The sequence below is a fragment of the Planococcus koreensis genome (assembly GCF_004761975.1).
Lineage (GTDB): Bacteria > Bacillota > Bacilli > Bacillales_A > Planococcaceae > Planococcus > Planococcus koreensis.
The window spans coordinates 1-45,000 of sequence record NZ_RQII01000061.1 but is presented as its reverse complement, the minus strand read 5'-3'; the positions used below and the strand labels follow the sequence as shown (position 1 = coordinate 45,000).

The window sequence follows — 45,000 nt, the reverse complement described above, 5'->3', positions numbered from 1 at the left end:
GTGCTCCGGTCTGCTTAAGCAATTCCCGGAAGTCCGCATCCCGATGCTTATAGCCGCGCCCTTCCAAATGGAGGTGGTAATGGCACAACTCATGTTTTATGATGCCTTCCAGTTCGGCATAGCCGAATTTTTCATATGACTTAGGATTGATTTCGATATTATGGGAACGCAATAAATACCTGCCGCCTGTGGTGCGCAAACGCGAATTGAAAACCCCCTCATGGCGGAAAGGCTTGTGGAAAAAGTCATTGGAGATTTCTTTGATCAGCTCGGTCAGTTCCTGATTGGTCATGGCTAACTCCTTATTGAAAATCGTTATGTGTTCGTCCTGTATTTCTCTTGCATCTGAATGTTACCGAGCATAGCACAGCTTTTATAAAAAATCAGCAAAAAAGAGCCGTCAATTGACCGGCTCTTTTTTGCTGTAATGTATTATTCTGTCTGATCTTTTGGCTGCAGCATCGTCAAGGCGATGCGCCCTTTGTCTTTCTCGACTTTCTCGACCCAAGCGGTGACGATATCGCCGACAGCGACTACATCAAGCGGATGCTTGACGAAGCCTTTTTTCAATTTCGAAATATGGACGAGCCCATCCTGCTTCACGCCGATGTCGACAAATGCGCCGAAATCGACAACATTCCGCACAGTTCCTTGGACTTCCATGCCCGGCAACAAGTCTTCCATCTTCAAGATATCGTTTTTCAATAAAGGCTGCGGGAACTCATCACGCGGATCACGGTTCGGCTTTTTCAGCGCATCCAGAATATCCTGCAGCGTGATTTCCCCAACGCCCCATTTCTCGCTCAGCTCTGCCAGCTGAAGCGCAGACAATTTCTCCGCTGTCGCCGGTGTGCCGACTTCATTCTTGCCCGCTCCCACCAATTCCAGCAGTTTTTCCGCTACAGCATAGCTCTCCGGATGGATGCCAGTGGCGTCCAGCGGGTTCTTGCCTTCGGGAATCCGCAGAAATCCGATGGCTTGTTCATACGTTTTCGCGCCCAAGCGCGGAATCTTCTTCAATTGGGCACGTGATGTAAAGCGTCCGTTCTCGTCCCGCACCTTGATTACATTTTCAGCGACCGTCTTGCTGAGGCCAGCAACATATTGCAATAAAGAAGCAGAAGCCGAGTTGACGTTGACACCAACCTGGTTGACCGCTGTTTCCACGACGAACGTCAATTGATCCGCCAGCTTTTTCTGGGAGACATCGTGCTGGTATTGCCCGACGCCTACCGCTTTCGGATCGATTTTCACCAATTCGGATAGCGGATCCTGCAAGCGGCGCGCAATGGATGCGGCGCTGCGCTCTTCGACCTGGAGATTCGGGAACTCCGTACGTGCTACTTCAGATGCGGAATAAACGCTCGCCCCCGCTTCATTGACGATGACATAAGAAATGTCCGCGTCCGTTTCCGCCAAAAAGTCCGCAACAAATTGTTCGGTCTCACGCGAAGCCGTACCGTTGCCGATCGCCATGATCTGTATCGGATATTTCGATACGAGCGCCTTCATCGTCCGCCTTGCTCCTGCTTGGTCATTTTTTGGCGCATGCGGGTAAATGACTGCGACTTCCAATAACTTGCCCGTTTCATCAATAACCGCCAGTTTGCAGCCGGTGCGGTAAGCCGGATCTACACCAAGCACCATTCTGTTTTTCATCGGCGGCTGCAACAAGAGATTCCGCAAGTTCTCTGAAAAGATATGAATTGCTTGCGTTTCGCCTTTTTCGCTGAGTTCGGTTCGAATTTCGCGTTCGACTGAAGGCTGTATCAAACGCTTATAGCCGTCTTCGATCGCCTGAGCCACGAATTCTGAAGACGGGACACTCGATTTAATCACTTTATTTTTCATCAATGCTACAATCCGGTCGGTCGGCGGCTGGATGGAAACGCGGAGCACATCTTCCTTTTCCCCGCGGTTGATTGCCAAAATGCGGTGCGGCACGATTTTGCTGATCGCTTCTTCGTAATCGTAATACATTTCGAAGACCTGCTTCTCGTCTTCATGGTTCTTTTTGGCAGCCGTTAAAATCTTGCCATCTTTGCGCGTCATGTAACGTGCCTTTTCCCGGATATCCGGATCATCCGCGAATAATTCCGCCAGTATGTCCTGTGCACCTTGAATCGCTTCATCCGCGGTGGCTACTCCGGTTTCTGCATCGACAAATTCAGCGGCCTTTTTCAAGACATCGCCATTTGATGCTGACAAGAGCCAATCCGCAAATGGCTGAAGCCCCTTCTCTTTCGCGATTGTCGCTTTCGTGCGGCGTTTTTGCTTATATGGCCGATAAAGGTCTTCCAAACGCTGCAATATCGTTGCCGCTTGAATTGCCTTCTCCAGCTCATCTGTCATTTTTTCCTGTTCAGCGATTGAACGGATCACTTCCACTTTCCGCTGCTCCAGGTTCTGTATGTATGTATAACGGTCTTCAATCGATTTAATCTGCACTTCATCAAGCGAACCAGTAGCTTCTTTGCGGTAACGCGCTATAAACGGAACTGTATTGCCATCGTCTAATAACCCGATAACTTGTTTGACCTGATCTGCGCGAACGCTAGTTTCTTTTGCAATCAACGCATGGATTTTCTGCATGTCCACAAAACCACTCTCCTTCATTTCCTTGAAACGGTTAAAATCAATCAGCTTATAGCATCTAAACAGGCGCATGCGCTTTTCTATTGTCCAGCTCCGGCACCCAGGTTCTCGGGTCGTAAGCCATCCCTGCTAAGCGGCAAAAAGCACCGCTTGGCTGGTCTGTCTTACGCCTGTCGAACCTAAACAGGCGCCTCCGCTTTTCTTATTTTATCACACAAAAAAGAAGCCTTCTCATTTGAGGAGGCTTCCTGCTATAAACGTGGCGTCGTCGCCTGTTTTGATTTCACGGAGAATATCGTAATAAAGACGCTCAGGCACTCCTGCCCGTCTCATCATCACTTTTGGATTCCGCAATTCCACTCCATCAGAATGGATGAGGAATAAGTCATCTTCCACGTACGTGTAGAGTTGCGTGCGCAATTTCTGTGGGCGTCCTGATAGATACCCCATTACCGGCAACGGATAAATCATTTCATCCGTCCCTTTGCGGTATAAGTAAAATCGGATATTTCCCACGCAAGTATATTCCAAGGTCTTCTTTTTGAAGTCCACTTTAAAAATCGCAACAGCAGCGCCTCTTTTTTGCACCATCAAATCATTGAAACGCCCCATAAGGGAATCGATCGATTCGTGATGATACTGCTCCAGAATTTGCGGAATGACCTGCGACGATTCACGCGCCACTGGGCCATTCCCTAGTCCGTCGGCTACTGAGCAAATGAAATAATCGTCCGTCAGCACAGTATGGTAGCTGTCGCCGGATTCATAATTACCATGTTTTGCTTCATTGAAAATACAGGCCTCAACGTAATGGTGTTTTATCGTCTCCACTAGGACACTCCACCGGCAGCCAAAATGGCTTCTTGCAGTTTTTTGATTGCTTTACGCTGCAGACGAGACACGTGCATTTGAGAAATCCCCAGCTTATCACCGGTTTCTTTTTGGCTCAGCTGCTCTATGTAGGTATACTGGATGATCTGCTTTTCCCGTTCAGAAAGCACATTCATCGCATTTGCTACAAGCATGCGCTGATCCGCTTTTTCATATCCATCGTCTTCTTGCCCGACAACGTCAAATAAAGTCACCGTACTGCCATCGGAATCCGCTTCAAGTGAATGGTCCATAGACAAAGCCTGATAGCTCTTGCCCATCTCCATTGCTTCAAGCACATCATCTTCATCGACATCCAGGTATTCTGCGATTTCCCACACTTGCGGAGAACGCTGAAGTTCCCGGGTCAGAACTTCGACAGTTGACTTGATGCGGGGTCCAAGCTCTTTGATACGGCGCGGAACATGGATAGCCCACGTTTTATCACGCAGAAAGCGCTTGATTTCACCGATAATTGTCGGCACTGCGAAAGCTTCGAAGCTTCTTCCGAATGACGGATCGTAACGGCGAATTGCTCCGAGGAGACCCAGCATCCCAACTTGTGCAATATCTTCATGGTAAGACTTGCCATTTGAATATTTGCGCGCTATCGATTCCACCAGCCGCTTGTAGTTCATCACAAGCATTGTCTGGGCTTCTTCATCTTCCGTTTGTTGATAAGCCTCAATCCATTCAAGCACCTGCTCTTTGGTCGGCTGATTAGGATGAGATCGTTTCGACATCCTCTTCCACCTGCTCTCCTCCAACATACTTAGTCATGAAGACCGTGACGCCTTCCTGATGATGGACTTTTACTTCATCCATCAAAGTTTCGATCAAGTAAAGGCCAAGACCTCCTTCGCGAAGAAAAGCCCCTTCCTCTTGATCGTGATATGGACCTACTTTCGCCTTTGTTTCTTCAAAATTGAAACTTTGTCCATGGTCAGCTACCATAATCTCAATCTTATCGCCGTATAGTGCACAGCCAATAACAACTTCGCCTTCTTCACCTTCAGAATAAGCGTGTTGCACTGCATTTGTCACCGCTTCACTTGACGCGATTTTCAAATCTTCAATATCGTCGAACGTAAAACCGATACGGCTAGCTAATCCCGAAATCGTCAAACGGGCCACTCCGACATATTGCGATTTTGCCGGCACTCTCATTTCAACATAATCGAAAGGACGCATATCAATTACCACCTTTTCCAACTGATTCGATGTCCATGATCTCGCCCAAACCAGTAATGTCGAATAAACGTTTCAAACGCGTTGAGAGGCCTTTCAGCTTCACATGTCCGCCTTTAGCATTTACTGACTTATAGAATGCAACGAAAACCCCTAATCCAGTACTATCCATATAATCAACGTCGGAAAGATCCAACACTGCATTCAAACCTTCTTTATGGTGGTGCATTTCCAATTTTTCACGGAGAACCGGCGCTGTGTGCGCATCGATTTCGCCGCGGATAAAACCTGTTAATGTATTGTTTGTTTCTTCTAGTTCAACTTGAATATTCATCTATTAAGACACCCCTGTTTTATCAAAATTTCATTAAAATTAAAAAAGCCATCGTAAGTCTAAATACCACCTAACGGCAGCTTTTAAACCTACTTCAGACTTTTTTATAAATCACCAGCGTAAAGTCGTCCGACAGCACAGCATTCTGCATGCGCTCCAGAGCGTCATAAACATACTGGACAATGACTTGAGCCGGTTCATCCTTTTTCTCTTCAATCATTTTAAAAATGACTTCGCGCTCAATGAACCCTTGATCGGTGCGGCCTTCTGTCACGCCGTCCGTCATCATGATAACCATGTCATTTTCTTCAAGCTGGACTGTATGCTCTTCATATGTCGCAGCAGGTGACACACCCAGCAAAAGGCCTTTGGCATACAACTCACTGAAATCATTGGTTTTCGCACGATACAAAATCGCCGGCTCATGCCCTGCAGAACCATAGGTCATTTGCGCGCTTACCGCGTCGTACCTGCCATAGAACATGGAAACAAACATCGAATCGTCGATGCTTTTCTCAACGACCCGATTAATGACACCCAAAACCTCGGAAGGGTTTGCAGGTGAATGATTAAGGCTATCCATGCCGAATTTGACCATGGACATGCAAAGGGCGGCCGGCAGCCCTTTGCCAATAACATCTGCAACGGCGATTCCGGCATGGCCTTCTGCGTCGCTGATGAAATATATGTAGTCGCCGTTCATCTTCCGTGCGGGAATTGACAACAGACCAATATCCAAACCATCCAAAGTAGGCAATTTCGTTTTCAGCAACGTCTCCTGGACATTCGCCGCCAGGTCCATTTCTACTCTGATTTCTTCCTGCCGCTGCAAGAGGCTTTGCCGCTCCTGCAAAGCAAGGCCATAGTTAATCATCATTTCAACCAGGAAATCAAAAGAATGCCATACCACTTCAGGCAAGTCTTTATAAATTTCCTGCATTGCCGCCTTATGGACGCTGATGACTTCTTCCGGAGAAATGTTTTCAGAAATAAGCTGCCGGCTGAAATTCTGGCCGACATACAAATTCTGTTCCGACTGGCGCTGCATGTATTGATTTAAAATTTCTTTGTATTGATTTTCGATTTTGTGGACCATATGTGCCCCCCCTATCGAAGCCATTTCGTAGCTCTTATGTCTGTCCCTTCTCCCGGGATCGTTTCAATCTTAAATTCATCCATTAATCGTTTAACGCCTGGCAATCCTGCACCTAACCCTCCAGAAGTAGAAAATCCATCTTCCATCACTTTACGGATGTCGGGAATTCCGGGCCCCTGGTCGGCAGCGATGATCAAAATTCCCTTGATGCCATTTTCCATCAATTGCTGAATTTCAATTCTCCCTTGGCCAGCGTATAAATAAATATTGCGGGCAAGCTCGCTGATCGCCGTCGTGATACGCGCTTGATCGACCGTGCCAAAACCCAGCTCTTTTGCAACATTGCGCCCGAGCTGTCGTGCTGCAACAATATCCCATTCCGTTAAAATCTCCACCGAAGACTGGTTGCTCATTATTAAGCCTCCAATTCCAGTTGAAGTTTATCCAGCCCATTTTCTAGATCCAGGGCTGTCATAACATCTTCAAGTCGAATTCCTAACTCGATCAAAGTGATAGCCACTGCTGGTTGAATACCGGTAATAACCACTCGCGCTCCCATTAGGCTTGACATGCTAATGACGTCCCCTAAGACTTTTGCGATAAACGAATCGATGAAATCAACAGAAGTTAAATCAATCACGACTCCACGCGCGCTTGTTTCGTGCAATTTATTCAATAGATCTTCCTGGAATTGGATAGCAGTTTGATCATCCAGCTCCCATTGGATCGAGACAATTAATGTATCTCTTAATTTTAAAATCGGAATCCGAAAATTCATTGTTCATCAACCTCCACGATTTTGCGATTAGTCCAAGCAAGTGCTTGTTCTACACCACGCTGCAACGTGCTTGTAGTCGTAAACTCATTCAAATTAATGCCCAGCGTCACAATCGTTTGGGCAATTTCAGGCCGTATTCCCACTAACATGCATTTCGCACCGACTAAACGCACAGCGTCCGCAGCCTGAATGATATGGTGCGCTACCATCGTATCCACTACCGGTACACCAGTGATGTCCAGCAGGACCACTTCCGCGCGGTGTTTCACTACGCCTTCAAGCAAATTCTCCATAATCAGGCGTGCGCGTTCGGTATCGATCGTTCCGACAAGCGGCATGACCGACACTTTTTCAAATACAGGAATCAACGATGCCGACAATTCCTGCAAAGCGATTTTTTGCAAGCTTACAGTGCGCTCCCACGTTTTCGAATAAGCAGCGACCGTGCTGTCACGGATCGGGATGATCCAGTTATTGAACTCTTTGAAAAATCCGCGGAAGTTTTCCTGCGTAATTAAACCAGCATCTTCCATGCCTTCAAACACGACTTCCGAGAAATGGTCGATCGCTTTTGTGACAAACGTCATCGACCAGCCAAGGCGTACTACTTTTTCCGCGAAATCGTTCAAGCGCGTTTCATAAGCCTGGTGGCTCTCTAAAAGATTCGACAACATCAGATCCGCGAATTCCTTACTTGTCTGGTTCATCAAATCCGTCGGCATCACTTGGAAAGAACGATCATTTTTTTCGTTTTTCATAAGTTCCTGCCATTTAGTAATTATTTCAGTGTTATTTTCTTGAATATATCCAGCCATTTGCTTATTCATTTTCTGCCGTAAACCTCCCTGAATTTCCATGCAGCGAACACATCCAGTTGCATTTTAGATAATCTATCTTTTATTGTATCGGAAAAAAGTTTTTTTCACATCTTTTTTGTCGCCAAGCTTCCAGATTCTTAAGGGATAATAGAAAAAACACCTGGAAGAATGAACTTTCAGGTGTTTTCGGAGTATGTATGATTAGAACTTAACAAGACCAACACTGATCTCCAGTGCCTCGTCAACTTTTTCCATCAACGCTTCATCGAGCTGGGTAATTTTATCAGTCAAACGGGATTTATCGATCGTACGCAATTGTTCAAGCAAGATGACCGAATCACGCTCAAAGCCATATTTCTTGGCATTGATCTCAACGTGAGTCGGCAATTTCGCTTTCTGGATCTGCGCCGTTATCGCTGCAATAATCACCGTGGGGCTGAAACGATTCCCTATATCATTTTGTATAACCAGCACCGGCCGGGTCCCACCTTGCTCAGACCCGACCACTGGAGATAATTCTGCAAAAAAAACGTCTCCACGTTTTACAATCAAATTGTCAACCTCCGCTTACGAGTCGCACGGTCGTGTGCTCCGCTTCGTACTCCGCGTGAGAACATTCACAAGCGATGGATAAATTGATTTGTGACATCTCCACGTAGCCTTTGATCATTGCTTCTCGAATATGATGTGAATCGTATATATTTTTGGTTACCCTTTGGGTGGAAACGTAAACATAGTCGCCGCGCTCCTGAAACCGTTCATCTGAATGTGTTGTCAGCTCTGACATCAATTGTTTAGGCAGTTTCACTACCACTTCTCTTGGCTTCGATTTCTCGTACACAGCCCTACACCTCCGAAAAATACCGTTCTTTCTTGCCTCACCTTTTCATCTTAACATCTTAAACGGACGGTGAAAAGACATTGTTGGGATTTCAGGCTTTCAAACATACAGTCTCGGGACTCTTTTTGTTAAAATACAGGGGATTTCATAAGGAATCGTGCCCAATTTATCTGCCCATTCATTGATGCGTATTTCCTCTTTGCCTTGCTTACCGAACAACTGGACTTTCTCGCCAACCGGCAATTTTTCCGGAACGCGGATCATGCACTGATCCATGCAGATACGCCCAACGATTTGCGCCCGCTCCCCTCTAACCAGCACATCCTGTCCTTGCAGGCCGCGCAGCATACCGTCAGCATAACCGATTGGCAGTGTCGCGATCCACTCATCTTCTTCGCAGCAGTAAGTGCCGCCATAGCTGATGGCTTCTCCGGCCTTCACCTTTTTGATGTGGACAATTTCCGTTTCCAGGCTCATGGCTGGGACTAAAGAGAAGGGCATTTTTTCTTCTACATAGGCAGAAGGAGCGATTCCATACATCGAAATTCCGATCCGCACTGCACCATAAGCAAGGTCTGGATGCATAAGAGAAGCCGCGCTATTCGATACATGAACCAGTACTTCAGGGTCATCAATCAGGCCGATGATTTCTTTCATGCGCTTGACTTGCCGCTCGAACAACTCTCCGGATTCCTCATCGGCGGTAGCAAAATGGGTGAAGATGCCTTCAAATGCCAACGAATGGCGGCGAATTTCCGCTATCGCCGCTTCCGCATCCGCTGCATCTACGCCAACACGGCGCATGCCTGTATCAATCTTCAAATGGACTTTTAATGGAAGAAACTCCGGATTCTGGGCCGCCGAAGCGGTGGCCAGCCAATCCAATGAAATAGCTGCCAGGGCGATTTCTTGTTGCTGTGCTACCGGCACGAACGATGCCGGTGAAGCCCCCATTACAAGGAGTTTTTCTTGAAATCCGTTGGTCCGCAAAAACAATGCTTCGTCCGGTGTCGCTACCGCTAATAGTTTGATGCCCATATCCACCGCGCGCTTCGCCACTTCCAATACTCCGTGGCCATAGGCATCCGCTTTTACCACCGCCATTATCTCCGTATTACCGAGCCCTTTTTTGAATGAAGCCAAGTTTTTTTCGATTGCACCTAAATCGATGACCGCTTTTGTCGGCCGATAATTTTCCGTCATGCTCTCACCCCGATTGATTAAGATTGCAAAAGAACTTGTGCCGCAGCGTATTCTTTTGTGTGGGTGATCGAAACCAACCCGGTTTCCTGCTGCTGATAAAATAAGCAGGGCTTTCCTTTTTCGTCTTTGCGGATTTCAATATCCTGAAAAGAACAGGATGCACCGATGCCCGTCCCATTGGCTTTCCCGAACGCTTCTTTCGCCGCGAAACGGCCAGCCAGAAATTCAGTTTTCCGCGCGCTTGATAAGTCTTCATATTCAGCAAGTTCCCGTGCCGTCAAAACCCGTTCGCGCAGCTTGGGCGACTTGGCATCTATTCTCCGGATGCGCCCAAGTTCGACGATATCCAGACCGATTCCAATAATCATAAATGTTTCTCCTTTCAATCGCAAACCTTAAAAAGGTATAATAACATGTATGAAAAAGAGGTGACTACATGTTTATCCGCACAGAAAGTTTTTCGCAGTATTTGCGTATGTATCCTGTTGTATCCACCTTGCTTGCCATCAACATTTTAATTTACTTACTGGGATGGCTTCCAGTCATCGGCGACCTGATTTTCGATTATGGGGTCGGCTACAATTTGGCAATTTCCCAAGGTGAATGGTGGCGGTTCATCACACCAATGTTCCTCCACGGCGGCATGATGCATTTATTGTTCAACATGTTTTCGTTATTCCTGTTCGGCCCGGAGCTTGAAAAGCTGACCGGCAAAGTCCGGTTCTTGACCGTTTATGGATTGGCGGGGCTTTTCGGTACCGTCGCAACTTACTTCCTTGAGCCGCTGAACTATTTGCACGTCGGTGCAAGCGGTGCGATTTTCGGAATTCTTGGAGCGTTCGCTGCATTGCTGTATTACGGACGACGCGCATTGCCTCAATTGAGACAAATTATACTGCCAATCATTGTGATAAGTATAGTAATGACATTCCTGACGCCGGGCATCAATGCTACTGCGCACATCGCAGGAATGATTACCGGTTTCCTGGTCGGATTAAGCTATTTCCATCCGAAAAGGATCGTCAGCTGGAAAACGAAAAAATAAAAGTCAGCCGGAGAAATATTCCGGCTGACTTTTTTCATCTTCAGGCAGCGGCCGGCTTGATGGCTCGTACCAGGCCATGATGCGTTCTGCATCGCCTGTATCCATATGATTGATGCGCGCAGAAGCGCCCATCATTCCGGATTTGATCGTCGCCTCAATTGAAGCCAGTTGCTTGCGCCGCTGGAAATAGCTTTGCGTAATATCGATTGCCTGTACACGCCGCTTCATTAAATAGAAGGAATGTTTGCTGAAACCGCGGAATTGCATCGTCAACTGCCGTCCGGTCAATGCATAGCCAACCGTCCGGTGCTGCCATATGCCAAGCAGCATAACGACCGGCACCAGCAATAGGCTCACAAGCCCGTACGGATAAAAGAAATAACTCATAGCCGCAATGAACGGCGCCATCCAAAAGAAATCGAGCCGATAGAAAAAGCGGACGCTGCGTTTTGGTGCACCGGTAAGCTTCGGCTCCCATTCCGTTTCCGGGAACAATTCCGACAGCACCGGCAGCATCACCGACTTTTTCGCGAGCGGAAACAGGCGGATTTTCTCTTCCTTATCCCCCAGTGACCCACCTGCACTTTCAACGGTCACCGTTGCATAGCCGAACCATTCACGCAAAGGATTCTGGGAAATTTTGATTCCCTGCACCCGCTTGAACGGCACGGAAATTTTCTTTTTCTCCAGCAAACCGCGCGTGATGTAGATATTGTCCTCGTCCGCTTGAATGGTGAACTGGTAATTCGCGAAAATCGTCAGGAATACGGAAATGACCCAGGCAATCGCCAACACCACAAAAATCACCAACGCGGCGATCAAATAGCCGAAACGCAAGAACTGCATAACTTCTTCGTAAAGCGCTTCGTACGGAATCAAATCCGAAAACTGTGACAGGAATACCGCAACAGCGGACAACACTACCCCAATGCCGCTTGACGTCGTCGCCAAAATCATCAATTCTTTGAGCGTCATGCGATAAAAAACGCGCGCCTCCTGTTTCTCAGGTATTTCCACGGGAGCCGTTTCCGCTTCCGCATCATTTAGCGCATGGTGGTGAAATCCCCTCTTTGCTTCTTCCATTTTGCTTGCTATGCGATCAGCGTCTTCGCGGTTAATCGCAGTCAAAACCGCTTCCGATTCCCCCACTTTGCCGGAACCTGCTGTTTCAACCTTCACTTTGACCAACCCGAACAACCGGTGGAAAATGCCTTCTGTATAATTCAAGCTTTGAATCCGGTCGAACGGGATGTAGCGCTTCTTTTTAACGAATAAGCCGTATTCGATGCGCAATTCTCCATCTTCAAACCAATAGACGAAACGCTTCCACTTGATGATGCCGGCTACCAGCATGAACAGCACGACGACAATCCCCATCAAAAACGGGATCATCCCCTGCCATCCCTGATTGAACATCCCCGAAACGCCGCCATCTCTGAATAAATTCACACCGAATATGACAATAAAAGGCACAATCAATTCTTTCAAGGCTTTGATGAAGTTTAAAAACGCAGACAGCGGGTGAAGTTTATAACGCATTTCAGACATCATCTTCCGCCACCCTTGCCAAAACCGAAATTCTCGCTCTCAACTCATCCGCCTCTTCTGTGATCAATGCAGGAATCGTGTGGACAGTTGCCGCAGTTGAAATGGAAATTTCAGCCAAATTATACTTCCTTAAAATAGGGCCTTGTGCCGTGTCGACATGCTGCACACGAACCATCGGCACCAACGTGCGGCGGACGATAAACAAACCGTGCTGCAATTCGATTTCTTGCTCCCGCACCTCATAGCGCCAGCGCTCCCAGCGAATTTTCGGAAACAGATAAATCAGCAAAAATCCGAAAAGCACAATAATACCCGCGTAAAGAGCATATAGCCAGTTTGGCCAGTCAAAGAAATAAGTCATCGCTCCTGCACCTGCCGCCACTAAAGCGATGACGAGTGTTTCGATAGATCCGTAGAGCCGCCAAACCGTCAGCCCTTTTCTTGAAATTTGATTTTTTGGTTGATTGTTCACCTGCTGCACCCCATTCTTGCTTCTCTCTTACTATACGATTCATGTGTTGATGCGTTTCAGTCCATTGTACATCAGTTTGAAAGCGCAAAAAAGGCGGATGCGAAAACAGTTTCCTGTTTCCGCATCCGCCTTCTATTTTAGCTTACGCTTTTCTTCTTAAGATTCGTGACGGCGAGTGCGTCCTGGACGTCCTCCGCCGCTTGTGCTGCCTTCACGGCGTCTTGTTGCGCCAGAACCACCAGCTCCAGTTCCTGAACGGCTTGAAGATGGACGGCCTGATCCAGTTGAACGGCTGCCTTTATAGCCTCCGCCACCACTGCTGCGTCCGCCTTTGCCTTTATAGCCTCCGCCTCCGCGGGATGGCAATGGGCGTTCTTCCGAAATTGATACTGGCGTATCTTCCGGTTCTTTCGTCATTGTTTTAAGGGCAGCTGCAATCAAATCAACAGCGTCAAACTTCTCAAGCATTTCTGCCGCTAGTTCGCGGTAGTCGCCCAAGTTGTTTTTCTCAGTCATTTCTTGCAATTGTTCCATCGCAACGCGTTTTTGGCCTAATACGGCTTCATCAGCAGTCGGCGGAATCAAAGCTTCCATTTTTTTCTTCGTTGTACGTTCAACGATGCCCAAGTAGCCCATTTCACGTGGTGTTACAAACGTGACTGCGACTCCTTTTTTACCTGCACGGCCAGTACGGCCGATGCGGTGGACATAGCTTTCAGGATCTTGTGGAATATCAAAGTTGTATACGTGTGATACGCCTGAGATATCAAGTCCGCGAGCTGCTACGTCAGTTGCAACTAGAATGTCGACTTTACCTGCTTTGAATTGCTTCAAGACAGACATACGTTTCGCTTGGCTCAAATCGCCGTGAATTCCTTCAGCTACATAGCCGCGGATATTCAAAGCATGAGACAATTCATCAACCCGGCGTTTTGTGCGGCCGAAGACGATTGCCAATTCTGGCTGTTGAACGTTCAAAAGACGTGAAAGGATATCGAATTTTTCGCGTTCTACCGATTTAACGAAGAACTGCTCAATGTTCTCAACAGTCATTTCTTTTGATTTGATTTTAACGATTTCTGGAGTCTTCATGAATTTCTCTGCAATGCGGCGGATTGCATCCGGCATAGTTGCTGAGAACAACAATGTTTGGCGAGTATCTGGCACGCTTGACATGATTGTTTGGATGTCTTCAATGAAGCCCATGTTCAACATTTCGTCAGCTTCGTCCAGGATCAATGTGTTTACATTGTCCAATTTAAGCGTACGGCGGTTGATATGGTCCAAAAGGCGTCCTGGTGTACCAACGATGATTTGTGGGCGGTTTTTAAGTGCACGGATTTGGCGGCTGATTTCTTGGCCACCGTATACTGAAAGGATGCGCACGTTTTTATCTTGGCCCAGTCTGTACAACTCTTCTGAAACCTGGATTGCTAATTCGCGAGTTGGCGCAATGATCAATCCTTGGACATTGCCGTCTTTAGTGTCGATTTTTTCAATCAACGGAATACCGAATGCAGTTGTTTTACCAGTACCAGTCTGTGCTTGGCCGATAATGTCCTTGCCTTCCATACCTAAACGGATTGTACCTTCTTGGATTGGTGTTGCTTCTTCAAACCCCATGCGTCGTACGGACTTTAAAGTTGTTTCGCTAAGATTTAATTCTGAAAATTTTACCAATTTTTTAATCTCCTTTTGTCTTCATCTTATTTACAAATGGTGTACATTTTTAGATGAAATCGTGACAAAGTCGAGCCTTTATGAGGAAGTTTCACGTCGAAAATCATACTCTGTAGTTTTAAGTCAGAGGGGATGTGTGAACAGAAAAAGCTCGGGCGTTGCCGAGCGGTCTGATCGGCGGGTTTTGATGCCCTATAAGTAGAACAAACCGTTTTGCTCAAAAAAATACTCTTCACAGGGAAGAGTGTCTCAAAAATGTATCCATTGCTTTCAATAGAATAACACGGTTGATAAGTACTTGCAATCAATACGCAAAGGTTCCAATAATCAGTTTACTCTGCACCTTTCTTCATAAATGCCAAAACCCGGATGAACCAATCCTCGCAATCCTCGCTATAGCAGATCATATGCTTCCCGGTTTCCGACCGGATGATCTGTTTATCTTCAGAAGCGATATTGTCATAGATGAAGTCTGCAGCCGATACCGGCACCACCCCATCCTTCATCCCCTGCACAATGCATGCAGGAATGTGGATGTTCTTGTAATACGGTTCGACCAACTTGACGACTTTTAAAAATTCCCGAGTCGACAGCATCGGTGTATTGACGAGTTTGTATTGATAGCGCTGGTAAAACTCATTTTCCGCCAAGCGCCTTTTTCTGGCATCTGACAACGCACCTTTGACTTCCTCTATTAATTGCAGCGGGCTGATGTATTTGGCCGCTGCGCTTAACAACACAAGGCGATCGATTTTATAGCGCATCGCCAAATACATCGCAATCAACCCACCCATGGAAAACCCGACAATGATGATCCGGTCGGAAGATTTCTTCAATTCGCGCAGAGCCAATTCCGCTTCCATCAGCCAGCTGTCCGCTGTCATATTTTTCAACGCAAGCGTATCGCCATGCCCGGGAAGCGTCGGGATCGAGATGTTCCAATCCGTCTGTTTCTTTAGAAAATCAGCGAACGGCTGAACTTCATACGGGCCGCCCGTAAATCCGTGGATGCACAAGACGCCAGTTTTCAAACCGTTCACCTCCATTTTAATTTGCCGTGAACGGTTCAATGACCTTTTCAAGCGCCATGCCGCGTGAGCCTTTTACTAGGATGATGGAATCCGATGAGATGCGTTCTTTCAGAAATTCGATGATCGGCGCATAATCATTTTCGCTCCAAATCACTTCACCCGAAAACGAAACCGCGAGTTTGTCGCGCAGCCACTTCATGCGCGGGCCAAACAGGCAGACACCCGAAATCTCGCCGGAGATCAATTTCGCCATGTCTTCGTGATACCTCTGCTCATTGTCGCCAAGTTCCAGCATATCGCCAAGCACTAGCCATTTATCTTCTTTCATCGTCGTCTCCCGCAGGAAGTTCAATGCGGCCCCCATCGACGAAGGCGCTGCATTATAAGCGTCATTGATGAACGTCGCACCGTTGTCCGCTTGGATGATTTGCATGCGCATATCCGTCAATGCCGCGTTTTTTAAGGACCGGCGAATTTCTTCTTCAGTCAGCCCCGCTTCAAGCGCCACCAAAATCGCCGCTAACGTGTTCTTGACCTGGTGTTCACCAAGGACTGGAATCGTGAATGCTGCGTCAATGATGCCGCTGACTAAAAAGCTGCTGCCATTTTCAGTCGCTTTGATGTTCGTGACAGCCAATTCGTTGTTTTCGCCGAAGCCGAACGAAACCGCCTGCGGAAACTCCTCAACAAACGGCAAGAGCAAGGGCTCATCGCCATCATAAAAAAGTTTGCCATGGCTCGCCATGCCAGCGGTGATTTCAAACTTGGCCTGGGCGATGCCTTCGCGCGAACCGAGGTCTTGCATATGGGCTTCGCCGATATTGGTGATGATGGCGTAGTCCGGACGTGCCAATCGGGATAAAAATTCAATTTCCCCAAAGCCGCTCATGCCCATTTCAAGGACAGCGAACTTCGTATCTTCATCGAGCGACAAAATGGTCAACGGCAAGCCTAGTTCATTATTCAGGTTGCCTTGCGTTTTCTGCACCTTGAAATAGGGCTTCAATACGCTTGCCACCAAGTCTTTGGTGGATGTTTTGCCGTTGGAGCCGGTGATACCGATGACCATCGTCGACAATTCATTGCGGTAAGACCGCGCCATTTCCTGCAGCGCAAGTTTGCAGTCGTCAACGATCAAGAGCGGGACGTCTTTCGGCGGATTCGGCTCATCGCGCTGCCAAAGGCTCGCAGCCGCTCCCGCCTCAAACGCCTGGCGGACATATTGATGCCCATTAACATTTTCTCCGCGGAACGGCACAAACAGATCGCCCGGTTTCAATGTTCTCGTGTTGATTGAAACCCCTGTCACAACGACGCCTTTAAAGTTCGTTTTTATGTCCAGCCATTCGGCTAATTGCTCAATCTTCTTTTTCATATAAGGTCTCCACTCAATCTATTTTTACTTGCAGCATCTGTTTATCGTCATAGCGCTCAATCGCCAAATCAATCAGACGCTCAATCAAATCCGGATAAGCAAGCCCCGTATTTTCCCATAATAGCGGGAACATGCTGTATGGCGTAAATCCTGGCAATGTATTGACTTCATTAATCAGAATTTCATTGTCTGCGGTAACGAAGAAATCCGCACGGACGAGTCCAGAGCAGTCCAATATTTTAAACGCTTTTTTCGCAGATTCCACCAATTCCGCATAAACGCTTTCCGGCAGTTCAGCGGGAATGATCATTGCGGTATTGCCATCTTTGTACTTGGCTTGGTAATCGTAGAACGCTTTTAGCGGCTTGATCTCGCCTGCAACTGAGCATTCCGGGTGGTCGTTTCCAAGGACGCCGATTTCAATTTCACGCGCCGCCACACCTTGTTCGACGACGATTTTGCGGTCGAATTTCAATGCCTCTTCGACTGCTGCAGCCAATTCTTCTTTGTTGTCCGCTTTGCTGATGCCGACGCTCGACCCTAAGTTTGCGGGTTTGACGAAAACCGGCCATTGCAATTCAGTGGCAATGCGCTCCACTAATGCATCTTGGTTCTGCTGCCATTCGCTGCGGATGAAATAGACATATGGCGTCTGGTTCAATCCAGCAATTTCAAATAATTGCTTCATGACCACTTTGTCCATGCCTGCAGACGAAGCCAGTACGCCATTGCCGACGTATGGCAAGTTCATCACTTCAAGCAAACCCTGCACCGTGCCGTCTTCTCCGTTCGGTCCATGCAGAAGCGGGATGATCACATCGAGGCTTTGTCCACTTTCCGCCGGCAAGAAGCCGGATATATCATTCGGGATGGATGCCTCTTGGCCGATTTGGAGTTGTTCAATCGAATCAACCGGCCCTTCAAGCAAGGCTCCTTTTCTCCATTCCCCTTCCTGCGTTATATAAATCGGATATACTTCGTATTTCCCGAAATTCAAAGCTTTTGTAACCGCACGTGCAGTGGAGAGCGATACTTCATGCTCTGCCGACTTGCCTCCATATAATAAACCGATCTTTTTCTTCATCAGTAAACCTCCGCTATTGTCCAGTTGTTGGGCACCTTGGCGCTTTCCCTATGGATTTCTTTTTTCATAATGCTTAGTTTATCATGAACTGCTGTAGACGAAAAATTTTTTCCGGCCGGATGCAAAAAAAAGAAGCAATGCTTAGTACCAAGCATTACTTCCATTGCTTCAATTTGCGGTCGAAGACGATTTTGCGGTCGACATCCTGTTTGATGTACCCTTGAATATCCGACCAGAACTCATCAAGAAACGAAATTTCTTCAACCGAACGGATGTGCAGTTCGATGGTATTCTTCGTTTTTTCCGGATCCGCAAGTGAAATCAAGACACCTTCACGGTAATCATTTTTGAGCGTATTCAAAAGTTCCAGCGGCAATTCCGGTATCAAGTCTTTGGATTTGCGCCGCCAAAAGTTTTGGCCATTCGCTTCTCTGCGGATTACTTGAGTGAAATAATTGCCTACTAATTCGTTCAGCCGTTCCAACGAGCGGAAATAAATTTTGGTCGTCTGCTCTTCTTCGCTCGACAGGTAGACGAATTCGTTTTGTAAAGCGGCGTAAAAAGGCGGCCGTACCGCTTCTTTTTTATGGCCAATATAGAGAAGTTCAGCTTGTTCCTGGGGAGTCAGCGAATTCAGCTGCTTTTCATTTTTGAAATCGATCCAGCAAAACTCACTTTTCTTATTGCCCAAGCCTTTGCGAAGCTGTGTAAACTCTTCCTGTGCGACAAACTCCAAATATGTATGCATATTGAAAGAGGCATCATCATAACTGTGTTTCAGCAGCAAGAGGTTCTTCGGCATTTTCATGGCATCCAGAAATTGCGCGAAGGTAAGACCGCTGAAAATAGCGAATCGATCAGCTTCGTTCAAATAAATGTATAAATGCTGTATATAATAATCCGCGTTCAACGGTTTTTTGACCATGTCCCCCACTCCAATCTCCTTTTTTCATTATACGACCAATCTTTTAAAATATGAAACATCATAGCTCTATTTTCGTCATTACTTTTGGTATAGGCATATTTTCTGTGGATGCGCTATAATATTAACCGACTCTCAATCTAAAAAAGTACAGGTGAACTCAGATGCAAACAAACAAGAGCATTGCTGATCGCATCGATTGGTCGCTCGCTTTTATCTTATTCCTATTCTTTGTGGTCAGCTTGATCGCCATTTCTTCGGCTCAGACATCCGGACAATATTTGACGAATTTCGTGCCGCGCCAGGGGATTTTCTACATAATTTCCATTACCATGATCGGCGTGCTGATGTATTTCGATTCAGAGCAGTTTAAAAAGATGGCTTATTATTTATACGCCTTCGGAATTTTTCTCCTCATCGTGCTGATGATCTCCCCTGATGGCCCGGGTCAGATTGCGGAATCGGTAAACGGTGCAAAAGCTTGGTTCCATCTGCCTTTTTTCAATCTGCAGCCGGCTGAATTCATGAAAACCTTCTATATACTCGCACTGGCGAAGATGATTTCTTCCCATCACGAGAAGCATCCCCTAAAATCGCTGCAGACCGATTTCATGCTGCTCGGCAAAATCGCGTTGATGTTAAGCGTTCCGCTTGGATTCATCCTGCTGCAGCCTGATTTAGGGACGTCGCTTGTATTCATCGCCATTACACTCGCGTTGACGGTCGTTTCCGGCATCTCCTGGAAAATCATCGCGCCGAGCTTTGGCGGCGTTGCGGTAATCGGCGGCAGCCTGTTGTGGATGGCTGTCAATATGCAGGCTTTCCTGTCCGACAATTTCGGCCTGAAACCGTATATGTTCGAACGGATCTACACATGGCTTGATCCTTACGCCTATGCAGAATCAGGCGGGTATAACCTAATAGCTGCGATGAACGCCATCGGTTCCGGAGAAGTGTTCGGAAAAGGCTACCAAGGGCGCCAAGTCTACGTACCGGAAAACCATACCGACTTCATCTTTACGGTCATATCGGAAGACTTCGGCTTTGTCGGCGCCAGCGCTGTCATCATCCTGTTTTTCATGCTCATCTACCATTTGACAAAAATCACGCTGCAATTAAAAGATGTCTTCAGTACGTACGTATGCGCTGGAATCATCGCGATGATTACATTCCATGTATTCCAGAACATCGGCATGACGATCCAGCTCCTGCCGATCACCGGCATTCCGCTTCCGTTCATCAGCTACGGAGGAAGCTCGCTGATCGGGAATATGCTCGCACTCGGCATTGTCTTCAGTATGAAATTCCATCACCGGAACTATATGTTCGGAAACGATAAAGAAGCAGATTAAAAAACTCCGGCGCATCGGCGCCGGAGTTTTTTAATGGATTATTGGATTTGCGGATTTTGCGGCAAAGCCAGCGCCTTCAATAACTCCACACGTGATTTTGTGATTTTGGCGTGGATTCCCAGTTTCGATAAATTTGAAACGATTTTGCGAACTTCTACGTCTTTCGCCATCCAGATCACCTCTTTATATTATTCATACTGTTATTGACGTTTTGCATCATTTCTAGTTTCGTATGTAACCGCTAAATATTTGACTTTTCTGTGTCTACGTATATAATACCATCTTTGCCAGCTTTTAAACTTTTCATTTTGATGACATTGTGAATAAATTGTTAATTGTTTCATTTTTCAACGTGCAAATGTTAATATGAAGACAGAAATAGAGTGTTTGACACATTCTCTCAAGCATTAAATCCAAGGAGGAGTTAATAATGACAGAACAAATCACATTACCAGTAAGCGGCATGACCTGCCAGCATTGTGTGGGGCGTGTCGAGAAAAACGTTTCCGCTTTGGCTGGTGTAGATAAAGTGGATGTTTCTTTGGAAAATGCATCAGTGGCTGTTGCATACGATAAATCGGCAGTTTCTGTGGACCAGATCACTGAAGCAATCGAAGACGCAGGTTACGATGTCGGCGCACCAAAAGCGTAAAATTCAATAAAGCCATGAAAAGCGCGCCGGTTTATGCCGGTGCGCTTTTTTGCATGGGCCGCCCTGTCCGATCTTTATTTGTCGTTCTCCTGAAACAAAGGTAAAATGAAGGCACAGCCTTTTCAGAAAGCAGGAAGTATACATATGAAAAAAACGATTTTATTGTTGATGTCGGTCCAGTTTTTTGTGTATTTGGGTTTCGGCATCATTATCCCGATCCTTCCGGAAGTGATCGTGCAGCAAGGCTATGGCGAAATCCATGTCGGCGGCTTGATCACCATTTATGCACTTGCCTCCTTTTTCACCGCTCCTTTATGGGGCAGGCTATCCGACAATACAGGGCGCAAACGGCTCATTTTAATCGGGCTGGCCGGTTTCAGCCTGAGCTTTTTCCTGTTCTCGCTCTTCCTCGACAACCTGGCGCTGCTGTACCTTTCACGCATCATCGGCGGGCTTTTCTCCGGAGCGCTTTATACGGCAGTGACCGGCTATGTAGCTGATATCACAAGCGATGAAGACCGCAATAAATACATGGGGCTGCTCGGCATGTCCATTGGCCTCGGATTTATCTTCGGTCCGGCCATCGGCGGCTTGCTCGGCTCGATTTCCTTGTCGCTGCCATTTACAGCTTCCGCTGTGCTGGTGCTTTTGCTGATGGCCTATGCGTCGCTCGTTTTAAAAGAGCCTGTGCGCCAAGGCGAAGCCGTCAAACGGAAATTGCTGCCGAAAGGAGCAAGCGTCCTTTGGCAATACCGAATCCGCTATTTGTTCCTGTTTTCGTTCTTAGTGACTTTTTTGCTGGCAGGCCTCGAGTCGACATTCCAGCTGTTCCAAATCGACCAAATCCAGATCACACCGCTGCAGCTCGGCTATTTGTTCATCGCCAGCGGCTTGGTGGACGCCGCCATCCAAGGAGGCGTTGTGCGCCGTATTAAAGACGGCAAAGAAACGCAGTGGATCATCGGGGCCCAGATTGTAACGGCTGCCGGCCTTTTCCTTTTGCCGTTCACGACGAGCCTGGTATTCGCCGGCATCGCGTTGAGCATTTTCACCGCCGGCAATGCCTTGGCCCGGACAGCGATCGTATCGCTGACTTCCAAGGAATCAGGCGGCAAATACGGCACTGCGGCAGGGGTTGCGTATTCGATGGATAATATGGGGCGCATCATCGGGCCCTTGTTCTTCACGTGGATGCTGACGATACAGTCCGGCGCTGTTTATTATTTATCCGGATCGCTGGCGTTGCTTGCCATCATCCTGGTTGTGCTCTTCAGAAAATCCGCCAATTCTTTACGGACCGTGGAAAACGGCTAAATTCGACATAAATAAAGAGGGACGGAAAAATCATCGATTTTTCCGTTCCTCTTTTTATGTGGATTCAGTTTTTCACGATACTGTTAATACGGCGTTCCGCCATTGATGTGCAACACTTGCCCGGTTACATAAGACGAATCGTCCGATGCTAAATACACGTATCCCGGCGCGAGTTCATCCGGCTGTCCCGGACGGCCAAGCGGTGTGCTTTGGCCGAATTTCTCAACCTCTACCGCAGCAAACGAAGCTGGAATCAGCGGGGTCCAGATCGGCCCCGGCGCGACGCCATTTACCCGGATGCCCTCTTTCGCAAGCGATCCTGATAATGCACGCGTGAATGACAGGATCGCCCCTTTTGTGGAAGAGTAGTCAATCAGTTCCGGCATGCCCTGGAACGCTGTAATTGACGTGGTATTGATGATTGAGCTTCCCGGCTTTAAATGCTCGAGCGCGGCTTTCGTCAAATGGAACATCCCGAAAACGTTCGTCCGGAATGTCCGCTCCAGCTGCTCGGCCGAAATGTCTTTCAAAGAATCCTGTACATGCTGCTCCGCAGCATTGTTGACAAGGATATCCAATTTCCCGAATTCGTCCATCACTTTGCCGACAGCTTCCTGGCAGAATGCTTCATCGCCGATGTCGCCAGCGATGAGGATGCAGCGCCGCCCTTCTTGTTCGACCAGCTTTTTCGTCTCCTCCGCATCTTCGTGTTCATCGAGATACATGATGGCAACGTCCGCCCCTTCTTTCGCGAACGCTACGGAAACTGCACGGCCGATTCCGCTGTCTCCGCCGGTAATCAATGCTGTCTTTTCAGGCAGCCGATGCGCTTTCCCTGCCAGGTTCCCTTTGAAATCCGGGCGTGGCTCCATCTCGCTTTCAAATCCAGGCTGGCGTTCCTGCTGCTGAGGCGGTAAGTTCTTGATCTTGTCTTTTTCCATTGTCCGATTCACCCTTCCGATTTTTTATGTCTTTGGATTTTTTCCCTGTAACTGCCAATTTAAACATACGAAAACGAAAATCCCTTCCAAACTGCCAGCAGCGGCAATGGAAGGGATTTTCGGATTGGACTGACTTTAATGGACCGGCTTTTTCTGCAATACGGCGGCGAGTTCCGGATATGCTTCCCGGATGATGTTCGGCCGAATCATATAGGCGACTAGCCCGATCAGGCAAAGACTACTGCCAAGGACGACGTATTCGCCCGGGACGCTGTCATACAGAAGCCCGAACAAGAGATAACCGAGCGGCATCATGGCCATCGCCATTGATTCGAGAATGCCGAAGACACGGCCGCGGTACTCTTCTTCGACATCTTTTTGCATCATAACGCCGATGGGTGTGTTGACAAAGACATTGGAAATGCCGAACGCGAACATCAGGACGATGAAGTACAGCACGTTCGCTCTATACGACATATCCAGCATCAGAGGCAGCGCGAGGCCCGCTAGAATGATTGACATGGCAAACAAAGCTCTTTTGGAAAACAGCAGCGGGTACTTCACTTCTTTGCGCACTGAGAAATAGATAGAAGCCAGCAGCATTCCTACCGCGACCATGGCCTCGATGAAGCCGAAATGCACCGCCTCTACTTTCATTTGCTGGACGGCGATAAACGGCAATCCGATCATCAGCGCGGAAAAGAAGAAATTCAATCCGATGGCCGTACTGACGATTACCATGATGACGCGATTCGTTTTCAAGTACGCCACGCCTTCTTTCATGCTTTGCATCATGGATTTCTTGTCATCTGCCGCCGCTTCAATTTTGGCGCTGAATAATTTAAAGTTCATCGTCGCTTCGAGCAGCAGCGCAAGCAAGTAGCCAGCAATCTGGATAAGCAGGAAGACGTTCATCGAAACGAAACCGAAAAGCATGCCGCCAACGACAGGCCCTCCAATCGCCGCAATCGACAGCGCTGACTGGTTGAAGCCAATGGCTTTTTGGATGCGCTCCGGATCAATCAAATTGGCAATCGAAGCGGAGAACGTCACGCTCGCGAACATCGAGCTGACGGATAACAGCGCAGTTGTTGTGTAAATTGCCGGCAGCGACAGCCCCACGGACGCGCTATAAAGAAGCAGCGCCCCAACAGCCAACGCACTGGCCAACTGGGAGACAATCACAATCGTCTTCTTGGAATATTTATCGGCAGCATAGCCTGCGAAAGGTGCCAATACCGTCCTTGGCAAAATGCTGAAAATCAAATTGATGGCGAAATTGGCGGCGGACCCTGTTAATGCCAACACGTATAAACTGATGCCGAACGTATAGACACTGCTGCCGAACGTTGAAATAAGCTTGCTGATCGTAAAGGTATAAAGGTGGTAAGTCGCTTTGTGGATGGCTGCTGATTGAGTCATTTTTTCATCCCCTTGCCTTTTGTTTAATTTAATTAAACAAAATATATCATGCTTTCACTGGCATTACAAGTAAAAGTTTAATATATTTAAACTATTACAGAAGAGGTGATCAAGTGGAAACTCTCGGAGAACGCATCCGCAGTTTGCGAAAAGCAAAAGGGCTAACGCTGCAGGCATTGGCGGGCAACGCAATGACCAAAGGCATGCTCAGTTTAATTGAAAACAATAAAGCAAATCCTTCAATGGAGAGTTTGTCTTATATCGCCGGGCAATTAGGCGTCGACCGCAATGAATTGCTTGCTCAAGTTCCGACAGCGGAATTGCGTGAATTGCTGCAAGAAGTGGAAAAACTCTATAAAGAAGAACTTCAGGAATTGAGCGATTTCACGCCGATTATTGAAAAGATTGCACCGTACGCTGACAAATTGCCGTACCGCTATGAATCCGCCCGCCTGCTTGAAATCTACAGCCGCTGCCAATACTATGCAAAAATGGCAGACTGGCAAAAAGCGCTGGAGAAATCGGAAGATATGTACGAAGGCCTGCATCTGGTAAACAATATTGCCGATGTACACATGTTCCGGGCGATGATGAAATTTAACGAACACCGTTACGCAGAGTCTTTAAAGATGCTGCAAGCATCCCGACGCTCGTTCGATAACCGCAATGCAGTACTGGATCCACTGAAAAAGCTCGATTTCGATTTTCATGAAGCGATTTTATATTTTGCACTTGGAAAGGATCAAGAGGCAGTGCACTTAATGAACGACGCCATCGAGTATTCAAAGGAACATCAGATTTTTTACCGCATCAATGATCTTTATAGGGTCATGGGGTTCCATGCGATTTTGGTAGGAAATCGTGAAAAGAAAGACTATTACGTCCATAAACTCCGGTTGTTCGCCGAGTTCACAGACGACGATAAAATTGAGACGACACTCGACCTGCTGGAAGCCCATGATTTGAATTCGTTCGTGCACGATTATGCAAAAGCGGAAAGATTGGTTGATCGGAATCTTGAAAAAGACAAAGATGGCGACCATCATCAATTCTACCTCGAAAAAGGAAAAGCGCTTTACGGTTTAGGAAAGCTGGATGAAGCACTGACTTGGCTAAATCGCCATAGAACTGCTGAATTCCTGCACCACCCTTATGATTTATCGATGAACTATGAAAAAGACGCTTATCTGGCGTTGATTTACGAACAGCAAGGCAAGCACGATCTGGCCATCGAGCACGCCAGTATTGCCAAAGAACTGATTGACCCAATGCCGGACCTGCCTTACAAGACGTTCATCCTTGGCGTTTATAAGAAAATTGTTCAATAGAAAAGAGCCTTCGCGGTCCGCGGAGGCTCTTTTCTAGATGTGCTGTTTTATAGCTGCTGAAAAACTTCTTCAATATTGTAAAGCGCCAAGTCGATATCAAGCGGAATGCCAAGCGCCAGTTTAGCCAATTCCCGTCCCAGGAAAGGCCCTGCTGTAAGCCCGGACGCACCAAGGCCATTCGCAGCGTATAAATTCGGATACCCCGGCACTTGGCCGATAAATGGCAGCGCACTCGTCGTTGCTGGACGGAACCCGGTTGCTGCGCCAGCCAGTTCACAAGCTACGAGCCCCGGAGCGGCATCGAGTGTTTTATCCAAAATGTGGTGGATGCCGCCTGCAGTAAGCTTCGAATCAAAGCCTACGCCATTTTCATGGGTTGCCCCCGCCACAATCCGGCCATCTTCGAACGGTACGATGTATTGTCCGAACGGCACCATCGCCACCGGCCACGCTCCCGTGTCTTGCCCGCTGCTTTGCAACTGCAGAATCTGCGCTTTCTGCGGCACGACGTCCAGCGCCAAGCCAAGCGGCTCGAATAATTCCGAAGCCCACGCGCCTCCCGCGGAGACAATGCTGTCCGCATAGAATGCTCCCGCTTCCGTCCTTACACCTTCCACCTTGTCTCCGGCAAGAATCAATGAGGCATTGCCTGTAATCTTTGTGGCTCCGAGTTTCACCGCTGCGCGAACCAGCGCTTCTCCGATCGAGCGGCCATCGACGCGCGCTGCGCCGCTGACATATAGCGAGCCATAGCGTTCTGTCGCAAACGGAAACAATTCACGCGTTTCCTCGGCCGAAAGCCTCTTCACTTCACCCATTTCCGGCGCATCTTCCAGACGCTCCAACGCTTTTGCTTCCATCTTGTCGAGCTTGCTGTCTTCATGAATGCTGACGATGCCCACCTGCTTATAGCCCGTCTCCGTTTCCCCGAGCTCTTCCAGTTCCCCGATCAGCTCCGGATAATACGCGGCACCGCCTTTGGCGAGGCCGTACCACGCCTGATTGCGGCGCTGTGAAATCCAGGGGCAGACGATGCCTGCTGCAGCGCTAGTCGCCTGCCCGGCATCGCCGCGGTCGATCAACGTGACTGCCGCTCCCGACTTCGCTGCATAATAAGCTGCGGAAGCCCCTAAAATACCTGATCCGATAATGATGACTGATTGCATGTATACACCTATTCCTTTATAGTCTTTTGCCTTCAGTTTACTGGAGAACTCCTTCATACTCAAACGCCCCAAGTTGAATTTTCAGCGTTTCGGATTTGATTGTACGTATTCAGGGTAAAACAAGCTATAGAAAACCCTGTAAAATCCGAAGGAGGAATAAACAATGGAAAGAAGTGCATCAACCGAGAAAATCTTGCCGGTGACTTCATTTAAAAGCGGATCCGGTGTTGAATTGACGCCTGATGTCTACTGTTACACAATCCAAGTCGCCAACGTATTCTTTATCGGCAATCCTGCCCTCAGCAACGAATGGGTGCTGGTGGACGCCGGCATGCCAGGCACGTCTTGGCGGCTGTTGAAAGAAGCGGAAAAACGTTTTGGCCCCGACCATAAACTGAAGGCGATCATCTTGACCCATGGCCATTTCGACCACGTTGGCGGGTTGATCGATATCCTGGAGAAATACAAAGTACCCGTTTATGCGCATCCGCTTGAATTCTCCTATTTAAAAGGTGCTACGGATTATCCGGAGCCGGATACTACTGTAGAAGGAGGGATCGTTGCGAAGATGTCCTGGGAATTCCCGAACAAAGCCATCGACATTTCAGCCCATCTGAAAGAATTGCCAGCGGATGGCACAGTGCCAGAAATGCCAGGTTGGAAATGGCTTCATACGCCGGGCCACTCTGAAGGGCATGTATCGCTGTTCCGGGAAAATGGACGGGTGCTGTTAGCGGGTGACGCGTTCACGACAGTTAAACAGGATTCGCTTTATAAAGTGATGACGCAGAAAAAAGAAGTCCACGGCCCTCCTGTCTATTTGACGACTGATTGGCGCGCTGCCTGGGAGTCTGTAACGAAGCTTGCCGACTTGCGTCCCCACACGGCAGGCACAGGCCACGGCAAGCCGATGCATGGCTCTTTGCTTGCAAAAGGGCTCGTGGACCTCACAAATAATTTCCAGGAACAAGCGGTCCCCAAATACGGCAAATATGTAAATCAAAACACACAATGACAGGCTGCCGGAAAGTCCTTTGCGAAAAAGATTTTCCGGCATTTTCTTAAAAAACGTACATTTCCGAAAATTTTTATTGAAAATATGTTTAGCGTGGCGAAGTAAAGGGAATAATAGTAACCCAGTCTCCGTTTTTACGCGAAACTGAGTTTTTTTGGAATGGAGATGAATTCTATGAAAAGAAAGGCGCTATTTATTTCCGACCATGGCGATCCGCTTGCCAAACTTGGCGGCAAACAAGCTGGCGGCCAAAACAATTACGTTAAACAATTGGCGTTGGCACTTGACGAGAAAGGCTGGCAAGTAGATGTCGTGACCCATTGGTGCGACGTAGCAGCTCCTCAAATCGAAGAATTCGGCACAGCATGCCGGGTCATCCGCGTAGAAGCTGGCCACAAAGGCTTTGTTTCAAAAGACGAAATGTATACGATGCTCCCTGACTTTTATAAAGATATGAAAAATATATTAGCACTTGAAAGTTATGATATGATCCACACCCATTACTGGCTGTCGGGATTGATCGGCAAAAAACTCAAAGAAGAATTCAACCTGCCGTTCGTCCATACATCACATTCCCTAGGCTGGGCAAAAGCGAAAGCGACAGGCATCAAAGACGCTCGCCGCATCAAAGCTGAACGGGCGATCTTGAAAGCTGCAGATCAAGTTATTGCAACGACGAATAATGAAAAACAACTTATCCAAGATAAAATCGTCTCCCATTCTCCCATCAAAGTTATCCCCATCGGGGTTGACCAAGCATTTAAAGTGCGTGGAATCCGTACACATCTCAGAAAGAGCGCCGGCTATGAGACGCCCCTCTTTGTCTTCGCCGGACGTTTGGAAGAAACAAAAGGCATTTTCACATTATTGAAAGCTTTCCAGCTGCTTGTGAAAAAGACCGACTCGGAGTCCACTCCGCGCCTGCTTATTGCCGGCGGTGAGGAAGATGCCATTGACCCAGTGACTAAGTTGCCGTTGGACGATGACTTGCGCAATTCATTGGCAGGAATCGAAGAATACGTCGAGTTCCTTGGGCCTCAATCACAAGACGAACTAGCAATGCTGTTCAATATCGCCACAGCTACCATCGTCCCGAGTTATTATGAATCATTCGGCATGGTCGCTGCGGAAGCGCAGGCCTGCGGAAGCCCGGTCATCGCCTCTGATGTAGGCGGATTGAAAAACGTTGTACAGGACGGCATCACCGGACTGCTCGTCGAGACCAAAAACGAAATCGACTTGGCCATCGCTATGGAAGTGCTGTCCATCAATATTCTTTTGACAGAACGCTTAAGCCGCCAAGCGGTACGCATCGCGAAAAAAGATTTCGATTGGGATTCCATTTCCGATCGCGTCAATTCCATGTATGAGGTGATCATCAGTGACCGCAACAAAACATATATTAGCGACAGACCTGGACGGGACATTAGTTGGTGACCCACAGGGGCTTCAGCAGCTGTTGGACTTCTATCAGCAGCAAACGTACGATGTAACATTGATTTATATTACAGGGCGCTATTACGATTCCGCGCTGTCACTGATCCGGCAGGAAAATTTGCCGATTCCCGACCTTTTGGTGACCGATGTCGGAACCAGCATCTTCAGCGGGAACAGCTTTACAAAAGACCTCGAATGGGCAGATCTGATGCACGATAATTGGATGCCTGAAAAAATAGAAGAAATCGCCGACTCGATACACGGCCTGACAAAACAACCGCTGCCGCTTGAAAACCGGCGCTCGTATTTTGTCGAGGACCCTCAGCCGGTCGAAGAATTAAAAAACAAACTGCAAAGTTCCAGCGTTCCGCACAAGCTGATTTTCAGCGGCGGCCGCGATGTCGATGTATTGCCACCTAAGAGCGGCAAGGGGCAAGCACTCCAATTCATATTAAAGAAATACCGCATTGAAGACGCCAAGCTTTTGGTAGCCGGCGATTCAGGCAATGATTTGGAGATGCTGACACTCGGCTTCCCTTCTGTCATTGTCGGCAATGCACAGCCGGAACTTCTTGAAAGTCCGGAACATCCCCAGATTTTTCGCGCCACCCGGCATTGTGCGGGCGGCATTCATGAAGCTTGGATGCATTTTCATGGCGAATAACCTTCCTTGGCCGGAACTGGCTTCGGAAGGTTATTTTTATCCACGCCATTTTCGCCTTTTCGAGTATTTATTTGTTTTTTTATATAATTCGTTTATATTTAGTAGAAAGGCAGTTTCGTGTTTTACCGGTTAATCTTTCGGAATCCCTTACATATCACGCCTTGATTCTGCCATGAACAGGAGGAAATTGAGATGAGTAAAACCGCGAATTTACAAAAAGAGTCCATGGTCATGCTGAAAGAAACGAGCCGGACTTTTTTCATCCCAATCAATTTTTTAGAACCCACTTTAAAAAAAGCGGTCGCTTCGGCGTACTTATGTATGCGGGCAATCGATGAAATTGAAGACCATCCCGAACTCGAGGACGGGGCAAAGCAAAAATTGCTTCTTGAAATCAGCAAGATGCTTAAAACCACGTTCGACAGGGATGCCTATCAAGCTTTAATCTCCCCTTACCTTCACCTTTTGCCGCCGGTTTCCCAAAGGCTTGCTGACTGGATCAGTGTTTGTCCGCCGGAAATCGTCGAAAAAGTTAAGGATTCAACAGCGGTGATGTCTGCAGGTATGGCAAAATGGGTTGAAAAGAAATGGGTTATCGAAACAAAAGAGGATTTGGATGATTACACATATTATGTAGCCGGCCTCGTCGGAACAATGCTTTCCGATTTATGGAAGTGGTACGATAATACCGACACTGACCCGGAACTCGCCATCGGATTCGGCCGCGGTTTGCAGGCTGTTAACATGCTCCGCAATTTCGATGAAGATTTGGAGCGCGGCGTATCGTTCGTCCCTAAAGGCTGGACGCGTGATGATATGTACCATTATGCCAACGAGAACTTGGCACAGGCGGACCTTTACGTCAAACCGATCAAAAACAAGCGCATCCTGATGTTCTGCAAGGTTCCGCTGGCATTGGCCCACAGCACATTAAAAGCATTGAAGTCTGGTAAAGAAAAAATGTCGCGCCAAGAAGTCGAAAACATTGTCGATCAGTTGAAACAAGAAGAGCAAATAAACTAACACCACAAACGCATTCAATCTTTTTTGAATGCGTTTTTTATATGCAATTCCTTCTGCGAAACGACCAGCGTTTATTTTATTTAAAAATAGGAAAAACAACTTACATAATATCATAAATTTTTTTATCAATTCATACGAATAGTCTATACTAAGTTATATAGAGACAATTTACGGTTATCGGAGGGAAATCATGACAGTATCCATCATCGGTATTTTGACTGCAGCAATTTTCATCATTAACGTCTTTCTGGCTGCTGCCCTTGTTTTTCTAGAACGGCGCGATGCCACATCGACGTGGGCCTGGATTCTGGTCTTGTTTTTCATTCCCATTTTCGGATTTTTCATCTACCTTCTGCTGGGCAGAAAACTACGTAAAAAGACCCTTTTCAAATGGGAAGGCCGTTCACGCGTCGGAATCGAGTCATTGATCAGCCATCAAATGGATGCGCTGCACGATGAAACGTTCGTTTTTAAAGACCCTGCTGTCCACGATTACAAGGACATGGTTTATCTGCATTTACGGAATAACGGCGCCGTTTTGACGCAAGACAATGACGTGCGCATTTTCAATGATGGCCGTGAAAAATTCAATGCGTTGATCAAGGATATCGAAAGCGCCAAAGACCATATTCACATCCAATATTACATTTTCCGCTTAGATGAATTGGGGACGCGCGTCATGAATACGCTGACCGCAAAAGTGAAAGAAGGCGTCAAAGTCCGCCTGCTTTATGACGACATGGGCTCACGCAATCTTAGCAAACGCCATTTCAAGGATTTTGTAAAAGCAGGAGGCGAAGTCGAAACGTTCTTTCCTTCCAAATGGCCGATCATCAACCCGCGGCTGAATTACCGCAATCACCGTAAAATCGTCGTAATCGATGGCCGCGTCGGCTATATCGGCGGCTTTAACGTCGGCGATGAGTATTTAGGGCTCCACAGACGATTCGGTTATTGGCGGGATACTCATCTGCGCATCGAAGGCAGCGCGCTGCACCCGCTCCAGACCCGTTTCATCCTGGATTGGAACCAAGCATCCACTAGGCATGATATCGAATACGACGAAGTGTACTTCCCTGCCATCCCAGCCAAAGGCACGACGACGATGCAGATCGTTTCCAGCGGCCCCGATGAAGAATGGGAGCAGATTAAGGACGGTTACCTGAAGCTCATCAATTCCGCGAAAGAATGCATTTATATCCAGACACCTTATTTCATACCGGATACGAGCTTCTATGACGCCATCCGGATCGCAACATTGTCCGGCATCGATGTGCGCATCATGATTCCAAACAAACCCGACCACCCGTTTGTCTACTGGGCGACTTATTCCTATGCAGGCCAATTGCTGAAAGCCGGTGCACGCGTCTTTGTTTACGACAACGGCTTTTTGCATACGAAGATGATTGTCATCGATGACAAAGCTTCAACCGTCGGCACTGCAAATATCGACGTCCGCAGCTTTAAGCTCAATTTTGAAGTCAACGCCTTCATCTACGACGAGAAGGTTGCACGCGAGCTTACAGCCCTATTCCATCAGGATATGGAGCTTTCCACTGAACTGACCTACGAACATTACTTGGAGCGGGCTCGCATGATCAAAACCAAAGAATCGATTGCCCGCTTGCTGGCACCGATTTTATGACAGCAAAAAAGACGCTTTCGGATATCCCTCCGAAAGCGTCTTTCATTGTTGTTAATGAACACCCAAATATTCTTCCAATGTGATGCCTTTTGCGAAAATTTCTTTGGCCGCTGCATTGCCCACATAACGGAAATGCCAAGACTCATGCATGTAGCCGGTAATTTTTTCCGCACCTTCCGGATAGCGGAGGATGAAGCCATATTTATGGGCGTTTGCTTTCACCCATTTTCCGCCTTTTGTCGCGCCGAACGATGCAGAAGCCCAATGCTGTTCCTGGCCGGCTTCCCCGATATCGAACGCAAGGCCGGTTTGATGCTCTGAAAATCCAGGGCGTGCACTGTAGCGGTCTGCCGCTTTCGCTCCATCTTTCGCAGCATATCCTTCATAAAGCTGTTTCTGGCGTGCGAATTCACGGTAAGTACTGAATGCGTTTAAATTGATGCCAGCAGCCTGCGCATCTTTTTTCATCGCTTCAAAAGCAGCGCGGGCTTCCTTGCTTTCACCGGGCGCGTAATTCTGCGGCAGCGGGTGCTGTTTATTGGCCAGCAATATATTATTGATGTAAGTCGGTTTTGCCGGGAGCTTAATCCCGTCCTGGTAAGTCGTGGCATCAGCTGGCTGTTGCTCTGCCGGTTCTTCCTTCGGTTCTTCTGCTGCGGGCGGCTCTTGCGCTTTAGGCTCTTCCGCCGCAGGTGTTTCCGCCGCAGGTTCCTCTGCCTTAGGCTCTTCAGCCGGTGGTTCTTCTTCAACCGGCGGCTCTTGCTCTTGAGGTTTTTCAACAACAGGCTGTTCCGGTTTTTCAACAGCGGGTTCTTGCACGTCTACCTCTTCTTTAGGGGCTTCCGTTTCTTCGGCTTGCTGCCCTTTCAACGCCGCAAAGCTTCGTTCGACGTCCCATCCGTTGGCGTACAGCCAAGTTCCGGCAAGCAGCAGCAATGCAAGCAAGCCGCCGGCGCCCCATTTTATATACGTATTCTTTTTATCTTGGTTATGTGAATAACGGGATTTCATCGGATTCCCTCTTTCTTTCAACTTCTTTATTATTTTACCATCCCTGCTGCCGAAATTCTCCTCAAACAAGTGAACATTCGTTATACTTTATCATAGACTTCCCATAGATACGAGGTAAAATATGAACAATCAAAAATGGCTTTCTTTAAACTTCTTCGCCTTCTTCTTTACGTGGGGCGTATTCCTGCCCTATTGGACGGGGTGGCTGACAAACGAAAAAGACATGAGCGTCTCGGCAGCCAGCATCATCATGGGCGCCGGCATGATCGCCCGGTCTTTATCAACGCTCTTATTCTTTCCGATTATGACACGGCTGCTGTCGCTCGGCCGCCTTATGCAAGTGCTGGCGATCGCTTCAGCAATTCTCATGGCATTGTACATACCGGCAAATTCATACACCGCTTTGTTCATCATCACCGTCGCCTTCAGCTTCGTTTACCCGAACTTGCTGCCGGCAATGGAAAGCGGAGCGACCGTCCTGATGCAGACCGACCGCATCCACTACGGCAAAAGCCGTTCTTTCGGTTCGCTCGGCTACACGATTGCCTTGCTCATTGTCGGCGCTTTGACAGCCGTGTGGCAGGAAAGCGCTATTCTCTGGGTGATGCTTTCCGGCCTAGCCTTCATGGCCATTACGCAATCCGCCGCTTCACCAGTTCCCCTGCAGATCAAGCCCAAACCTAAGCATGCCGCAAGCAAGGGAGCCGTTAAGGAATTACTTCAATCCAAAGCATTCTTGACGATACTCGGCATTTCAACTTTGCTGCAGGGCGCGCATGCGGCCTATTATAATTACGGCTTCATCTATTTGCAGGATCTCGGCGTCAATAGTTTTTACATCGGCATCGTGCTGAACGTCGCCATCATTTTTGAAATCATCTTTTTCAATAAAGCCGATACGTTGTTCCGCAATTGGAGCGTCTCTTCTATGTTCCTTTTGGCTGCCATCGGATCGACAGTGCGCTGGGTTTTAATCTTCCTGTTTCCATCAGTTTGGGTTTTCGTCATTTCCCAGGTTTTTCACGCCATGTCATTCGGCGTTGCGCATTTCGCTTTCATCCGCTACATCTTTAAAAATCTGCAGCCCGTCCATATTCCGGCAGCGCAAGGCATGTACGCTGCGGTCGCGATGAGCTTGAGCGTAGCGCTGCTGACCATCATCGGCGGCTTCCTGTACGAAATCTCTCCCGGTTTGGCGTTCCTTGGCATGGTAAGTTTTTCAGCTCCAGCCATCATTGCCGTCCTGCTGACAAAAAAGAAATTCCATTATTAATAGCCGCTACCCCCATAACCTTGGAGGCTTTTACGAATAAATACGTATAAACCTCTTGAAGGAGCTGGGTATTTTGAAAAGAATTTCCGAAAAAGACATCTTGAATCTCATGCACCAATTGGATGTTTTGCTTGAAGAACGCAAAAAAGAAAGATACACCCATAAAAATACCGCTGCCGTCTAATCTCTTGCAGCCGCATTTCAAAAACAGCACAGCCATTTGGCTGTGCTGTTTTAAGCTTGTTGAGAAAGATAAATCCTTTTCCTGATGGAGTCGATATTCCGCAAAACAGCTACGCTTGCCGCGGGCGAGCGCCAAGCCTCCTCAGTCGCTTCGCTCCTTGCGGGGTCTCGGCTGTCTCGCTTTCCCGCAGGCGTCTCCGCTGTTTTGCTTCATATCTGGAGAACACGAAAGAAACTGCAGAAAGTATATCTTTTGTGTTATTCAGTAAAAGAAATAACTTGTTATAAAGAAATATCTTTGAATGTAGCGGAAGGCGGCGACTCCAGCGGGCAAAGCCTGAGCTGAAGGCCCCACAGGAGCATTAGCGACGAGGAGACTGAAGCCAGATCCGCGGAACGCGTCCGCCTGAAGCGAAATGCATAACAAACATTTTAAGTTTTTAGGCAAACTATAAAATAATGGTCGCGAGAACGACGAAGAACAGGACTACAAATGTAACGGACATGCCGAGCATCCATTTCGCTTCCCGGTCCATCCCCTTCGCCTTCATCTGCCGATAGCGGAAACTGTTCGTCAACACGAACAGCACTGTCATGAACAACACAGCAAAATCCAATTCCCTCATTACGACAAAAACGAGCGAGGCAATGCTCAATGCTGCAATCAATAGCCCCTGAAAAATCTTGCTATTCAATAGGTTCAACTCCAAAAAAGAAAGCCGGCAAAATTTGCCGGCTCCTTCTATTATTTTTTCTCTTCAACAGATTCCAGCGCTATTTCTGGATGATCCGAATAGAACTTCCGGCCGATGAATGTTTGCACGATCAACAGGATACCTCCGACTGCCCAGTAAACAGGCAATGCAGCCATCGATGTAAACGAAACGAACATGATCATGATCGGTGATAAGTAGACGAAAAACTTCATCTGCTTCTGTTGCTGTTCCGGCATTGTCCACATGGAAACTTTCGCCTGGAAGAAATAGACCGCTCCGGCTATCAACGTCATAGCGATATCCGGGCTCCCCAAGTTAAACCAAAGGAATTCATGTGATTTCACATCCGGCGAATACAGGATTGCAAAGTAAAGGCCCATAACGATCGGCATCTGGATGACGACCGGCAGACAGCCCATATTCAACGGATTGACGTCATGCTTTTTATAAAGCCCCATCATTTCCTGCTGAATCTTCATCTGCTCTTCTTTATCTTTCGTTTCTTTCAAGCGCTTTTGGATATCTTCCATTTCCGGGCGCAGCTTGTCCATTTTGACTTTCATGCCTTGTTGGCGCTTGTATGTGCGCAGCATAAATGGCATCAAGACCAAACGGATGATGACTGTGATGGCGACAATCGCCAACCCGTAGCTGCCATTGAACAAATTCCCTAGGTAATCCAAGGAAAAATCAAATGGAGCTACGAAAAGCGTATAGAAAAATCCTTCTTTGTTCTCGACTGCAGAACAGCCGCTCAATAGTAATACGGATACCGCCAATAAAGACAGCAATGTAATTTTCTTTTTCAATTTAGTCACCTTCACCTTTTTCAACTATAAAGAAGTATACCTATATGCCGGAAAAAATTCAATCGATGGGTCAAAAAGCAGCCACTTTCTTGCGCCCTGTGACAATATTAAGGCTGTACAAGCTGTCACACCAACGGTTGGAGGCAAGAAAAAAAAGGAGAATTGATTCTCCTTATTTCGCGTTCGGCAAGTTATAGCGGAAGTATGGGATATGCTGGCTGTCACGGAATTGCTTAGGCGTGACGGTCGTATATTTCTTAAAGATGCGGGTGAAATAGCTTTGATTGCAAAAATGGAATTGCTTCGAGATGTCAGAGATGCCTTTGTCTGAATGGCGCAGGTAATACTGAGATTCTTCAACGCGGCGGACATTCAAGTACTCGACGAGCGTTATGCCTGCGTGTTCACGGAAGATGCGTGACAAATGGCTGGTTGAAATATTGAAATGCTTGGCGATGTCTTCGACCGACAAATCCCGTTCAACTTCGTCATTGATGAACATCACGACTTTATTGACCGTTTGGTGGCCGAACGAAGGCTGTTTGCGTTCTGAAATAACCGAAGTAAAAAACTCGATCAGTTCATCTGCCACATACAAAAACTCCGAATCATTCATATGCTTTTCCACCAGCTCGACGCAAGCCACGTTAAAAGCGAAAGCTTTTTTGGGAGGTACGCGCATTTCATACAGTTTGCGAGCCATTACAGACGAAAGTACTATATAGTAATTCCGCACTTGGCGAATCGTTTCTTTCCCTGAGCGCAAAGCAATCAGATCAATAAGCGACCTCAAGGTTTCTTTTGCACGCTCTTTTTCGAGATGGTGAATTTCATAAATTAATTGTGTCTCTATTTCAAAAAACTTATCCATACCTTCATACTGTCCAATAGTCTCACTTTCATTCATGAAAATCTTGGAAATAGTTTCTTGAATTGTTGGCATAGCAATCATGTTCATTTTTTCCCCGTCTTTCTTTGTACAAGTTTTTGCAGTCGTTATTCCTACTATATACTGAAATAGTCAATAAGAACATAGCTCGGTGCATAACTTTTTATTTTTTTATGTATTTGTCATAATAATATCTTACCTTTTTACCCTCAATAAAGGAAATAAATTACCTTTAGATATACTTTTAATAATAGCATAATTCAAAAAAAGCTCTAATTAATACTTTTATTTCAAATAATTGTAATATGAATTTAAAAGGCCAGCCCTTTATTACAAAGGGCTGGCCTTTTCATAATATAATTTTATCAGTCTTTATCAGGTGGCACTAAAGCACGGATATGTCGCGGCAGCACTTCGATGACAAAAGGCGTAGCACAGCCTTCATCCCCATCTATATTACAATATAATGGTTCATTTGTCCTGATTGAAACTTTTGTTGTTTTGATAACTTCTACTGCCGGATCATTGTCCAGTTTCCCAACCAGCATATTGCCCGCAATGCGGATGAATGCAGGCAACGCAGCATTTTTGATGATGTAGAGATGCAGCAGGCCATCGTCGGTCAAAGCTTCAGGCGCCAACTTCTCAAATCCACCCACCGAGTTCGTCAAAGCGACCAGTACAAGCTTTGCTTCACCTTCAAATTTCCCATCATCGTATTCAATTTCGAAATATTGCTCCGTATCTTGGGTGATGGCTTTAAGGCCCTCGATGAAATAAGCAAAAGCTCCGAGTTTCGTTTTCTGTTCCGGAGTAACTTCGTAAGTCGATTCAGCAACCTGCCCAAGTGCAAGGATGTTCATGAAGAAATGGTCGCCGACTTTTGCGATGTCGACCCATTTTTCAGAACCGGTCTTCAATGCCTCGATCGCTTCTGCTGGATCGAGTGAGATATTGAGCGCACGTGCAAAATCGTTCACCGTCCCCAGAGGAATCAATGAGAACAACGGATGATGCTCCTGCTCAGCCAAGCCAGACACCGCTTCGTTGATCGTGCCATCGCCTCCCATTGCAACGACGAAATCATACTCTTTTTCGCAGGCCTCTGCAGCGAACTCTGTTGCATCTTTCGCTTTTTGAGTTTCTCTGGTGTCCACGCTGTATCCCATCTCTTCAAGCGTACGTTCCACTTGTTCCGCATAATCTTTCGCCTTCTCCTTGCCAGAAGAAGGATTCAATATAAACATCGCTTTTTTCATATACTAACCTCCGGTGCTATAATGTGAATATAACTTTCTTTACCCTAGTCATAAGCATTGTTAATCCCTATGCTTTTTTATTTTTCCACGGCCGCGTCTGCCGGGATGTGAAAATGCATTTCCTAGCCTAAAATCAACAACGTCATTCTGCAGCCTTTGATTTTGTGAAAGCGAGTGAAACCGGTGCGATTCTTTATTTATATCATCATCTTCTTTGCCTTTTTTGATCTTTTCGCACAGTTGCCTATCATGAGTCCGCTGGCTGTCTCTCTAGGAGCCACGCCTTTCCTGGCCGGCCTTGCCGTTGGAATGTATTCACTCTCGAATATCATCGGCAATATCGCGTCAGGCATCTTCTCGGACCGCAAAGGGCCTTTCGCCATTCTCGTAGCGGGGTTGGCCACAACTGGCGCCGTTCTTTTTTCCTACAGCTTTGCTGACGGCCCTTATAGCTTGCTTGCGGTCCGTTTTGTGCACGGACTTGCCGCCGGGCTGACCGTCCCTGCCGCCTTCACTTACTTGGCGAACAAGACCGCATCCACTAAGCGCGGCAAAGGTGCGGCGGTGTCAGGCGCTTTCGTCGGCCTTGCCGCTATCATCGGGCCCGCGTACGGCGCGATTCTAGCCAGCCGCACGAGCGTTGCGGAAACGATGGCAACGACCGGTGTGCTGCTGCTGGCGCTGGCGATCTGCGCGTTCTTTGTACTAAACCGCAAAATCGCAAAAAAAGAGGCTGTTGCTGAACAGCCGCTTCCTTTCTCCCGCATCATACGCAACCGCGGTTTGCTGCAATCTTTTGCCGGCGCCTTTTTCCTGATGTTCTCTCAAGGCGTGCTTGCTTATATGCTGCCGTTGAAAATAGCCGGGCTCGGCCTTCCGCCTGAACTGAGCGGCTTGCTCCTCAGCGTCTTTGGCGTGGCAGCGATCCTTGTATTCCTGCTGCCTGTAAACCGGATCTTCGATAAGGCGAAGCCTCTCTATACGCTGATTGCAGGATTTAGTTTCATGGGGCTGTCGTTGTTCCTGCTCAGCGCGGCTGAAACTGCCCCTTTGCTTTATGCCATTATGTGCGCATACGGAATCGGCTTTGCATTATTGTTTCCATCCATCAACTCGCTGCTTATCGATTCCACTGAACTGTCGTCACGCGGCAAAGCCTATGGCCTGTTTTATGCTTTCTTTTCACTCGGCGTGGTCGGGGGTTCCAGTTTTACAGGAATTCTTGAACTGAACGCAGACGAAGGCTTTATGCTGAGCGGCACTTTACTGATAGGCGCCGCATTGGCAAACGCTTTGTTGAGCAAAAGGTGAATAAAGCCTCCGCAGAATTTTATTGCATAAAAAAAGGATGGTTCGAAAACCATCCTTCCTTTTACAAATTGTCCGTATTCAATCTGTTTTCAGGTGCTATTGTTTCTGTATTCTCGGATTTCTCTTCGCTGAAATCATTTGATGACAACTTGAAGTCCTCGTCTTTTTCGTCTCGTTTTTTGTCGTTATAATACTGCGCGCCACTCAATCCGCCTTCGCTGACCATCTTGTTTTCACGCAGCTCCGTTGAATCTTTTTTGGCTTCTGCTTGTTTTCCATCAGTGTTTTCCAAGTTTTGAGATTCCATATACGAATTCACCTTCGTCTTTGCATTATTAAAAGCCTCTGTGGCTTTTTGCCGATTTTCCGGTTTTTTGAAATACGCATAAGCTCCAGCAGCTAATCCTGCCCACAATAAGCCTCTTCCACTGCCTCTTTTGTTCGCCATGTGCTTCACTCCTTTTTAATTTAACCGTTATTTAGTTTGTATACCCTTTTACCAGAAAAATAGTCTTTTGCCAGCCAATGAGAGTGTTACATTTTATTTTTGGTTAATTTCATATCTACATGGGGAATGCCGTCTTCATCGTATTCCTCCGAAATCGGCACAAAACCGAATGATTCATAGAAGCCTTTCAAGTAAACCTGCCCTTGAAGCTGGATTTCATCGGCTTTCCATTCCTTCAAAATATAATCAATCGATTTTTCAAGCAATTGTTTTGCAAGTCCCCTGCTTCTGGCATCCGGGTGGACAATAACTCGTCCAATTGACGGCAAGCCATATTTCACTCCCCCTGGCACAAGCCGGGCATATGCCAAAGTGCGGCCGTTTTCTGTATATGCCATATGGATCGATTCTTGATCCAGATTATCCAACTCAGGGTATGGACAATCTTGTTCAACAATGAACACATCGACCCGCAACTTTAAGAATTCATAGAGTTTCCTTGCTGTCAGTTCATCAAAATGATAGGTATTCCAGTCCAAAACTCCTCGCCTCCCTTTCCTTCTATTATTCCACAATGGTGGCTATTCAGCGCTAATTTTGATATGATTACGAAAAGAATTTTTGAGGTGATCACATGATTCGCACAGGTACGATTGAAGATATTGCTTCTGTCCAGGAAATCGCTTATGCCAGCTGGAACGACACATACGAAGGCATCATCCCCTCCCCGGCCCAAAAAAGTTTTTTAGATAAATCCTATTCCACTCCGATGATGGAGATGCGATTGAAAAAGACGATTGTCCTTGTAGCGATACACGAAGATGAGGCGATCGGCTTTGCCAACTTTACAAAACTCGATCAGGATGGCGATGCAGAATTGATCGCCCTTTACTTGAAACCCGAATACCAACGCAACGGTTTCGGCAAGAAGTTGCTCGACAGTGGGCTGTCCCATTTGTTCGACGGCTCTGAACTCTCTGTATATGTAGGAAGTGAGAACGAAAAAGCCAGAAACTTTTATGCAGCCAATGGATTTGAGTTTGTGGAAGAATTCGAAGAATTGTTCGAAGGCCACCCACTCAAGACCGCGAAATACGTTTACGATTTAAAAGTGAAGACGCCCGCCCTTTAACAGACGGGAAACAGCAAAAGGTGCAACGGAAAATTCCGTTGCACCTTTATTTGCGTTTGAGGCTGATTTTAGAAGCAATTGTTATAGCGGTCGATACGGTGTATCGTCGTTATTTCCTTTGCTCAGGCGCTCATCCGCGCGGCGTTTCAAATCTTCGCGCTCAACAAAATCGTCTCCAGTTGTTCCTGGTTGCGATTGGCGAGACTTTTCTTCCATAAGGCGCTGCTGTTCTTCTTCACGCAGCCTTTCTTCACGGATGCGCTGCTCATCATGGCGGAGCGAATCCTGGTCACGCAAACGATCGTTTTCCCGATACTGATTGCTGTTGTCCTGCAAATCTTTTCCGTTGCCATTGCGCGCTTTACGTACAAAGCACATGATAGCGGCAATGTAGAACAAGATCGAAGTCAGCGACATGATCCCTGCAAACAATCCAGCAACGATAAAGAAGACCCCTGCCATATTCGGATTGGCATTTCTGCCGAGCCTGCCGATTGCCAACAATGCAAAAACTGTACTAATTGCCAAAAGCCCGACAATCACCCACATAATTACATCGAAGCTTGTCAATAACCCATCTACCAGCCCCTGGACATCCCCAACATCGGTCATGGTCGGATCTGACATGATTTGTTCTTCAAGGAATTGGCGGAATTCCGGGTCGTTCTCGACATTCCCCAGACTGAAAATCGAGAAAATGATAAGTGCGATTGCTAAAAGGTTAAACACAATGCCGATAACGCCAAGTACTTTTTCGCCAGACCGGCTGACGTCCTGCTTTCCATTCATATGGTCCACCTCTTTCATAAATTTCTCCTTAATATAGATAGAAAAGGAGTTTAACAGTTCACTTAACTAGTTCCCTTAATAAAATTAATAAAACCTGTTTAAAAATTTGAAGTCCGGGTATTTTATTAATATCAAACATTTGAAAGGTGATGAATAAAATGGAAAAAAAGTTAATTTTTAACCAAGCTGATTTTATGTATGGTATAGGTGGAGCTTCAATCTTAACAGCAATCGTCTTCTTTATGACGGCATTATAATTCGGAGGTTGAAGATGATTAATTACATACGGGAAACATAGAAAAGCAATCCGCTAAATTAGATTAGAGGATTGCTTTTTGCGTGCTTACATTTTCACATCATCGTATTCCTTGTAACGATCGAAAGCAACGGCTGCATAAGAACAGACCGGCTCGATTTTGAAGCCTTTTTCGCGTGCATATTGGGCAGCGCGGTCCAGCAATTTCTTAGCCAAGCCATGGTGGCGCAGCGTTTCTTCAACGAATGTGTATTCAACGACCATAACGTCCGACATTTCCGTCCATGTGATTTCGCCGACATTTCTGCCTTCGTCCTCCAGGTGGAATGCAAATTCATCCTGGCCCAATTCCTTCAATTTAAAATCCACTGTTTCATCCCCCCTGCATTTATCGATTTATTTCCAGCGGCCGCAATGAAGCCTCGATCTGTGCCCGTTTTGGCTCAAGGAATGGCGGAAGCGCCAATTTCTCACCCAATGTTTCCAATGGCTCGTCCGTTGCGAAGCCCGGTTCGTCTGTTGACAATTCAAAAAGGATGCCGTTCGGCTCGCGGAAGTAAAGCGCTTTGAAGTAATAACGGTCCACTTCCCCTGACGTCATGAAGCCTTTTGACAACAGATAGTCGTTCCATTTGCTATAGTCTTCGTATGTTTTGACACGGAACGCGACGTGGTGGACACTGCCTCTCCCAGGGCGTTCAGGAGGCAGGTCTGTACGTTCCTCTAAATGTATTTCGCCGGCGGGTCCGCCTTTTCCTGTTGAAAACACCAAAATATCTTGCATGCCTTCCACTTTCGGTGAATAAGAGCCAATTTGCTCAAAGCCGAGGATTTCTGTCAGTACTTCTGCGGTTTTTCCGCTTTTGCGGACTGTCAATGTTACCGGCCCCAAGCCAACGATGGCAAATTCTTCCGGGATCCCCGCTTTGGTCCATGGAATACCATGAGGGATGCCCGTTCCGTCGTCCACTGTCAGCATGAGCCGAGATCCTTCAAAGTCTTGGAATACCAAGGTGCCGCGTCCGAAGGTTTCGCTTATTTCCGCATGAGGGACGCCGAATTCATCGAAACGCTGCGCCCAATAGCGAAGTGCTTCGCCGCTTTTCACGCGCAAAGAGGTGTTGCTGATGCTTGAAACGCCTGGATACGTTCTGCCAGCCATCGGAATATCAAAATAAGTCATATCCGTGCCTGGCGTCCCTACCGCGTCCGCATAGAATAAATGATACGAAGAAGTCGAATCCTGATTGACGCTTTTCTTAACAAGGCGCATGCCCAAGATCCGCGTAAAAAAATCGTGATTTTTGTCCGCATTGGCGGTGATTGCGGAAACGTGGTGGATGCCTTCCAATTTCATTGTAAACACTCCTTTTATCTTGAATTCGAGATATTTATTTCATGATAGCAGATTCTTTTTCTACTGGCAAGAAAGCGAGCTTGGAAGGAATAGGAAAAAGGCAGCCCCGGAATTCTGTTATACAGAGTTCGGGAACTGCCTTATTTTCATCATCAGCTTACTAATCCGCGGATGCCGTCGATCAATTTATTGAAGAAATCCTTTACACTTTGCCAAAAGCCATCGTCATTGACGACCGTGCCGATTTTGTCTTCAATCGTTTTGCTCAAATCTTCAAGCTGGGTAGACCATTGCGAAAAATCAATATCAAGTTTGCGGATGCGGTCCATCAGGTCCACCAGCAATTGGCGGTCTTCCGGGCTCAATTCAATCTGCAGTTTTGACAATTGCTCTTCTACAATCGCTTCCACTTCTTCACGTGTTGCGGGATTTTGTTCCGCAATCTGCTTTTTGATTTCTGTCAGCAATTCGCTGACTTTTTCATCTTCGACGCCTTTATCTGCAAGCTCTGTTGCAACTTCGAGTTCGTCATTGGCGACATCGGTCCGTTCCGGATCCAATTGTTCGCCGTTCACTTCATATGCTTTGTAAATTCCGACAAGCGCAGAATGGCCAGTTACCGCTTTCGGTGCAGCCACTTCCACTGTCGCATCTTCAATGCCCGCTGTCAGCATCGCGTTGGCGTACATTTCAGACGTGACTTGTGTAATGTTGTCCGGTGTTACGAT

At 47.2% G+C, this 45,000-nt stretch carries 50 protein-coding genes (1 of these 50 only partly in view); 13 read left to right on the top strand and 37 right to left on the bottom strand.

Features of this window, described 5'->3' with window-relative positions:
* The 14 genes from EGV91_RS14785 to acpS form a co-directional block, all read right to left on the bottom strand.
* On the bottom strand, positions 1 to 292 hold the 5' portion of the coding sequence (locus EGV91_RS14785; protein WP_135505011.1) for a SprT family protein. The gene continues 161 nt to the left of window position 1, outside the view; only the first 292 of its 453 coding nucleotides appear in the window; it begins with the start codon at positions 290 to 292; the stop codon falls past the left edge of the window.
* A gap of 140 nt (positions 293 to 432) precedes the next feature.
* The gene (locus EGV91_RS14780) at positions 433 to 2,598 is read right to left on the bottom strand and encodes a Tex family protein (protein WP_135505009.1); all 2,166 of its coding nucleotides are present in this window, start codon (positions 2,596 to 2,598) and stop codon (positions 433 to 435) included.
* 228 nt (positions 2,599 to 2,826) lie between these two features.
* The gene (locus tag EGV91_RS14775; RefSeq protein ID WP_135505007.1) at positions 2,827 to 3,426 is read right to left on the bottom strand and encodes a PP2C family serine/threonine-protein phosphatase; all 600 of its coding nucleotides are present in this window, start codon (positions 3,424 to 3,426) and stop codon (positions 2,827 to 2,829) included.
* Positions 3,426 to 4,208, bottom strand: coding sequence for an RNA polymerase sigma factor SigB (gene sigB, locus EGV91_RS14770; RefSeq protein ID WP_135505005.1), 783 nt, complete (start codon positions 4,206 to 4,208; stop codon positions 3,426 to 3,428). The genes EGV91_RS14775 and sigB overlap by 1 nt, the downstream gene beginning before the upstream one ends.
* Complete coding sequence (gene rsbW, locus EGV91_RS14765; protein ID WP_135505003.1) at positions 4,186 to 4,656, bottom strand: anti-sigma B factor RsbW; 471 nt, start codon at positions 4,654 to 4,656, stop codon at positions 4,186 to 4,188. The genes sigB and rsbW overlap by 23 nt, the downstream gene beginning before the upstream one ends.
* Position 4,657: 1 nt before the next feature.
* On the bottom strand, positions 4,658 to 4,987 hold the full coding sequence (locus EGV91_RS14760) for an anti-sigma factor antagonist (protein ID WP_135505001.1): 330 nt from the start codon (positions 4,985 to 4,987) through the stop codon (positions 4,658 to 4,660).
* Between the two features lie 94 nt (positions 4,988 to 5,081).
* A complete protein-coding gene (locus tag EGV91_RS14755) occupies positions 5,082 to 6,083 on the bottom strand; it encodes a PP2C family protein-serine/threonine phosphatase (RefSeq protein WP_135504999.1) in 1,002 nt (333 codons plus the stop codon).
* Positions 6,084 to 6,094: 11 nt separating this feature from the next.
* Positions 6,095 to 6,496 carry an anti-sigma regulatory factor gene (locus EGV91_RS14750; protein WP_135504997.1) on the bottom strand — a complete coding sequence of 134 codons (402 nt, stop codon included), beginning with the start codon at positions 6,494 to 6,496 and terminating at the stop codon, positions 6,095 to 6,097.
* 2 nt (positions 6,497 to 6,498) lie between these two features.
* Entirely contained in the window at positions 6,499 to 6,861 is a 363-nt protein-coding gene (locus tag EGV91_RS14745) for an STAS domain-containing protein (RefSeq protein WP_106534565.1), read from the bottom strand.
* Positions 6,858 to 7,688: an RsbT co-antagonist protein RsbRA gene (locus EGV91_RS14740; protein ID WP_135504995.1), complete on the bottom strand. Its 831-nt coding sequence runs from the start codon at positions 7,686 to 7,688 to the stop codon at positions 6,858 to 6,860. Before EGV91_RS14740 ends, EGV91_RS14745 begins: the two co-directional genes overlap by 4 nt.
* A gap of 192 nt (positions 7,689 to 7,880) precedes the next feature.
* Complete coding sequence (locus EGV91_RS14735) at positions 7,881 to 8,231, bottom strand: type II toxin-antitoxin system PemK/MazF family toxin (RefSeq protein WP_135504993.1); 351 nt, start codon at positions 8,229 to 8,231, stop codon at positions 7,881 to 7,883.
* A gap of 4 nt (positions 8,232 to 8,235) precedes the next feature.
* Positions 8,236 to 8,520 carry a transcriptional regulator gene (locus EGV91_RS17545; RefSeq protein WP_135504991.1) on the bottom strand — a complete coding sequence of 95 codons (285 nt, stop codon included), beginning with the start codon at positions 8,518 to 8,520 and terminating at the stop codon, positions 8,236 to 8,238.
* Positions 8,521 to 8,619: 99 nt separating this feature from the next.
* A complete protein-coding gene (gene alr, locus EGV91_RS14725; RefSeq protein WP_135504990.1) occupies positions 8,620 to 9,723 on the bottom strand; it encodes an alanine racemase in 1,104 nt (367 codons plus the stop codon).
* 17 nt (positions 9,724 to 9,740) lie between these two features.
* Positions 9,741 to 10,091: a holo-ACP synthase gene (gene acpS, locus EGV91_RS14720; protein WP_135504988.1), complete on the bottom strand. Its 351-nt coding sequence runs from the start codon at positions 10,089 to 10,091 to the stop codon at positions 9,741 to 9,743.
* 68 nt (positions 10,092 to 10,159) lie between these two features.
* Here acpS and EGV91_RS14715 point away from each other — a divergent pair, with 68 nt between their 5' ends.
* Positions 10,160 to 10,768 (top strand): rhomboid family intramembrane serine protease, encoded by a 609-nt coding sequence (locus EGV91_RS14715; RefSeq protein ID WP_135504986.1) that lies wholly within the window; start codon positions 10,160 to 10,162, stop codon positions 10,766 to 10,768.
* 3 nt (positions 10,769 to 10,771) lie between these two features.
* Here the strand turns inward: EGV91_RS14715 and EGV91_RS14710 are convergent, their stop codons facing one another.
* From EGV91_RS14710 to EGV91_RS14680, 7 genes are all read right to left on the bottom strand, one after another.
* The gene (locus EGV91_RS14710; RefSeq protein ID WP_135505015.1) at positions 10,772 to 12,316 is read right to left on the bottom strand and encodes a PH domain-containing protein; all 1,545 of its coding nucleotides are present in this window, start codon (positions 12,314 to 12,316) and stop codon (positions 10,772 to 10,774) included.
* A complete protein-coding gene (locus tag EGV91_RS14705; protein ID WP_135504984.1) occupies positions 12,309 to 12,788 on the bottom strand; it encodes a PH domain-containing protein in 480 nt (159 codons plus the stop codon). The genes EGV91_RS14710 and EGV91_RS14705 overlap by 8 nt, the downstream gene beginning before the upstream one ends.
* A gap of 156 nt (positions 12,789 to 12,944) precedes the next feature.
* Positions 12,945 to 14,468 (bottom strand): degradosome RNA helicase CshA, encoded by a 1,524-nt coding sequence (gene cshA, locus EGV91_RS14700; protein ID WP_135504982.1) that lies wholly within the window; start codon positions 14,466 to 14,468, stop codon positions 12,945 to 12,947.
* A 332-nt stretch (positions 14,469 to 14,800) separates the two neighbouring features.
* A complete protein-coding gene (locus EGV91_RS14695; RefSeq protein ID WP_135504980.1) occupies positions 14,801 to 15,499 on the bottom strand; it encodes an alpha/beta hydrolase in 699 nt (232 codons plus the stop codon).
* Between the two features lie 16 nt (positions 15,500 to 15,515).
* Positions 15,516 to 16,874 (bottom strand): UDP-N-acetylmuramoyl-tripeptide--D-alanyl-D-alanine ligase, encoded by a 1,359-nt coding sequence (locus EGV91_RS14690; RefSeq protein ID WP_135504978.1) that lies wholly within the window; start codon positions 16,872 to 16,874, stop codon positions 15,516 to 15,518.
* Positions 16,875 to 16,887: 13 nt separating this feature from the next.
* Positions 16,888 to 17,958: a D-alanine--D-alanine ligase gene (locus tag EGV91_RS14685; RefSeq protein WP_135504976.1), complete on the bottom strand. Its 1,071-nt coding sequence runs from the start codon at positions 17,956 to 17,958 to the stop codon at positions 16,888 to 16,890.
* A 154-nt stretch (positions 17,959 to 18,112) separates the two neighbouring features.
* Positions 18,113 to 18,883 (bottom strand): hypothetical protein, encoded by a 771-nt coding sequence (locus EGV91_RS14680; RefSeq protein ID WP_135504974.1) that lies wholly within the window; start codon positions 18,881 to 18,883, stop codon positions 18,113 to 18,115.
* Between the two features lie 161 nt (positions 18,884 to 19,044).
* On the opposite strand from EGV91_RS14680, the gene EGV91_RS14675 reads away from it, so the two are divergent.
* A complete protein-coding gene (locus EGV91_RS14675) occupies positions 19,045 to 20,232 on the top strand; it encodes an FtsW/RodA/SpoVE family cell cycle protein (protein WP_135504973.1) in 1,188 nt (395 codons plus the stop codon).
* Between the two features lie 38 nt (positions 20,233 to 20,270).
* On the opposite strand, the gene EGV91_RS17490 is transcribed toward EGV91_RS14675, so the two are convergent.
* A complete protein-coding gene (locus EGV91_RS17490) occupies positions 20,271 to 20,402 on the bottom strand; it encodes an Lmo0850 family protein (protein WP_277751548.1) in 132 nt (43 codons plus the stop codon).
* 260 nt (positions 20,403 to 20,662) lie between these two features.
* Between EGV91_RS17490 and copZ the strand changes: the two genes are divergently transcribed.
* Both copZ and EGV91_RS14665 read left to right on the top strand, forming a co-directional pair.
* Positions 20,663 to 20,884, top strand: a complete 222-nt coding sequence (gene copZ / locus EGV91_RS14670) for a copper chaperone CopZ (RefSeq protein ID WP_135504971.1) — start codon at positions 20,663 to 20,665, stop codon at positions 20,882 to 20,884.
* A gap of 144 nt (positions 20,885 to 21,028) precedes the next feature.
* Complete coding sequence (locus EGV91_RS14665; RefSeq protein WP_135504969.1) at positions 21,029 to 22,198, top strand: MFS transporter; 1,170 nt, start codon at positions 21,029 to 21,031, stop codon at positions 22,196 to 22,198.
* Positions 22,199 to 22,281: 83 nt separating this feature from the next.
* On the opposite strand, the gene EGV91_RS14660 is transcribed toward EGV91_RS14665, so the two are convergent.
* The gene (locus tag EGV91_RS14660) at positions 22,282 to 23,139 is read right to left on the bottom strand and encodes an SDR family oxidoreductase (RefSeq protein WP_135504967.1); all 858 of its coding nucleotides are present in this window, start codon (positions 23,137 to 23,139) and stop codon (positions 22,282 to 22,284) included.
* Between the two features lie 135 nt (positions 23,140 to 23,274).
* Positions 23,275 to 24,561, bottom strand: coding sequence for an MFS transporter (locus tag EGV91_RS14655; RefSeq protein ID WP_135504965.1), 1,287 nt, complete (start codon positions 24,559 to 24,561; stop codon positions 23,275 to 23,277).
* A 113-nt stretch (positions 24,562 to 24,674) separates the two neighbouring features.
* Between EGV91_RS14655 and EGV91_RS14650 the strand changes: the two genes are divergently transcribed.
* The gene (locus tag EGV91_RS14650; protein ID WP_135504964.1) at positions 24,675 to 25,889 is read left to right on the top strand and encodes a helix-turn-helix domain-containing protein; all 1,215 of its coding nucleotides are present in this window, start codon (positions 24,675 to 24,677) and stop codon (positions 25,887 to 25,889) included.
* A 47-nt stretch (positions 25,890 to 25,936) separates the two neighbouring features.
* On the opposite strand, the gene EGV91_RS14645 is transcribed toward EGV91_RS14650, so the two are convergent.
* Positions 25,937 to 27,055, bottom strand: coding sequence for an NAD(P)/FAD-dependent oxidoreductase (locus tag EGV91_RS14645; RefSeq protein ID WP_135504962.1), 1,119 nt, complete (start codon positions 27,053 to 27,055; stop codon positions 25,937 to 25,939).
* A 163-nt stretch (positions 27,056 to 27,218) separates the two neighbouring features.
* Between EGV91_RS14645 and EGV91_RS14640 the strand changes: the two genes are divergently transcribed.
* From EGV91_RS14640 to cls, 5 genes are all read left to right on the top strand, one after another.
* Entirely contained in the window at positions 27,219 to 28,070 is an 852-nt protein-coding gene (locus EGV91_RS14640; RefSeq protein ID WP_135504960.1) for an MBL fold metallo-hydrolase, read from the top strand.
* A 174-nt stretch (positions 28,071 to 28,244) separates the two neighbouring features.
* A complete protein-coding gene (locus tag EGV91_RS14635; RefSeq protein WP_135504958.1) occupies positions 28,245 to 29,507 on the top strand; it encodes a glycosyltransferase in 1,263 nt (420 codons plus the stop codon).
* On the top strand, positions 29,452 to 30,171 hold the full coding sequence (locus tag EGV91_RS14630) for an HAD-IIB family hydrolase (RefSeq protein WP_241666200.1): 720 nt from the start codon (positions 29,452 to 29,454) through the stop codon (positions 30,169 to 30,171). Before EGV91_RS14635 ends, EGV91_RS14630 begins: the two co-directional genes overlap by 56 nt.
* 192 nt (positions 30,172 to 30,363) lie before the next feature.
* Positions 30,364 to 31,194 carry a squalene/phytoene synthase family protein gene (locus EGV91_RS14625; protein ID WP_135504956.1) on the top strand — a complete coding sequence of 277 codons (831 nt, stop codon included), beginning with the start codon at positions 30,364 to 30,366 and terminating at the stop codon, positions 31,192 to 31,194.
* Between the two features lie 190 nt (positions 31,195 to 31,384).
* Complete coding sequence (cls, locus tag EGV91_RS14620) at positions 31,385 to 32,839, top strand: cardiolipin synthase (RefSeq protein ID WP_135504954.1); 1,455 nt, start codon at positions 31,385 to 31,387, stop codon at positions 32,837 to 32,839.
* Positions 32,840 to 32,890: 51 nt separating this feature from the next.
* On the opposite strand, the gene EGV91_RS14615 is transcribed toward cls, so the two are convergent.
* The gene (locus EGV91_RS14615) at positions 32,891 to 33,850 is read right to left on the bottom strand and encodes a M15 family metallopeptidase (RefSeq protein ID WP_135504952.1); all 960 of its coding nucleotides are present in this window, start codon (positions 33,848 to 33,850) and stop codon (positions 32,891 to 32,893) included.
* A gap of 121 nt (positions 33,851 to 33,971) precedes the next feature.
* Between EGV91_RS14615 and EGV91_RS14610 the strand changes: the two genes are divergently transcribed.
* A complete protein-coding gene (locus EGV91_RS14610) occupies positions 33,972 to 35,123 on the top strand; it encodes a 3-phenylpropionate MFS transporter (RefSeq protein WP_135504950.1) in 1,152 nt (383 codons plus the stop codon).
* On the opposite strand, the gene EGV91_RS17160 is transcribed toward EGV91_RS14610, so the two are convergent.
* From EGV91_RS17160 to EGV91_RS14590, 5 genes are all read right to left on the bottom strand, one after another.
* Positions 35,083 to 35,442, bottom strand: coding sequence for a hypothetical protein (locus EGV91_RS17160; RefSeq protein ID WP_158290626.1), 360 nt, complete (start codon positions 35,440 to 35,442; stop codon positions 35,083 to 35,085). The genes EGV91_RS14610 and EGV91_RS17160 overlap by 41 nt on opposite strands.
* 313 nt (positions 35,443 to 35,755) lie before the next feature.
* The gene (locus EGV91_RS14605) at positions 35,756 to 36,001 is read right to left on the bottom strand and encodes a hypothetical protein (RefSeq protein WP_135504948.1); all 246 of its coding nucleotides are present in this window, start codon (positions 35,999 to 36,001) and stop codon (positions 35,756 to 35,758) included.
* A 50-nt stretch (positions 36,002 to 36,051) separates the two neighbouring features.
* Positions 36,052 to 36,831, bottom strand: coding sequence for a membrane protein insertase YidC (gene yidC, locus EGV91_RS14600; RefSeq protein WP_135504946.1), 780 nt, complete (start codon positions 36,829 to 36,831; stop codon positions 36,052 to 36,054).
* 172 nt (positions 36,832 to 37,003) lie between these two features.
* Positions 37,004 to 37,789, bottom strand: a complete 786-nt coding sequence (locus tag EGV91_RS14595; RefSeq protein ID WP_135504944.1) for a helix-turn-helix domain-containing protein — start codon at positions 37,787 to 37,789, stop codon at positions 37,004 to 37,006.
* Between the two features lie 296 nt (positions 37,790 to 38,085).
* Complete coding sequence (locus tag EGV91_RS14590; protein WP_135504942.1) at positions 38,086 to 38,979, bottom strand: diacylglycerol/lipid kinase family protein; 894 nt, start codon at positions 38,977 to 38,979, stop codon at positions 38,086 to 38,088.
* A 183-nt stretch (positions 38,980 to 39,162) separates the two neighbouring features.
* On the opposite strand from EGV91_RS14590, the gene EGV91_RS14585 reads away from it, so the two are divergent.
* Complete coding sequence (locus tag EGV91_RS14585; protein WP_135504940.1) at positions 39,163 to 40,290, top strand: MFS transporter; 1,128 nt, start codon at positions 39,163 to 39,165, stop codon at positions 40,288 to 40,290.
* A 61-nt stretch (positions 40,291 to 40,351) separates the two neighbouring features.
* Here the strand turns inward: EGV91_RS14585 and EGV91_RS14580 are convergent, their stop codons facing one another.
* Both EGV91_RS14580 and EGV91_RS14575 read right to left on the bottom strand, forming a co-directional pair.
* Positions 40,352 to 40,738 carry a hypothetical protein gene (locus EGV91_RS14580; RefSeq protein WP_135504938.1) on the bottom strand — a complete coding sequence of 129 codons (387 nt, stop codon included), beginning with the start codon at positions 40,736 to 40,738 and terminating at the stop codon, positions 40,352 to 40,354.
* Positions 40,739 to 40,824: 86 nt separating this feature from the next.
* Positions 40,825 to 41,277 carry a GNAT family N-acetyltransferase gene (locus tag EGV91_RS14575; protein ID WP_135504936.1) on the bottom strand — a complete coding sequence of 151 codons (453 nt, stop codon included), beginning with the start codon at positions 41,275 to 41,277 and terminating at the stop codon, positions 40,825 to 40,827.
* Positions 41,278 to 41,372: 95 nt separating this feature from the next.
* Here EGV91_RS14575 and EGV91_RS14570 point away from each other — a divergent pair, with 95 nt between their 5' ends.
* Positions 41,373 to 41,870, top strand: coding sequence for a GNAT family N-acetyltransferase (locus tag EGV91_RS14570; protein ID WP_135504934.1), 498 nt, complete (start codon positions 41,373 to 41,375; stop codon positions 41,868 to 41,870).
* Positions 41,871 to 41,951: 81 nt separating this feature from the next.
* Here EGV91_RS14570 and EGV91_RS14565 read toward each other — a convergent pair whose 3' ends face one another.
* The 4 genes from EGV91_RS14565 to EGV91_RS14550 all read right to left on the bottom strand — a co-directional run.
* Positions 41,952 to 42,659, bottom strand: coding sequence for a DUF4064 domain-containing protein (locus tag EGV91_RS14565; RefSeq protein ID WP_135504932.1), 708 nt, complete (start codon positions 42,657 to 42,659; stop codon positions 41,952 to 41,954).
* A gap of 343 nt (positions 42,660 to 43,002) precedes the next feature.
* On the bottom strand, positions 43,003 to 43,284 hold the full coding sequence (locus EGV91_RS14560) for a GNAT family N-acetyltransferase (RefSeq protein WP_135504930.1): 282 nt from the start codon (positions 43,282 to 43,284) through the stop codon (positions 43,003 to 43,005).
* Between the two features lie 19 nt (positions 43,285 to 43,303).
* A complete protein-coding gene (locus tag EGV91_RS14555; RefSeq protein ID WP_135504928.1) occupies positions 43,304 to 44,272 on the bottom strand; it encodes a ring-cleaving dioxygenase in 969 nt (322 codons plus the stop codon).
* Positions 44,273 to 44,424: 152 nt separating this feature from the next.
* Positions 44,425 to 45,000: DUF1002 domain-containing protein (locus EGV91_RS14550; RefSeq protein WP_135504926.1), on the bottom strand; the 576-nt coding region annotated here is incomplete at its 5' end.

Excerpts from the sequence above, each read along its gene's own strand:
- EGV91_RS14660 (WP_135504967.1), bottom strand. The coding sequence starts at position 23,139 with ATGGAAAAAGACAAGATCAAGAACTTACCGCCTCAGCAGCAGGAACGC.
- EGV91_RS14595 (WP_135504944.1), bottom strand. The coding sequence starts at position 37,789 with ATGAACATGATTGCTATGCCAACAATTCAAGAAACTATTTCCAAGATT.
- EGV91_RS14690 (WP_135504978.1), bottom strand. The coding sequence starts at position 16,874 with ATGAAAAAGAAGATTGAGCAATTAGCCGAATGGCTGGACATAAAAACG.
- copZ (WP_135504971.1), top strand. The coding sequence starts at position 20,663 with ATGACAGAACAAATCACATTACCAGTAAGCGGCATGACCTGCCAGCAT.
- sigB (WP_135505005.1), bottom strand. The coding sequence starts at position 4,208 with ATGTCGAAACGATCTCATCCTAATCAGCCGACCAAAGAGCAGGTGCTT.
- EGV91_RS14570 (WP_135504934.1), top strand. The coding sequence starts at position 41,373 with ATGATTCGCACAGGTACGATTGAAGATATTGCTTCTGTCCAGGAAATC.
- acpS (WP_135504988.1), bottom strand. The coding sequence starts at position 10,091 with ATGATTATTGGAATCGGTCTGGATATCGTCGAACTTGGGCGCATCCGG.
- EGV91_RS14625 (WP_135504956.1), top strand. The coding sequence starts at position 30,364 with ATGAGTAAAACCGCGAATTTACAAAAAGAGTCCATGGTCATGCTGAAA.
- EGV91_RS14610 (WP_135504950.1), top strand. The coding sequence starts at position 33,972 with ATGAACAATCAAAAATGGCTTTCTTTAAACTTCTTCGCCTTCTTCTTT.
- EGV91_RS14615 (WP_135504952.1), bottom strand. The coding sequence starts at position 33,850 with ATGAAATCCCGTTATTCACATAACCAAGATAAAAAGAATACGTATATA.
- EGV91_RS14580 (WP_135504938.1), bottom strand. The coding sequence starts at position 40,738 with ATGGCGAACAAAAGAGGCAGTGGAAGAGGCTTATTGTGGGCAGGATTA.
- alr (WP_135504990.1), bottom strand. The coding sequence starts at position 9,723 with ATGACGGAAAATTATCGGCCGACAAAAGCGGTCATCGATTTAGGTGCA.
- EGV91_RS14745 (WP_106534565.1), bottom strand. The coding sequence starts at position 6,861 with ATGAATTTTCGGATTCCGATTTTAAAATTAAGAGATACATTAATTGTC.
- EGV91_RS17490 (WP_277751548.1), bottom strand. The coding sequence starts at position 20,402 with ATGGCGAAAGACGTAGAAGTTCGCAAAATCGTTTCAAATTTATCGAAA.
- EGV91_RS14665 (WP_135504969.1), top strand. The coding sequence starts at position 21,029 with ATGAAAAAAACGATTTTATTGTTGATGTCGGTCCAGTTTTTTGTGTAT.
- EGV91_RS14685 (WP_135504976.1), bottom strand. The coding sequence starts at position 17,958 with ATGAAGAAAAAGATCGGTTTATTATATGGAGGCAAGTCGGCAGAGCAT.
- EGV91_RS14590 (WP_135504942.1), bottom strand. The coding sequence starts at position 38,979 with ATGAAAAAAGCGATGTTTATATTGAATCCTTCTTCTGGCAAGGAGAAG.
- EGV91_RS14645 (WP_135504962.1), bottom strand. The coding sequence starts at position 27,055 with ATGCAATCAGTCATCATTATCGGATCAGGTATTTTAGGGGCTTCCGCA.
- EGV91_RS14715 (WP_135504986.1), top strand. The coding sequence starts at position 10,160 with ATGTTTATCCGCACAGAAAGTTTTTCGCAGTATTTGCGTATGTATCCT.
- EGV91_RS14680 (WP_135504974.1), bottom strand. The coding sequence starts at position 18,883 with ATGGTCAAAAAACCGTTGAACGCGGATTATTATATACAGCATTTATAC.
- EGV91_RS14755 (WP_135504999.1), bottom strand. The coding sequence starts at position 6,083 with ATGGTCCACAAAATCGAAAATCAATACAAAGAAATTTTAAATCAATAC.
- EGV91_RS14555 (WP_135504928.1), bottom strand. The coding sequence starts at position 44,272 with ATGAAATTGGAAGGCATCCACCACGTTTCCGCAATCACCGCCAATGCG.
- EGV91_RS14710 (WP_135505015.1), bottom strand. The coding sequence starts at position 12,316 with ATGTCTGAAATGCGTTATAAACTTCACCCGCTGTCTGCGTTTTTAAAC.
- EGV91_RS14675 (WP_135504973.1), top strand. The coding sequence starts at position 19,045 with ATGCAAACAAACAAGAGCATTGCTGATCGCATCGATTGGTCGCTCGCT.
- cls (WP_135504954.1), top strand. The coding sequence starts at position 31,385 with ATGACAGTATCCATCATCGGTATTTTGACTGCAGCAATTTTCATCATT.
- EGV91_RS14750 (WP_135504997.1), bottom strand. The coding sequence starts at position 6,496 with ATGAGCAACCAGTCTTCGGTGGAGATTTTAACGGAATGGGATATTGTT.
- EGV91_RS14655 (WP_135504965.1), bottom strand. The coding sequence starts at position 24,561 with ATGACTCAATCAGCAGCCATCCACAAAGCGACTTACCACCTTTATACC.
- EGV91_RS14635 (WP_135504958.1), top strand. The coding sequence starts at position 28,245 with ATGAAAAGAAAGGCGCTATTTATTTCCGACCATGGCGATCCGCTTGCC.
- EGV91_RS14565 (WP_135504932.1), bottom strand. The coding sequence starts at position 42,659 with ATGAATGGAAAGCAGGACGTCAGCCGGTCTGGCGAAAAAGTACTTGGC.
- rsbW (WP_135505003.1), bottom strand. The coding sequence starts at position 4,656 with ATGCGTCCTTTCGATTATGTTGAAATGAGAGTGCCGGCAAAATCGCAA.
- EGV91_RS14740 (WP_135504995.1), bottom strand. The coding sequence starts at position 7,688 with ATGAATAAGCAAATGGCTGGATATATTCAAGAAAATAACACTGAAATA.
- EGV91_RS14760 (WP_135505001.1), bottom strand. The coding sequence starts at position 4,987 with ATGAATATTCAAGTTGAACTAGAAGAAACAAACAATACATTAACAGGT.
- EGV91_RS14640 (WP_135504960.1), top strand. The coding sequence starts at position 27,219 with ATGGAAAGAAGTGCATCAACCGAGAAAATCTTGCCGGTGACTTCATTT.